Source organism: Shewanella sp. SR44-3 (assembly GCF_014163735.1).
GTDB lineage: Bacteria > Pseudomonadota > Gammaproteobacteria > Enterobacterales > Shewanellaceae > Shewanella.
This window is the reverse complement of the sequence record NZ_JACJDV010000013.1, coordinates 1-57,671: the sequence shown is the minus strand read 5'-3', so window position 1 is coordinate 57,671 and position 57,671 is coordinate 1. Positions and strand designations below refer to the sequence as shown.

Here is a 57,671-nt window from a genome sequence, read left to right as displayed (position 1 = left end):
TCCGCAGCAGCCGCATCATTGCAATACAGTTCAGTACGATTACAGGTAGACAGGATCACAGCTTCCCCCGAGCGAGTGCGACTCGCTAGGCTTTTCATGGCGTCATGAATGCTATCTGGGGAGAAAGCGACTTTTTCTCGCAGGTCTACCGTGGCCGTTTTATGGTTGATCCCGATTGCTACTAAGCTCATCTGACTCGTTTTGGATCCTGACTCATATCGTTAATCGGCACATTCTACTCAATTGCCGTCACTAAAAACACAATTGGCTTAACAAAAGCGAATAAAAGCAGACCAATATCACTGTTTTTTGGTTAATTGAGTAGTTTTAAACGATTCTAACTGGCTAGTTTCACAGAGCAAAGTGTTATTGCTGCAATGAAAGATTTTTACAAAAACCTATGACCTAAGTATCATGAGTCCAACTCACAACCACAAATTAAGCCTGATGCCCTCTAATCTGAATCATACTCTGCTGCTCAGCTTGTTGTTTATCACAGGCCTGTTATCAGGCTGTACCAGCACCTTAGGTGAACAATACCAGAACTTAAACGTGAGCCAAACCAAGCAAGCTAAGGCGTGGGAATTGCAGGGTAAAATTGCGGTTAAATCCCCCACAGACAAATTCAGCACCAACCTTTACTGGTTTCATATTGGTGAAGAAAATCAGCTCAATCTCACCACAGTGCTAGGCACCACAGTGCTAAAACTCAGCAGCACCCCAGGGATTGCAAGGCTCGAAGTGGATGGCAAAGAATATGTGGACAGTAACCCGCAAGATTTATTAGAAGCTGTCAGCGGCTGGTCAATTCCCTTAGATAACTTACCTTTATGGATAACCGGTCAAGTGGGCGCTAATGATAAAATCAGCGCTTATCATGACGATGGTTTGATTAAAACCTTAATCAGTCCAGCTCCTGAGCACAACTGGCAAGTGAGTTTTTTAAGCTGGCAGCAACAAAGCGGTGCCAGCGTACCTAAGCTGATAAAAATTGAACGGGCAGGCGTGCAAGTAAGAATTCAGATAAATCGCTGGCAAGCACTCAAGAGTCAATAATAATCAATGGTCAGCAGGCATCAACGCCAGCTGACTCTTATAAAAACCTTAGGGACGATGCAACAATGACATCCTCAATTTCCAAGAATTGGCCAGCCCCTGCGAAACTTAACCTATTTCTGCACATCACAGGACAAAGAGACAATGGTTATCATGACTTGCAAACCCTGTTTCAATTTATTGACTACTGTGACTATTTAGACTTTCAAACCAATCTTAGCGGCAAGATTACCCTTCACAGCGAGTTATCTAAAGTTGTCGCCGACAAAGATAACTTAATTCTGCAAGCCGCAAAATCTTTGCAAAACCACGCAGGAATAACCCAAGGCGCCGACATTTGGCTGGAGAAATTACTGCCGATGGGCGGCGGTTTAGGTGGCGGTTCATCGGATGCAGCCACCACATTAGTGGCGTTAAATAAGTTGTGGAACATTCACTATCACAACAATGTTTTGGCCGAGATTGGTTTAAAATTAGGTGCGGATGTCCCTGTTTTCATTCATGGTTTAGCCTCTTTTGCCGAAGGTTTGGGTGAGCAACTAAAACCTGTGTCACCCGCTGAAAAATGGTACCTAGTCTTAGTCCCAGATGCCCATGTCTCCACGCAAGCTATCTTCCAATCTCCCAACCTCACCCGTGATACCCCTAAGTTATCTTTAGCTCATTTAATGAATCAAGATTGGTCAAATGACTGTGAAAAACTCGTGGTAGCGCACTACCCTCAAGTTGCCAATGCCTTAAGCTGGCTGGTAGAATATGCGCCGTCAAGAATGACCGGAACAGGCGCATGCGTGTTTGGGGAATTTGAACAAGAACAGCAAGCCCTAGCAGTATTGGCAAAGTTACCGTCAAACATGACAGGTTTTGTTGCCAAAGGCATGAATAGATCGCCGTTATTAGCGCGACTAACTCAAGCCTAAGGACTCTTCTGGAAACGCATGTATAAAAAAGCAACACAGATACACGTTTTTCAGCCACTTACTTTACGCATACATCTGAGGTTAATAAAGTGCCCGACATCAAGCTCTTTACTGGTAACGCTACCCCTAATCTAGCCAAAAAGATCGCCGACCGTCTGTTTTGCAAACTTGGAGATGCCGTTGTAGGCCGTTTCAGTGACGGTGAGATCAGCGTTCAGATCAACGAAAATGTACGTGGCGCGGATGTTTTCATCATCCAGTCAACTTGTGCACCGACAAACGATAACTTAATGGAACTCATAGTGATGGTAGACGCCTTGCGCCGCGCCTCCGCTGGCCGCATTACTGCGGTAATTCCTTATTTTGGTTACGCCCGTCAAGACCGCCGCGTTCGCAGTGCTCGTGTGCCTATCACAGCTAAAGTGGTTGCCGACTTCCTTTCAAGCGTGGGTGTAGACAGAGTATTAACCTGTGACTTACACGCAGAGCAAATTCAAGGTTTCTTCGACGTGCCAGTAGATAACGTATTCGGTAGCCCAGTGCTATTAGAAGACATGCTAGCCAAGAAGCTTGATAACCCAGTGGTTGTCTCTCCTGACATCGGCGGCGTAGTGCGCGCTCGCGCGGTTGCCAAATTACTGGATGACTCAGATTTGGCCATCATCGACAAACGTCGCCCTATGGCGAACGTGGCTCAAGTGATGCATATCATAGGTGATGTACAAGGCCGTGACTGCATCATAGTCGATGACATGATTGACACTGGCGGCACACTTTGTAAAGCTGCAGAAGCTCTCAAAGAGCACGGGGCTAACCGCGTATTCGCTTACGCCACTCACCCAGTATTTTCTGGCAAAGCGGCTGAAAACATTGCTAACTCAGTGATCGATGAAGTGATAGTAACCGACACTGTGCCATTAAGTGATGAGATGCTTGCCATCAGTAAAGTGACTCAACTGACTATGTCAGGCGTGCTTGCAGAAGCCATCCGCCGCGTCAGCAACGAAGAATCAATCTCGGCCATGTTTAGCCACTAAGCGTTTAGTCACTAAGCGATTAGACATTAATCGGTTAGTGACTCAGTTAACACAAGGTCGCTAGCACTAAAAACGCACTCCCAAGGAGTGCGTTTTTGTTTGCGGCTTTTAAAAAAGTTGAAAGCGGGTTCAGTGAACAAGAGCATGAGCATAAACCTAGCTTGGGTAGTTAAAAGCAAGTTTCAATAACATTCGTTTGCTGGATAGGCGGGCATACAAGATAAACCACGGCCCAATTCTTACATAAAAAGTCTCAATCACACGCGTGCTCTTGATTTAAATCACAAGCATCCGTGTAGCTCGCTTCGACGCCCCCTTATCATAAGCAAGACAGTAGAAGCTCGTCTCGCAAATACTCATGGTTCATCTTAGCGGCCTCAGTGTTGCCCTCGAATTATCAAAAATGAACGTCGGTGGCAGCGTTTAAATGACTCAATAAGTGCTTACATTTTTTGAAACTGGGAGTATATTATCTACTGATTCATGGATTTAGAACGATACTTTTAACCATAAAAGATTAGCGACTAGCTGATTAACTGCCAAAGATATGGCGTATTGGGTCAAGCTGACCTCAAGGATGAAAATGACAAGCTTCACCTCAAGCATATTATCAGTAGGCATTCTTCTTTCTAGCATGTTCGTCACCATAGGGGTGATGTTTGTCTTACTTAAACACCGCGACCACACAGTAAAACTACCCGTCGATCGCGATCAACTCCTTCGTATCCCCGCTTTTGGCTTACAACAAGAGATACAAGACCTTCAAATTAACTTGATAGCCAGTATGTTAATGGGCGTATTGGTTGTATGTCTCCCATTTGCCGTTAACAGTATTCAAGCCCACATCGCCATCGGTAAGTTCCCGTGGCTGTTTGCCATAACCACAATTCTCGGATTAACCTATTGCGGTTGTAAAACGTGGGCAAACTTTTCCAAACTCACCAAGTTACGCTTAGGCCACACTGCAGAAATAGCCACTGCCAATGAACTCATCGGCTTACAGGCTTTGGGCTATCAAATCTTTCATGACATACAAGCCGATGGCTTTAACATCGACCATTTAGCCATAGGGAAAAATGGCGTATTCGCCATCGAAACCAAAGGCCGCCACAAGCGTAAACGCGACAGTAAATCGACAAGTGCTACCCAAGGTAAAGACTACCAACTCTTTTATAAAGATGGGCGCTTACATTTCCCCTCTTGGACAGAAACCAAACCCATAGAACAAGCCGAGCGCCAAGCTAAGTGGGTCAGTCAATGGCTAACAAGCGCCACAGGCCAGCAAATATTCAGCAGCCCGATACTGGTATTCCCCGGTTGGTACGTGACAAGCCAAACAAAGCCACCGTTTCCGATTATTAATCACAAACAGTTAATTAAAGCGTTACCAACAGTGCGAACACAAACACTCAGCCAACAACAAGTCGACGCCATTGTTTATCAAGTCGCACAGCGGTGTTTGAGTAAGACCGAGACGGGGATATGATAGAAACGGCGGCAGCGTTAATCTGTGGACTTAAGCATGAACCTAGCTTGGGTAGTTAAAAGCAAGTTTCAATAACATTCGTTTGCTGGATAGGCGGGCATACAAGATGAACCATGGCATTCACTCTACGACACGCGTGAATACTTCCGTGTAGCTCTCTTCGACGTCCTGTCTCAGAAGGTCGTCTCGTAAATACTCATGATTCATCTTAGCAACTTCAGTGTCGCCCTTGAATTATCAAAAATGAACGTGGGTGACACCGCTAATAATTTTTACGTCACCCTACCGCGCCCGCCCTTGAAAATCATATTTTTTACAAGTAAAATCAGTGTGTTGCATTAGGTTTCGTGGGAATAATAGGTTCCATTCTTTTTGGCAGATAGCTTAGACAAAATGCGCATACGCACTATACAAAGGTTAGTTTTTAGGAGATTTCGGTGATAGTCAGGAGAATGGAAGAGAAGGATGTTGAAGCTGTAAGTGCCACTTGTATGGCTTCGTTTTTGCGTTCTGTTGCAGACACATTGTCAGAGGAAGGGGTTTCAACCTTTTCGAATATTGCTGCGAGTCATGCTTTTCTTGACAGAATGAAGGGCGACAACTTGATTCTAGTTGCTGAAAAAGATGGAAAAATTGAAGGCGTAATAGAGCTAAAGGAAGGTTGTCATGTTGCAATGCTCTTTATTATCCCTGAACGCCAGAAAAAAGGTATTGGGAGGAAGCTGCTTTCATCAGCCCTGAATCACGCGAAGTTTGAAACTGTCACCGTTAGCGCGTCCCTGCCTTCAGTTCCCGCCTATGAGAAATATGGGTTTGAGTGTAAGGGTGAAGTAGGAGAGTCGGCAGGTTTGCTCTACCAGCCTATGGAGATCAAACTTAACACGGTAATGCACGCGACCAGCGTATGATTGCGGCGTTATAAACAACAAGGATAGATTTTGTCACTTAAAGGATACGAAAAAGTAACAATAGCCGTAAGCAGGTATAGAAAATATGAAATTGATTTTCACGAGTTTCGCGGTTGGGTTATTCCTTACGCATGCTCGCTTCAAGATGACCTTGGTTACGAAAGGAAGGATTTCTACAATAATCTAGACAATTGGTTCGAATATATTGAGTTCTGTTATTTAGAAGTAGACCGAAGAAACTTAACCCTATCGATTGCTAACTTTCTTGAACTTCTGATAGAGCAAGAGCCCAGGCCCATTGTTCTACCAAAGGGAGATAGGGTTGTTAAAGAGCAAATGTTATAATCGTGTCACCCATCGTAATTCTTAGCTTTTAAAGCTAAGAGTTTACGAAAATGCAAAAAAGATGAGCCATGGGCGCTTCACCACAAAAAGTCGAGAAGACCGTCCATCCCATGGCCGCTCTTTAGCATCTGACCCACATGGATTTGAGAAATGTCATTATGATGTCGGGAACATCATTGACCATGCCATCACGTCATTTGTAAGTCCTTTTCACATCAGACAGAATGTTCTACTTTTGTTTAAATCGAAGGCAATGGACGGCTCTTGTTTAAATCAAAAAAGCTGCGTGTCGATGACACTTTTTACGAAAGAAATGGGCCATGGCAAGCCTTGTGTGGCAGAGATAAATACAGTCTCCTCTCGTTCTCCTTTAAGTTAGCCAGTTACGAAAATAATGAAAAAGGTGGTGCTGTGTGCTGGGTTTTCAGTGCCTGTGGCACTTAGTCCATGCTTTCGGGGAGGGTTAATCGTTCTGCATCATCTTCTCTATTTTGGCGTCCACTTACCTTGCAGAATTAAATAATTAAGATATCGTTACGTGTGATACCTCGTTTTAACAGCCAAACCTAGCTCAACACTGGTGTATCAGGGGACTTATAAGCGGGTTCGAAACACGCCACATAAACGCCTTTAGTATCATGGAATATCTTAGTGTGTTACTGAAAATTTCAGCTTACGTTGTATTTTTTAAGGTTTATGAATGGACACTATACCGATAATTTACGACCGATTTTCTTGCAATAATTGTGCTGATAAAGGCAAGCTTGATTTCGATTTTACCATGGCGTTTCAACCCATCATTAACTGTAAAACCCGCAGCATATTTGGCTATGAGGCATTGGCGCGAGGCTTAAATAATGAGTCTGCATTCTCTGTGATATCTCAGGTCAATGATGACAATCGCTATCTTTTTGATCAGCTGTGCCGGGTGAAAGCTATTGCCCTTGCCGCTAAGCTTAAGCTCGATTCTATTCTGAGCATCAACTTTCTCCCCAAGGCCATTTACAAACCTGAACGCTGCATTCGAACCACCTTAGATGTCGCTAAACTGTATGGATTTCCAACTAATAAAATCATGTTTGAGTTTACTGAGAGCGAAAACATTGATGATATTGATTCAGTTAAACGTATCCTTGAATTCTATAAGGATTCAGGCTTTATCACCGCCATTGACGATTTTGGCTCTGGCTATGCGGGTTTAGGATTACTGGTAGATTTTCAGCCCAAAATCATCAAATTTGATATGAAGCTTATTCGTAATATCGCCCAAGATAAAATCCGCCAAGCTATCATTCTCAACTGTTTGAATTTATTTCGACAACTCAATGTTACTCCATTAGCTGAAGGGGTGGAAACCCTAGAGGAAATGCTATGGTTACAAGATGCGGGTATTGAGCTAATGCAGGGCTACTTGTTCGCCAAACCCGGTTTTCAATCCCTACCACAAGTCAATTTTAATGCTCTGCCTACCGTTCCCTAGCAGTGCTAGGCCTTAAACCACAGCTCGATTTCATCGGTTTCAACCTCAAACTCGGCGCTGTGCTCTGCAAAAGCGGGCACGTGGTACCACTGCCCCACACCAATGCGGGTTTGCTCACCATTTAGGGTCAGAATTAACTCACCGCGGGTAATCACCCCATAGTTATCGGTATCATGCTGATGGGGAGGAATACGGGTTCCTGCGGGATAGGAGGCAAATAACACATCAGCTCCATTGGCAGCGAGTTTGTAAGCATCGAAGCGGCCATCATAAAGCGGTAATGTTTTGATTTTATCTGGATACTGACCTGACATAAGCATTTCCCTATTTTTGATTTCAACTCCCATAGCTGCAAGCAATCCTCTTGCAAATATAGCTTGTTTGAGCGCAAGCCATGACGACCACTATGCCATTAGCCCTATAAAAAAAGAAGCCTAGCTATGGGCTTCTTTTTATTAATGTTCATTCACTAAGCTCTGACTAAACTCTGACTAAGCTCTGACTAAACTCTTACTAAACTCTGACTAAGCTAAGCACTTAAAGCTTAAGGTTTGAGTGACAGGGATTTATTTTCAATGGCGCTGGTTTGCGAAAACACGTCCTGACCTTTAAGGATCTGCGACGGGCTGCTTGAGCCATTCACCACCAGTTGCCATAAGGTGCTAATTTTTCCCTGACCGCCAGCATTGCTATAAAAACCACTCCAAGAAGTGATTGAATTACACGACTCAACTGAGTTAAGCCATTTAGTGCTAAAGCTGATGGCCGTGCCAAACACCCAACCATTAACTGGATAGGGGCTATTTTGACAGGCAAAGCCAGCGGCCCTGTTGATGTAGCTGCCAGTCAGCTCACCTTGGGCGTTAATGCTATTGATATAAAGGGTAGAACCATCTTGATTAACCCAGGCAGACATTGCCGTAAACTCTTGAGCCATCAAGGTGCCACTCACTCCACAAAGACAGATAAGTAAAGCACTGATTTTTAGATAATTAAATGCAGACTTGAGATAATTAAACAGTGTTTTGAACTGATAAAACGCTAAAATTGCGGCTTTCGCTTTATTGAGTAATATGACTAGAGAAGAAAATAGAGAAGTATTCATGGTAAGCATTCCTTAATTAATTGACGTCATCCATAAAAGGCTGAGCATTCAAGCAATATCGATACACAGTCCTTAGTTTACCTACCCCATAAGCATAGTTAATAACTGTCTTTGTCGGACAACAAAAAAGGCTAAATCCTGTTTAGCCTTTTATCTTTTGCCATAGTGATGACGTTACTTATGCCTGCAATAGCTAGGTTTTTAAGCGCCCTAACTGCTCGTGTTGACGCTCAACAAGCTTGGCTAAGCTTTGACTGCTCTGCTGTGCTTCATCTGCAAGGCGTGAAAGTTCGGCAGCCGAATCGGATATACCGGTAATATTACGGCTCACTTCTTCAGTAACTGCACTTTGCTCTTCCGCAGCGGCTGCAATATGAGTCACCTGCCCAGACACTTCCTCAATTTGCTTCACCATGCTATTGAGGTAAGTTAGCGCCTTGTCGGTTTGCTCTACCGCTTGCTGCGCCCCTGCAGCGCCTTTATCGATGACGCTGGATGCACTCAAGACTTCTTTTTGCAGCGAGTCAATCAAGGTGCTGATGTCATTAGTTGAACTCTGGGTTTTTGAGGCTAATGAGCGCACTTCATCTGCGACCACAGCAAAGCCTCGGCCTTGTTCTCCCGCCCTTGCAGCTTCGATCGCAGCGTTTAACGCTAGTAGGTTGGTTTGCTCAGCAATGGCGCTAATTACTTCCAAAATGCGGCTAATATTATTACTACTTTCAGATACTTGACCTACAGCTTGCTTAGCTAATAGAGAGTCTTTTGACATGGCCTCAACATACGCCATCGCCTGGCTTAAGCTTTGCTCACTGGACTTAACGTTTTTAGACATGGCCTCGGTTTCTAATGCCGTCTGCTCAGAGGCTTTGGCGACTTCTTGAGCTGTGGCGCTGAGCTGGTTAACCGCTGTCACTACGCTGTCGATTTCACCGTATTGGCGATTCACACTGTCTCGGGTCAGCTTGGCAATCTTAGCCGAGGTGCGGCTTTCCTCTTGGGAGCTGTCGGCCAAGACTTTTAAGTCACCAATCAGCAACCTAAGTTTAGTAATAAAGGTGCTAAATCCTTTGGCAAGGGCGATTAACTCTGCATGGGACTCGACTTCAATTATCTGGGTAAGGTCACCCTCTGCACTGCCAAGATTCTCCACTCTAGCTTGAATTTTTCTCAGCGGCGATATAATGCTAGAAATCAATACTTTAATTGTGATAATGGCAAAAATAGATACCACGCTGCCCACTATCAACATTAAACTCCCTAAAGATGCCGCCGTTGCCGACATGGCATTATCAGCAGCCTCTACCGATTGAAATGCAAAGGCTTTAGGTACTTCAATCACCAAAGACCAGCTGGCGTCTGCAAGCGGAATTTCAATGGGGTAAGCAACGGCTATACTGTCTCCAAGCTCAATAAAGCCTTGATTTTTAGCCAACTGAATTAAGATGTCAGCATCGTTTTTAGGCACAGACTCGCTCAGTGGACGCGCCATTTTGTCATAATGGCTGGCGGCCACCACTAACCCTAGCTGACTTAATAGTGTTACCTTAGCTTGACCTTGATAAAGGCTCTTAGACAGTTTTTCTATTAGGCCTTGAAACACTGGTAAATTAACGTCAACTCCCGTCATACCTTTAAATTGATTATCAATCACCACAGGCACGGTAAGCGAGGTCATCAAGACATTATTGCCAGGAGAAATTTCGTAGAGATAAGGCTCCATCAAACAAGGCTTTTTACTGTCTTTAACGCACAAATACCATTCCGCCTCTCTAAGGCCAAATTCATTAAGTGTTGCGTTGTACTTTTCCTCCGCTTCCTCCACTTGAATGTGCTCAGCAACCCCGCTACTGCTGCGGGCATAATAGACTTCCAAGGTCCCCACATTGGGCACACTGTGACTTACTGGGTATAAGTATTCATTATCACGGCCATCGTATCCATTAGGCTCAAACTGAGCATACATGGATGAAATCTGTTTATTTTTGTCAAGCATGGCTTCAATGGAAGTTTCTAGCCTACTGCGCTCTAAAGGGTCTTCCTTGGCGGTTTTTTCCAACATACCTGCAAACGCAAACGGAATTCGGTAGGCTTCATTAATAAACCCTGCCACCTGTTCACCATACTCTCCAGCCCTAGCATCGAGTTTGTCTTTAATTTCACTGTATAACGCCTGTTGGATTTGCAGTGACAATTGCACATTTTTCTCGGTTAACGCCCACCACAAGCTCAAGGACAGCACTGTCACTGTCACCAAAAAAAGCCCTGATGTGATCCACAAGAGTTTTGAACTGATCGACAAACGTTTCATGTAAATTCCCCATTTAACAAACAGCTAAAGCATAGTCTAAAAACAACAATACGGCAGAATAAGCCGCTGAAATTAAAATAAAAGTAAGAGAGAAACTTAAACCGTTGAAGTATTGAGAATGAGCGGGTCGTTCACCCGCTCATGAAAAGGGCTTTAGCCTTAAGGCAAGCCTGTCATATTAAGTGGAACTCAAGCAGAAAAAACTTTGTTAAAACAATCAGCCAAAATATCTAACCCTAAATCAAGTTGCTCATCAGGCGCCGTTAAGGGCACCAAAATACGCAGCACATTACCAAACGTGCCACAGGACAATAAAATCAGCCCGCGACTTCGCGCTTCTGCCAATATTTTGGGGCTATACTCAGGGGCCGGTTTGCCCTGCTCCATAAGCTCAATCGCTATCATGGCGCCAAGGCCGCGAACTTGTGCAATTTGCTTATGTTTAGCCTGCATGACCCCAAGCCGCGCTTTAATATGCTCGCCCATTCTATTGGCCCGCTCAAGCAGTTGCTCCTGCTCAAACACCTCAATGACTGCCAGCGCCGCAGCGCAGGCAATAGGGTTGCCCCCATAAGTGCCGCCTAAGCCACCCGGGCCTATGGCATCCATCACGGTAGCGCGCCCTGTTATCCCCGACAGCGGAAAACCGCCGGCGATGGACTTAGCAAAGGTGGTGATATCTGCCGCTACGCCCATTTGTTCCATGGCGAAAAAAGTGCCCGTACGGCCGGCGCCAGTTTGCACTTCATCGGCGATAAGCATTATGCCTTCTTGATCGCATAAGTCTCTAAGTCGCTTCATAAAGGCTGGCGTCGCTGCATAAAAGCCTCCCTCGCCTTGCACTGGCTCTAAAATAATCGCTGCGATATCACTAGGCTCAGCATCATTTTTAAAAATCCGCTCAATCGAAGCCATAGCATCATCTTCAGAAACCCCATGTAACTCACAGGGAAATAAGGCTCTAAACACATTGCTCGACATCAACCCCATGCCTTTGCTGTAAGGCGACACTTTGCCGGTTAACGCCAAAGTTGCCATAGTGCGGCCATGGTACGCCGAGGTGAAAGCTATCACTCCCGCGCGCTTAGTATATGCCCGCGCGACCTTAATGGCGTTTTCCACCGCTTCTGATCCACTGGTGAATAATGCGCTTTTCTTAGGGAAATTTCCCGGCACTAATTGATTGAGCTTTTCACACACTTGAATATAACTCTCATAGCCTAAGACCATGAAACAGGTGTGAGAAAAATCCTCTAACTGCGCTTGCACAGCCGCCTTCACTTTAGGGTGCAGGTGGCCGGTATTGAGCACAGCAATGCCCCCTGCAAAGTCGATATATTCGCGCCCTTCCACATCCCAAACTGTGGCGTTGTCCGCCCTTTGGGTGAATATGGGATGAACTTGACCAACACCCGGGGCCACAGCGGCTTGGCGGCGGGCCATCAATGCTTCATTTGTATTGCTCATAACCTGCTCCTATACCGACATACAGATGTATTTCATTTCTAAGTATTCTTCGATGCCATATTTTGAACCTTCACGGCCAAGGCCCGATGATTTAATCCCGCCAAAGGGGGCAACTTCTGTGGAAATTAGCCCAGTGTTAACGCCCACCATGCCGTATTCCAACGCTTCAGCGACTTTATAAACCAAGGAGATATCACGGCAATAAAAGTACGCCGCCAAACCAAATTCAGTGTCATTGGCTTGGCTAATGACGTCTCCCACATCATCAAATTTAAACAAGGGCGCCAGTGGGCCAAAGGTTTCTTCCTTAGCAACCCGCATACTGGCATTAACGCCAGTTAACACTGTGGGCTCAAAGAAGTTACCGCCTAATGCATGACGCTTACCGCCCATCAGCACCTGCGCGCCTTTCGCTACTGCATCATTAATATGCTCAGTCACTTTCGTCACCGCCGCCGCATTAATCAGTGGCCCTGTGGTGACACCGTTATTAAGACCATTGCCCAAGTTAAGCTTACCCACGGCGGCGGCAAGTTTGCTGGCAAAGGCATCATAAACTCCAGCCTGCACGTAAATGCGGTTTGCGCACACGCAGGTTTGGCCTCCATTACGGAATTTGGCGATCATCGCGCCTTCTACCGCCGCATCGAGGTCAGCATCATCAAAAACAATAAAAGGCGCGTTACCGCCAAGCTCCAAGGAGAGTTTTTTAAGGGTCGGCGCGCATTGCTGCATCAAGGTGATACCAACCGGTGTTGAGCCAGTAAAGGACAACTTACGCACAATAGGGCTTTCACACAGGGTATTACCTATAGCGATGGCATCTCCTGGCACCACATTGAACACCCCTTTGGGGATCCCAGCGCGGTGAGCAAGTTCGGCCAATGCCAGTGCTGAAAAAGGCGTTTGTGGCGCTGGTTTAACCACCATGGTGCAACCCGCAGCAAGGGCTGGGGCGGCTTTTCTGGTGATCATAGCGGCAGGGAAATTCCACGGCGTAATGGCAGCCGTGACGCCAACGCCTTGGCGAATAACCGTGATACGTTTATCCGCTTGATGCCCTGGAATAGTATCGCCATAAATGCGTTTCGCTTCTTCGGCAAACCATTCGATAAAGGCGGCGGCATAGGCCACCTCTCCTTTGGCTTCAGCCAAGGGCTTGCCTTGCTCTTGGGTCATAATAAGCGCGAGATCGTCTGTGTTTTCAATGATTAATTCAAACCAGCGCCTAAGCTTACTGCTGCGATCTTTTGCAGATAATGCCCGCCAAGCTGGCAGCGCGTCATTGGCAGCATTAATGGCAGTTTGGGTTTCTTCGCGGCCCATGTAAGGTACTTTACCTAAAGGAAGCTGGCTTGCTGGGTTTAAAATCAGCCGTGTTTCACCACTAAGGGCATGGCACCAAGCGCCATTAATGTATGCCTGCTGACGTAACAAGCTAGGATCTGATAATTGTTGAATGCTAGATAACGGCACAGATGCCTCCTTCTTAGCGTGCTCTCATGTTGAGCACCCTGTGGGGTAATAAATTGCCTAAGCCAAAGTAGATTAAATTGTTAGATGCCGAACCTGTCTCTTAAGGTGTAATACCAAGCGCCCAGAGCACTAAAAGGTACACGCAGTGCATGGCCACCGGGGAAGGGATAATGAGGCAAGCTTGCAAACGCATCAAAACGGGTCGCCTGACCATTGAGCATCTCGGCAATTAGCTTGCCTGCTAGATGGGTATAGGTGACGCCATGGCCACTACAGCCTTGAGAGTAATAGATATTATCGCCAATTCTGCCCACCTGTGGTAAACGAGAAAGCGTCATCAAAAAGTTACCCGTCCAAGCGTAATCAACTTTGACATCTTTAAGCTGTGGGAAGGTTTTAAGCAGTTTGGGCATGATAAGCGACTTGATATCAGCAGGGTCACGCGCGCCATACACCACGCCGCCACCAAACAATAGCCGTTTATCCCCTGATAGGCGGTAATAATCCAGCAGATAATTACAATCTTCAATGCAATAATCTTGGGGCAGCAAGCTCGCTGCTAGCGCATCATCCAAGGGTTCAGTCGCTATCACTTGGGTGCCGCAAGGCATAGATTTGGCGTGTAATTCTGGCAATAACTTACCTAAATAAGCGTTACCCGCCACCACCACAAATTTAGCGTTAACTTGGCCCAGCGCCGTATGAACCACAGGGTTTTGACCATCATCGACCTTGATCACCGCCGAGTCTTCAAAAATCAGACCTCCTAGCGACTCAACCGCCCGCGCTTCACCAAGTGCTAAGTTAAGCGGGTGAATATGGCCGCCACTTTTATCCAGCAGGCCGCCAACATAGAGTTCAGTATTAACCACTTTACCTATGGCATCTTTATCGAGCATCTCTAAATGACCAAGGTGGCCATGTTGCTCCCAGAGCTTTTTTTGTCCTTCAAGATGGCCCATTTGCTTGGCATTTAGCGCGGCGAATACCCCGCCATCTTTGAGATCGCAATCAATATTGTATTTTTTGATCCGTTCGCGAATGATTTTCCCGCCTTCAAAGGCCATTTGGCCAAATAATTTAGCCTGCTCTTTGCCAACCACTTTCTCAATGGAGTCGATATCTCGACTAAAAGAGTTAACAATTTGGCCGCCGTTCCTACCAGATGCGCCCCAGCCGATTCTAGCGGCCTCTAACACCACCACCTTCATGCCGCTTTCAAGTAAATGCAGTGCTGAAGATAAACCGGTATAGCCGGCACCAATAATACAAACATCAGTTTCAATTGAAGATTCTAAACGTGGGCGCTCAACTTTATCATTGGCTGACGCCGCATAATACGAACTAGCATGGGGTGTTGTAGGCATAGAACTTCCTTTGTAATGTCAAAGCTAAAGGGCACTAATTCATCCTACACTCAAGCACGGCAATTTTAAAAGAAGAATAACCCAGTTAGTAAAATTAACTTTTAATTAACCATAATTTAACGGTTGTGGCAGCAATAAAAATGGCCTTAGTCGTTAGATTAAGGCCATCTGATTTGCACTACAATCACAGCTCAACTGATACTTAAAGCAAACAAAGCAACTAAAGCACTTGGCGTTGACGCTTAACCTTAGCATGGGTGAATGTTAGGGCGATTAAACAAAGCACAGCAACAGCTATGCCCACTGGCTGGCTTAATGATTGCGGTAAACCTAAGCCTATACCTGCGGTCATTATGTAAGAGACCGTCACGCTGGTGCCCATAATGGCGGGTAAGCTCACTATCCAATGGAAGGCGCCTCGATCAAATAAGTATTTGGTCGCAAGCCACAACACGCTGGTTGATAACAACATATTTGAGAAAGCAAAGTAGCGCCAAATCAGCGAGAAATCGATTTTGGTCATTAAGTAAGCGATAACTAAAATAGGAAGCGCCACCAGCAGACGATTACGCACACTCTGGGGAATATTAAAGGCATCTATTATGGTGAGCCGCAGCGATCTAAAAGCCGTATCGCCCGACGTAATAGGGAACACTGCCACCGCAATAATAGCCATAATGCCACCAGCAACACCTAAATAACTGGTGGCCACTTGGTTGACAACTAATCCTGGACCACCTTGATCAAGCAAGGTTTTCAGTTCAAGGTAGCCACCAGGAAATGCCGCCATACCTGCCGTCGCCCACACACATGCCACTACGCCTTCAGATATCATAGCGCCATAATACACAGGGCGTACATATCGCTCATTGGTTAAGCAGCGCGCCATGATCGGGGCCTGAGTAGAATGAAAACCACTAATGGCGCCGCAAGTAATAGTCACAAACAGTAACGGCCACACAGGTAAACCATCTGGGTTGGGCGCCAGTAGCTCATTGTTATAATGGCTATGATCGAAATAGGCCAACACATCACCCATGACAGGTAATTCAGGGGCATTGAAGAGAATCGCCAGCGCAATCGAGACAGTCATGACTATCATCAATAGGCCAAAGGCGGGGTACAACTTAGTGATAATTTTATCTATCGGCAGTAAAGTTGCCAAAAAGTAATAGCCTAAAATCACCAACACCCAAAAAGTATTATTGGCAAGTATGGTGCCTTCAAAAAATTCAAGATTACTCAGTAATCCAGCAGGGCTCATAATAAACACCACCCCGACGAAAAATAGCAACATGGCCGTAAATAGCAGCATGACCCCTTTGAAATACACATTAAAATAATGCCCAGCGATTTCCGGCAGACTCTTACCGTCTTCTTTAATGCTCAAGACGCCAGAGAAATAATCATGCACCGCACCGCCAATAATATTACCCAGTACAATCCACACTAAGGCAATAGGGCCATAAAGCGCACCTAAGATCGGCCCAAAGATGGGCCCTACCCCTGCTACATTAAGAAATTGAATAAGGTAGGCTTTAAACGGATGAACTTTGACATAATCCACCCCATCTTCAAATCGAGATTGAGGGGTTTTTGCCTTGGGGTCTATGCCTGCTTGGCGCTCGACAAAAGGGCTGTAGAACTTATAGGCGAGTAATAGCAGCACAATACAGATCAAAAAAATCAACATGTTGAGTATCCATACTTGGAATATTTGAAGACTTAAGTGTCTTGCAGTTAACAAGCAAGGTCAATAGCTGGGCAGTTATACCAAAGTAGGGCTTGCTAAAACATTAACACGCCCTACTGACTGGCATTAACGGTTTCCCTAATTCAACATCAATGTGCCGTAATGCTGTGCTCAGTTGCTCTTGAGCAGAACTTAATCAAGGGGATTACCTAATAAGCTCAGCCTTTATTCGCTGCAATAGAAAGGTTTCTCGCTCGATTGACAGCCCCTTTTTAGCACTATTGGCCATAGTGCTAAGATTATGCTCGATGGCTTGATCAATATTGACCCACACAGGCGTCATGCCATTATTAATCTCATGGGCTTCAAACTCTGTATCACCCAGTTCAGCATCAATTTCGCAGCTAAAACAATAGGACAACATCTTAACTAGCCCATAGCCTTCTCGTGTCCAAGGACGATATTCTTCATAGACGCCAAATGGACGAATATTATTCACGCCTTTGGCGCCAGTTTCTTCTTTCAGTTCTCGTACCAGCCCAAGCTCTATCGACTCACCGTCATTAATACCACCGCCAGGTAAGCTGTAATCATGGTAGCGCTGAGTATAAAGCAGCAATATCTGCGTGCCTCTAAGCACTATAGCCCGAGTGGCTAAGCGAATAAGCATTTTGTCCTGATGCTGACTGACAAAATCGGCTTGGGTTTCTGGATGATAATGTGTAAGTAAATGGCGCATTAGGTTTTCTGTCTTTGGCTACATAATATCTTGGCCGCAGTGTAAAGGCCCGCGCTTGAAAGCTCAAGGATGGTGCTAACGCTTGATGGGACGCCACTATTTTGAGAAGCGCTTATATTTGCTCACACTTTTAAGATTGACATTTTCTGTCACAGTCTCAAAATGGTTGGCTTTGAAATAGCTCATTAAAAACAGTTCGATAAAAAGTAGCTCACGAAATATCCAGCAAAAATAAGTCTGCAGCTAGCTATTTAAGCCCATTTAAAGCGCACTCCACACTAGAGGACATATTAAACAATGAAGAAGTCATTAATTGCCATCGCCTTAGCGAGCACACTACTCAGTGCATGCGGTGCACCAGATACGAGCAATGAAGTAACAAACGAAACAAAGAGTGAAGCAACACAAACTGCGGCGGAACTCGGCAGTTTCGGTGTTGATTTAAGTGCACGCAACCAAGCCGTTAAACCAGGTGATGACTTTTTTATGCACGCCAGTGGCGCTTGGTATGACAACTTTGAAATGCCTGCAGATAAAACTCGCTATGGTGCATTCACCGCATTGGCTGAGCGCAGCGAAGACCAAGTTAAAGCCATCATTGATGATATCGCCAGCCGCACAGATCTTAACCCAGAAGAGCAGCTTATCGCCGATTTCTACAATTCTTACATGGATACGGACACAATAAATAAGCTTGGCGTTAGCCCAATTAAAGCCACGCTAGCCCAAATCGCAGCGATTGCCTCAACAGATGATCTGACCAAAGTTTTTGGTGAAGCTTGGCTTACGGGCTCAGCATCTCCAATTTGGGGCGGCATGTGGTTTAACCGTTTAGATCCAAACCAATACGAAATGTCCATGGGTGCTGGCGGACTTGGCTTACCAGATCGTTCTTACTATTTAGAAGCCAACGAGCGCTTTGAGAAAATTCGCAGCAGCTATGTAGCCCACATAGCACAGATGCTAGCTTTTGCAGGAATAGAAGATGGCAAAGCTCGCGCCGAAGCCGTATTAGCATTAGAAACCAAAATAGCTCAAGGTCACTGGCCAAGAGAGAAGCGCCGCGATCGCGATCTAACCCTTAATCAAATCAAGCGCACTGACTTAGCCAGCCAATATCCAGGCTTCAACTGGGATTTATATTTAACCCAAACGGGTTACCAAGTACCGCAATTAAATATTTCAGAGCCAGAACCGATTAAGGCGATGATTGCACTTATTAATCAAGAAGATATAAAAGTATGGCAAGACTATCTCAGCTTCCATGCTGTGAAAAATAACGCCGATTTATTGTCTGAAGAAATATATGCCGCAAAATTTGCTTTCTACGGCAAAGAGCTTGAAGGCCAAGAGCAGCCTCGTCCACGTTGGAAACGCGCTGTTGAAGAAATATCAGGAACTCAATCTCTAGGTTTCGCCTTAGGTAAAGTCTACGTAAAACGTTACTTCCCTGAGTCCTCTAAGAAGCAAATGGCTGAATTAGTTGAAAACCTACGTACAGCGCTAGGTCAACGTATCGATGGTTTAGATTGGATGGGTGATGCAACCAAGGTTAATGCTCACGCTAAACTTAAAGCCTTTACCCCTAAAATCGGCTATCCAGATGTGTGGCAAGAATTTGATGGTTTAACGCTAAACAATAAAGATTTAGTCGGCAACATCAAAAATCTACGTCAGTTTTTCCATGCCGATAGTGTCGCTAAAGAGCTTAAGAAAACTGACCGTAACCGTTGGGGCATGACGCCGCAATTCGTTAACGCTTACTACAACAGCTCGTTTAACGAGATAGTATTCCCAGCAGCCATATTGCAGCCACCATTTTTTGACCCGAACGCTGATGCTGCAGTTAACTATGGCGGTATTGGCGCTGTGATCGGCCACGAAATGGGCCACGGCTTTGATGACCAAGGTTCAAAGTCTGATGCCGAGGGTATTCAACGTAACTGGTGGACCGATGAAGATAGAGCGGCTTTCGAAGCCAAAGCTGACATGCTAGCCGAGCAGTACAGCAAGTATGAGCCAATCGAAGGTAACTTCGTTAACGGTCGTAACAGCCTTGGGGAAAATATCGGTGATGTGGGTGGTCTGTCAATGGCTTACCACGCCTATAAGCTGAGCCTAAATGGCAAAGAAGCGCCAATCATAGATGGGGTTACAGGCGATCAACGCTTCTTCCTAGCTTGGGCACAAGTATGGAAAGAAAAACGTACCGAACAAAGCATGCTAAGCCAGCTTAAAGCAGGCACTCATGCACCTGGGCAATTCCGTGCCCAAGCCCCCCGTAACCACGATGCTTGGTATAAAGCTTTTGATGTGAAGCCTGGCGACAAGTTATACCTGAGTGAAGATCAGCGGGTGCGTATTTGGTAGGCTGTTAAGTCCGCTTAATAAGCGTTAATTTAATTCTAGACTTAGATGCTGGTTTAGATACATTTAGCAAGCCAGCACAGTAAGCTTTAGCCACAATGCCAGTCAGTGATCTGACTGGCATTGTTATTTTGTGTTTAAGGCCATTAAAGTAACATCCAGCAAACTCTACAGTTAAGATTCAGTATATCTTCAGTAATCCTTAAGTTTTCACTGCTAAATTTCGCTCATTCTGTACCAAGACGAGATTTATTGTGAGAACTTCCCAGCCTGTATCATACCGCGTCCCCCTCAGCTTGCCATTTGTGAAGTTGCCCAAGTTTGCCTTACCGTCACTGGCAATGAGTCCAACTCACTTTATTATCGCCTTATCGGTTTTCTATGCATTGGTATTGAATTTCCCTGTGCTGCGTAAAATAGCAGAGCTTGCAGCCGAGGGTCACAACCTTTTTATTGCCTCGGCCGCATTATTATTGTTTGGCTGTTTCTTATTGGTATTTTCTTTACTGACCATTAAATACCTTTATAAACCTGTATTGATTATCATCACTATGACTTCAGCCATGGCTATGTATGCCACGCTTAGCTATAACGTCATGTTTGATAGCGCCATGATAGAAAATATTTTTGAAACCAATAGCGCCGAAGCCCACTCCTATTTAAGTCTATCTTCAATCGGTTACCTAGTATTGTTTGGCCTGCTGCCTTCATTGCTAATCGCTAAAATCAACCTTAAACCTGCCAAGAGTTGGCTACATGGCCTGCTAGCTCGTAGTTTGCTGATCTTAACAGCACTAGCCCTTATTGCTTTAGTGGCGGCATTTTTCTATAAAGATTACGCCTCAGTTGGCCGTAATAATAAATACCTCACCAAGATGATTATCCCTGCTCACGTAGTGAACTCAGTGAAGTACATAAAACAGAAATATTTCACCACGCCATTAAGCTATAACGTTCTAGGCGCCGATGCAGCACTTATCCCAGGTCAGTCAAAAAAGCCTAAATTAGTCGTACTGGTTGTGGGTGAAACCGCCAGGGCACAAAACATGGCCTATAACGGTTATGGCCGTAACACCAATCCCTACACCCAAGACTTAGGCATGATTTCATTTCAAAATGTGTCTTCTTGCGGCACAGCAACGGCGCATTCTTTGCCTTGTATGTTCTCTAACTTAGGCAAAGATAGTTATCAAAGAGATCGTGCCGATGCCCAAGATAATGTTTTAGATATCATTGCAAAAACAGGCACTAACATAGTGTGGATTGAAAATGATGGCGGTGATAAAGAGGTAGCCAAACGCTTAACCTCTCAGACTATTAGCCCTAGCAAAGACAATAGCTTATGCAATGGCAATACCTGCTATGACATGGCTTTAGTGGAACTATTAAAACAACAGCTGGTCTCAGATGGTGCGAATAAGCTTATCGCACTGCATACCATAGGCAGCCACGGCCCAACCTATTGGCAGCGTTACCCAGATGATATGGAGCGCTTTAAGCCCGCTTGTCGCCAAAGTGATATTGAAAACTGCACTGATGAAGAGATCATCAATGTCTATGACAACACCTTGGCCTACACAGATTATGTATTAGCAAGCACCATAGCCCTACTGAAAGAAAAAAACCAAGAGTACGATGTGGCTTTAATGTACATCTCAGATCATGGTGAATCTTTAGGTGAAAATGGCCTGTACCTTCATGGCACCCCCTACAGCTTTGCCCCTGATGAGCAAACTAAAGTGCCTTGGTTTCTTTGGTTAGATGAAGGATTTAGCCAAAGCTATGGCATTGACCAGGTTTGCCTGAAGACTAAAGCAGCCCAAGGACAATTCTCCCACGACAATCTATTCCATAGTTTATTGGGCTTGTACGGGGTGAAGACTCAAGTTAAGAAACCTGAACTCGACATTATCAACAGCTGTAAAGCTGCTTAAGTCACCTATAAAAAAAGGAACAATCATGTCTAACAGCCAAACTTTAGTTGTTAAGCGCACCGGAATAACACGGGTACTTTATACCTGCGTGCACAGTTTTAATGGCCTTAAATGGATGGTTAAAAATGAAGCCGCGTTTCAACAAGAATTAATGCTGTTTATTCCATTATCTATCTTGGCTTTTTACCTTGATATCAGCTTAAGCCATTCGCTAATTTTAGTGGCCAGCCTCTTGTTTGTGCTATTTGCTGAACTTGTAAACACAGCTATTGAAGTGGTAATAGACAGAGTTAGTCTAGCCCATCACCCAATGTCAGGCTTAGCAAAAGACATAGGTTCAAGCTTAGTACTGATCAGTATGGCTCTGACCACTCTACTTTGGGCTGCTATTCTTTGGCAATGATCGCATCACAAAGCACTTGCCAGAGAAGTGTGATTAACAAAATGTATATGCTCATCATTGAGCAACTTAGTCGCAGTAAACATTAAATAAGGTCACATCTTGAAAGTACTTTTGATTGAAGATTCTGAGCCACTTAGACGTGGATTGAAAGTCGGCTTAGATCACTTAGGTTTTACCATAGATGATACTGGCGATGGCGCCCACGGCCTCAGCATGGCGCTGACCAATCATTATGATGTCATTATTCTTGATCTTATGTTGCCCAGCGTTGATGGCATTAGCATACTTAAAAGTATCAGGCAGCTAGGCAACCAAGCCAAAGTCATCATCTTGTCTGCCAAGTCGCAAACCGAAGACAGAGTCAACGGCTTGCTCGCCGGCGCCGATGACTACTTAGGTAAGCCTTTTTCCTTTGATGAGCTGCACGCAAGGCTTATTGCCCTTACTCGCCGCGGACAATTGACCCAAGTTAGCTCTCATATTGTGGTGGAAGAGTTTGAGCTAGATCCCACTAGAAAAACCTTTTCCTACCAAGGAAAAATCATAGAATTAACCAAGAATGAATACAAAATACTTGAGTATCTTTTCAGCAATCAAGATCAAGTTCTCAACCCAGAACAAATCAGTGAAGCCGTCGTGGGCAGCTATGATCTATTATCAAAAAACACCATAGAAGCGCATTTATCGGCAATACGTAAAAAAGCTAAATTGCTGGGCGGCACCTTGCCGATTAAAAACAAACGTGGTTTTGGCTACTTTATTGGAGCCTGCTAGTTTTGGTTGTGAAATCAATAAAACAACAATTAATAAACGCCATGACATTTTCCGTTTTTTGCATTGTTATCACTATTTTTATCACATTAGACAGCATAGATTCATGGAGTGAAGACGAGGTTGATGCAGGCTTAATGGCTAAGTCGATAGAATTAACTCAGAGCATTATTTCTGCAAAAGGAGAACTTACATCGCTTCCTAGCGCCGTTAGCACATCAGATTTTAAACTCGGATTAATAGGCCGTATTTTCATTGCGCCGTATTTTCATTGCGCCCTATCTTTCATCCGATGAATACATTCAAATTTGGGAAAATCAAACCCTCAAACTCAGTTCAGCTTCGATGAGCGCATTTTCAAGTCATCAGCTTATCCATCCCCAACTGGTCAATAACACGGTGAAAACCTTTCACACTGTATTACCCGATGGCCGAGCCGGGCGAGCGATTGTTTCTCGCTTTAGCGTCCCTCAAGCCAATACTTATTTACTCGACTCGGGCCATTCGCCCAAAATATTAACCTTAAGCATAGTGATCCCCATAGAAGAGTTAGATGAACTGTTTGATAGGGTGGAAGTCGTTATACAGCTAGGCTTAGTATTTATGCTCATCTTAGTGCGTTTATTAGTTGTCCATATCATAGAGCTAGGCTTTGCGCCGATGAATAAGCTCAATCAACACCTAAAAACCCTCGATGCTAAGGGGCAACTGGCACCTTTTCCACAAGATGATAATGAGACTGAAGAACTGTTACTGATTAAAGCTGAACTCAATAATTTCATTAAACTCAATCAACAACATTTAGACAAAGAAAAACGCATTACCGCAGACATAGCCCATGAATTAAAAACCCCGCTGACAGAATTAATCAATTTAAGCGAAATGCGAATTCGCTATCCAGATGACAATAGAATTAGTCAATTTTATCAAAAAGATGTGCTCGACATCAGCATTAAAATGAAAGACATAATCAATGGCTTACTTTTACTGCAAAGGGCATCGGCCGATACCCTTTTCCTTAATAAGGTCAGCCTTGAACTGCCAGAGTTATTAGCTCTCAACATTAAAAGTTTGCAGCCTAAATACCCGGATGCAGCGCAAAGAATCACGATTAACCACAACATATCTCCCAGCCAATACCGGGCAGACGCCTTTTCGCTAAATACCATTTTCAGTAATTTATTGGATAATGCCCTCTACTACAGCCCAGTAGCTTCAGCCATTAGCCTCACTATGTACAATGATCCCCTGAACAATATTTGTATCGCGATAACCAATGAGTTGAATCACAATATCAGCCAAGGAGATCTTGATAATCTCACTAAACCCCTGTTTCAAATAGATGAATCTCGTACCAATCCCAACCGCCATGGGCTGGGTTTATCCATTGTTGAGAATATTGCCCGTAGCAATGGATTTTCTTTTAATTTCATGAAAGTATCTGAGCTGAAAATACGTTTTATGCTGACTCTCCCGCATCAATAATGGCTGGCGAGGCTCTTCGCAATATTAACAACAGCATAGTAAAAGGCTAACGAGTCAAAGATGACGATAAAATCCATAAAAAACACCTTAGTCAACACTATGACTTATTCGGTATCAGCCATAGTTGTCATCGTTTTTTTAGCCATAGACATTAATATAGATAATTGGATTGATAAAGAATTTGACAGTGCGTTAACCAATAAAGCCAATTATCTCAAGACACTGGTTAAAGTCACAAATCCAAGCCAATCCCAAGTGGAGTTTGATTTTGCCGATGAGTTTATGCCGGAATTCTCCTTGCCTGCAGATGGCGAATACTTTCAACTATGGCAGGACGGCAAAGAATTTGAGCGCTCCGACTCCCTGCTTAAATTTAAAGACGCCAGCTTAATAAAGCCTGCACAAGCCCTTAATACAACTGAATTTTACAATATTACCCTACCCGATGGCCGCAGCGGCCGCGCCATAGTGTCGACATTCACCCCCCAAATCCCCCAAGACGAAGACAAAGACAAGTTAGCCAACTTAATGCCGATGCAGCTGACATTAGCGGTATCTAAAGAGGAGTTGTCTAATATTTTGATCATTATCGATACCAGCATGGCTTTAGGGCTCGTCGCCATGATAGTGCTAATGCGGTTATTGATGATGAAGGTGATTGATGCGGGTCTAAGACCATTGAACGAGCTCAACCAGCAACTAAAATCGGCCAATATTAAGGATGACCTAACTCCATTTAGTGTCGATGACGATGAGTTTATCGAAATAGAACCCATAAAAAATGAACTGAATCGCTTCACTAGACTCAACCAGCAGCATTTGCTCAATGAAAAACGCATCACAGCTGATATCGCCCATGAACTCAAAACGCCTATTTCAGAGTTAATCAATCTCTCAGAGATGCACATTCGCTACCCGAATGATGTGCGTATTAGCACGACTTACAAGCAAGATGTGCTCAGCATTAGTTTGAAGATGAAAAATATTGTCAGTAAGCTGCTATTACTGCAACAAGCCGCAGCAGGCGCATTATCTATTGCACCTCAGACAGTAAACCTACGAGCAAGCATAGAACAAATTATTAAAGAGCAATTGAATAAGCATCCGAGCGCTCAACATCGCCTTATCATCCAGGATGAACTCACAACCGCAACAATCAAACTCGATGCTTTTTCTATTCACTGTATTTTAAGTAATTTGATTGATAACGCCTTATTCTATAGTCCTGATGATTCAGAGGTTTTCATTCGCCTTAAGCCTGAACAAACACCAGGGCTGAGCGTATGCATAGAGATAGAAAACCAACTGACTGCAAATTTAAGCGACGAAGACTTAGAAAAATTAACTATGCCTTTATATCAATTAGAAACCTCGCGCAGTAATCCCGATAGACATGGATTAGGGCTTAGCATAGTAGACAAGATAGCCAAGGCGAATAACTTCGATTTTAGTTTTAATAAAACCTCAAAGCACAGCTTAGTGTTTAGTCTTAATTTGCCCATCATTAATAACCAAAAAAAATAGCCGCAGGACAAGGCCTACGGCTAAATCTAGTGGTTAAATTGACTTAGGCATTAAGGCAAAAATGCCTCGCGGGTAAATTCATTATTGTCACACGTAGGGCAATCACTGATAACGCTTGGAAACTCTATTAGCATTTCATGCTCACATTCAGTGCACACCATGCGCCCTTGGCTGATAATTTCACCACTTTGGTAACAGCCATGGTGTTTAAAATCTTGGCTTAATTCGTGCCATTCCACCTGACTTTTGTCAGTAATTTCGTTAAGCCAATGCCAAAATGTGTTCTCAATCGCTATCATAGTCGGACTGTGGCTCAAGCTATCAGCGTTTTGCTCCTTCAAGAAGCTGGCAATATCACGTTTTAAAAATTCTTCCACTAATGCAATTTCAGTCTCATCAGCCTGTGATTTAAGCAGGAGGTACTGCTTACTTTTCAATATTGACTGATATAAGACCTTGATTGTAGGCGAATCTTCTTCTTTATATTGCAGTTTTACTTGTTCAATAAGTGCCTGATATAGTGCGAGTAACGCTGTACTTCTTCCACTCATAGGTAATACTCCTTCACTGGAACCTTTTTAATGCATCACTTCTAGTTTATTCTATGTGGATCTTAATCGCGCTTTTGAGCGTTAGATCAAACTTAGACCAAACATAGATCACATTCAGATCAAACAATGGGCGGCATGGCCGGAAATAGATTAATGCAAGAGCTATATAATCCCTCAGAAATTGAAGCGCTAGTGCAGAAGCACTGGCAAGAACACAAAACATTTGAAGTCACTGAAGATGAAAGCAAAGAGAAGTTTTATTGCCTCTCTATGTTTCCTTATCCATCAGGTCGACTTCACATGGGCCATGTCCGTAACTACACCATAGGCGATGTGGTAGCGCGTTACCAGCGTCTGCAAGGTAAAAATGTTTTACAGCCAATTGGTTGGGACTCATTTGGTCTGCCTGCAGAAAACGCAGCAATCAATAACAACACCTCACCAGCTCCGTGGACTTACGAAAACATCGACTACATGAAGAACCAGCTTAAGTTATTAGGCTTTGGTTACGATTGGAGCCGTGAAATCGCCACTTGTACCCCTGAGTACTACCGCTGGGAACAATGGTTCTTCACCAAGCTATTTGATAAAGGCATGGTTTACAAGAAGACTGCCTCAGTTAACTGGTGTCCACACGATGAAACCGTGCTGGCCAACGAGCAAGTACAAGACGGTTGCTGCTGGCGCTGTGACACCCCTGTTATCCAAAAAGAAATTCCGCAGTGGTTCATTAAAATCACCGACTACGCCGAAGAATTGCTTAACGATATCGACACCTTAGACGGCTGGCCTGAGCAAGTTAAAGCCATGCAGCGTAACTGGATAGGTCGCAGCGAAGGCATAGAAATGACCTTTAAGGTCAAAGATAGCGAACAAAGCTTCGATATCTACACCACACGCCCCGATACTTTAATGGGCGTAACCTATGTGGCCATTGCTGCAGGTCACCCCTTAGCCGAGCAAGCCGCTAGCACTAACCCTGGGTTAGCCGCCTTTATCGAAGAGTGTAAAAACGCTGATACCACAGAAGCCGCCATGGCCTCGATGGAGAAAAAAGGCGTAGCCACCGGCCTTGAAGCCGTGCACCCTATTTCTGGCAAATTAGTGCCAATTTGGGTCGCAAACTTTGTGCTGATGAATTATGGCACTGGCGCTGTAATGTCAGTCCCTGCCCACGATCAACGTGACTATGAATTTGCCAAGGCTTATGGCCTTGAAATGCAAGCTGTCATCAAGCCTGTTGATGGCGATGTGGATATCAGCAAAGAAGCTTACACAGAAAAAGGCATGCTATTTAACTCAGGCGCTACTTTCCCTGAGCTTGATGGCCTTGAATTCCAAGCCGCTTTCGATGCCATTGACGCCCGCTTAACCGCTGAAGGCAAAGGCAAGCGCCAAGTGAATTACCGTCTACGTGACTGGGGCGTTTCTCGTCAACGTTACTGGGGCGCGCCCATTCCTATGGTGACCTTGGCCGATGGCACTGTGATGCCAACCCCTGAAGATCAACTGCCAGTCATACTGCCAGAAGATGTGAAGATGGACGGGATTCAAAGCCCAATCAAAGCTGATAAAGCTTGGGCTGAGACCACGGTTGACGGCAAGCCAGCGTTTCGTGAAACCGATACCTTCGATACCTTTATGGAGTCATCTTGGTATTACGCCCGTTACTGTAGCCCCCATGCTGATGAGATGTTAGATCCCGCCAAGGCTAACTACTGGTTACCGGTAGATCAGTACATTGGCGGCATAGAACATGCTTGTATGCATTTGCTTTACTTCCGTTTTTTCCACAAGTTACTCCGTGATGCGGGACTTGTGAACTCAAACGAGCCAGCCAAACGTCTATTGACTCAAGGCATGGTGCTTGCCGATGCGTATTACTACACCAATGAAAAAGGCGCCCGCGTATGGGTATCACCATTGGAAGCTGACATTGTTGAAAAAGACGATAAAGGCCGCGTAGTCAAAGCGGTAGACAGCCAAGGCAATGAGCTTACCTATACAGGTATGTGCAAAATGTCTAAGTCGAAAAACAACGGCATAGACCCACAAACCATGGTGGAAAAATACGGCGCCGATACCGTGCGTCTATTTATGATGTTCGCATCCCCTCCTGAGCTAACGCTCGAGTGGCAAGAGTCTGGCGTTGAAGGCGCTCACAGATTCATTAAGCGTCTGTGGAAACTTGCCAGTGACCATGTTGCCGCTGGCCCAACTGAAGCATTAGAGCTAAGCAAGTTAAGCTCATCTCAAAAAGCCCTGCGCCGTGAGCTGCATAAGACAATTGCCAAAGTCAGCGATGACATAGGCCGTCGTCAGATGTTCAACACCGCCGTTGCTGCTGTGATGGAGCTGATGAATCATTTATCTAAAGCGCCACAAGACAGCGCCCAAGACCGTGCTTTACTGGCTGAAGCCTTAAGCGCAGTGACGCGTTTGCTATACCCTATCATCCCGCACATGAGCTTTACCCTGTGGAATGAATTGGGTAACGCTAGCAACATCGAAGACAGCCGCTGGCCAGACGTCGATGAAGCGGCGCTAGTTGAAGACAGCAAGCTGATTGTGGTGCAAGTGAACGGTAAAGTTCGCGCTAAAATCACAGTGGCTGCAGATATCACTAAAGAAGCCGTTGAACAACTTGGCTTAGATGATGAACACGTGCAAAAACACCTTGAGGGCTTAACGGTTCGCAAAGTGATTTATGTACCTGGTAAACTGCTTAGCCTAGTCGCTAACTAGTCTGCAGGCCCTTGGTGAGCCAAACTTGCCAAGGGCCTTTTTTATCTCTGACCCTATGTTGAGAAATAAACATTTAGTGATGTTGTTTACTATAGATAATAACCACAGTTATCAATCACAAGGAGGCTAATTTCGTGATCCCTTTGAAATCGACAGGCCTAGCATTAATCGCAGCAGTGTTGCTGATGACCAGCGGCTGCGGCTTTAAATTGCAGCGCAGTTACTCCATTCCAGCATCCCTTGAACAGCTGCACCTTAGCAGTACCGATAAATACAGTGAGTTATCTCGTCTGGTTGCCGACCGCCTGCGGGTAAACCGCATCAGTTTAATTGATGCTGATGAAAAACAACCGACCTTACGCTTGATATCAGACACCTTAGAGCGCAGCACTTTGTCCCTCTACCCCACGGGTAATGTGGCCGAATATGAGCTGATTTATCATGTGCATTTCTCCGTTGCCTTCTACCAACAAGATCCCCAGGAATTTGATGTCGAGATCCGCCGCGACTACCAAGACGATCCTCGCACAGCGTTAGCTAAAAGCCGTGAAATGGAGTTATTAGTCAAAGAGATGCGCATTCAAGCGGCCGACAATATTATTCAAACTCTATCCTCCATCGAGGCGAACTAATACAGTGCGCTTGCTAACCAAAGTCGTTGCCCGCTGATGCGCGTCTATCCTGATAAACTCAGCCAATACTTAACCAAGCTTCCAGCATGTTTTCTGCTGTTTGGTGATGACCCTTGGCTGGTGGATAATGCCAAGAGGCAAATATTAAAAGCCGCTAAAAAACAAGGCTTTGAAGAGCGAGTGCAACTGGCTCAAGAGAACAACTTTAATTGGGATGAACTCCAACAAGAATGGCAATCCATGAGTTTGTTTGCCAGTCGGCGCATTATTGAGCTGCAACTGCCCAATGCCAAGCCCGGCACCGACGGCTCTGCCGCGCTGCAAAGCCTGATGCAATCCCCCAATCCTGATGTGCTGTTAATTCTTCACGGCCCTAAGCTTGCGAGCGAGCAGACCAATAATAAATGGTTTAAAAGTTTAGATGCCCACGGGGTTTATGTGCCTTGCATTACCCCTGAGGGCAAGCAGTTTTCTCGCTGGCTCGATGAGCGCATCAACTTGTATAAATTGCAGTTAGATCATGATGCTAAAGCCATGCTATTTAATTTGTTCGAAGGCAATTTATTGGCCGCAGAGCAAGCCTTGCAGCTACTGCAATTACTCAGCCCTAACACGCTCATCCACAGCGATAAGCTCAGCGACTACTTTGAAGATCAGTCGCACTTTAGTGTGTTCCAATTGATGGATGCACTGCTTAGCAACCATCAAAAACAAGCCCAGCACATGCTTGCTCAGCTCGCCAGTGAAGACACCGCGCTGCCAATTCTGCTGTGGGCACTGTTTAAAGAACTCACCACCCTGCTGGCGTTAAAACAGGCTCAAACACAGGGTGAGCAACTGAACTCCTTATGGTCAAAGCACCGCATTTGGGATAAACGTAAACCCTTGTATCAACATGCTTTGAGTCACCTGTCTTTGCCGCAAATTGAACACATGTTGGCATTTGCCTCCAAGCTTGAAGTGAACCTCAAGCAACACGGCGATGACAACTGGGTTGGACTGAGCCACTTATGCTTATTATTCGACCCCGCCGCCCACAGCAAACTTGCCCATATTGAATTGGGCTAAGCCATGCGAATCGGTATTTTAGGTGGCACGTTCGATCCTATCCATTACGGCCATATTCGCCCCGCACTGGAAGTTAAAGCCGCCCTTAAGCTGGACAGCATTTGGCTGATGCCCAATCACATTCCGCCCCATAAAGCCGGCCCTAAAACCGGCACAGCCCACAGGCAGGCTATGGTGGAGTTGGTGTGTAACTCCCACAATGAATTTGAGCTTTGCGACATTGAAATAAACCGCGACACGCCATCCTTCACCGTCACGAGCTTACAGCAGCTGACGCAAGCTTATCCTCAGCATGAGTTCTACTTCATCATGGGCATGGATTCATTTAGTCAGCTGGACCGCTGGCATCAATGGCAAACCCTGTTTGAACTGTGCCATATCGTCGTCTGTCAGCGCCCTGGTTGGCCGCTCGCGCACAGCTCAAACATGGCCAAGCTCATGCAAACTAAGGTGCTACAGCGCCAGCAAGCGCAGGTTATTAATGCCAAATCAACACAGACCGCCAAGGTTGGCGATATTTTTCCTGTCAGTATCACAGCCCAAGATATTTCATCCACTGAAATAAGGGCGCAGATAGGCAAACTCGGCTTAGATAATCAAGCATTAAACCAACTGCTACCTGCCAATGTTATCGATTATATCAAGCTGCATGGGCTGTATCGCTAAGCCAGAATGTGAGTGGTTAGTGGTTAGTGGTTAGTGGTAAAATGTTAGCGGTTAATCGTTAGTGGTTAGTGGTAAAATGTTAGCGGTTAATCGTTAGTCGTTAGTCGTTTATGGTTAGTCAGAAAAAAAACCGTTAACCCATGGCGTTCACTTCAGCCTCTGTTAGCTCACGCCACTGTCCTTGGGGCACATCCAAACTGATAGCGCCTATTTTCTCTCGATGCAGCGACACCACTTTATTCCCCACGGCGGCAAACATACGTTTTACTTGATGAAATTTGCCCTGAGTCAGAGTCAATAACACTTGGGTAGGCGCAATAATTTCAAGCTTGGCGGGCAAGGTAAGCTCGCGCTCCCCTTGCAATAAGATCCCCGCTAAAAACGTATCGGCAACCTCTGGCCCTAGGGGTTTAGCAAGCCCAACTCGGTACACTTTGCTGCAATCAGAGTTAGGACTGGTGATAGTAAATGACCAGCGACCATCGTCGGTGGCGAGTAATAGCCCTGTGGTATCCGCATCCAATCGACCAACTAAATGCAGCTCGCTGCTGTTATCTATGTTCAATACATCGAACACCGAGGGATACTTTGTCGACTTACCAGGTTCAGAGATATTAGCGCTTAAGCAGTTGGCAGGTTTATGTAGTAAGAGGTAGCGAAAAGGCCTGGGGACAAGATGCTTACCATCGAGAATAATGTGATTATTTTCATGCACCTGCGCCGCTTCATCAAGTATCGCCACCCCGTTGACCAACACTCTTTCATGATGAATAGCCTGAACCGCCTCTGTTCGAGACAAAGGGGTACTTTTGCAGACAAATTTATCTAAACGCATAACAACAAATATCACTCATAAAAGGCATTAACTGCATTATCCGTTATCAAAAGCAATAAACAAGGCCAGTATATTATTACTATCGCTGTGTAGCAGTAATTTGTAGATAGCGCTGTTGAGATAGCTTTGTTGAGAGATTTACATCGAGACGTAAGGAGGGGGTGGATTGAAGATGACTGCCCAACGCTTTGTTCGGGCAGTGCTGTTAAGCGGCTTTCTTCAGGCTGAGTGAAGGCTTATGATTTGAGGCCTGAATGCTTAAGCGCTTTGACTTACGCCGTGCTGGCCTGCGCGCTGCCAACTTAAATCCATCAACTCTGCACCCGTTAAGCTAAACGCCTGACCAAAGCCTTTCACGTACAAGCCTTTATGAGGCACTAAGCGATATAAATTAAAATCAGCCAGTGCCGCTAAGTTTTCACTCATTTCACCAAAGCGCGCCACCAAGGATGCAACCCCGTGAGTGAAATCTGCAGTGTCTCTATTGATAAGCTGCGCTTTGGCATCAAACGTTAAGCGTTTACGGGCAAATACAGTTTTTGCGCTAGCTTCATCTTCAACCAGCATGACGCTGACATCATCCTTGGCTTTTAAATTCATCCCGTGGCGCGCCATATCGCTGACCAAAATGTAAAAACCTCCTTCATCAACCGCAAAAGGCGCATAACTCACATTAGGCTTACCGTCTGCATCATTGGTGGCAAGCTCTAACGTCAGCTTTTGTTGCTTAAACGCTTCAATTTCTGGCAGTAATTTATCTGCCAATCTTTCATCTTTATTGCTTGTCATAGGATAAACCTTGTACTGAGTTAATCTTAAATGCTGGTGTTTAATGCTTGAGTTAAATGCCGGATTTAGATGCTAATGCTTTCAACACCAACGCCTTAAACTGTTCGACCTGGGAAGCAATCAACACCCGCTGTTTGTCTCGGCCTAAATACACTTTAAAGACCATCTCACCTTCTGCACCGAAGAAATTAATCGAATAGCTTTCTTGGCCTCTAAAAGGTCGGCTGATTAAAGCGATATGGCCGATATTGTCCATCAAAAGATGACCGTGTAAGCCCTCACCTTTAGTGTAGAGATTGTAATAGCCATGGGCATACTTACCTTCTGGGAAGCTACCTTTAAATTCAAAAATACTGCCAGACACCGCAATTATGGTGGTCATATTGCCCCAGCTTGGCAGGCTGGCTAATAGCTCGTCTTTATCGGTCAAGGCTAAAAAGCAGGCCTCTTCGCTGCTCATGGCTTTGACTACGTCAAGCTCACTCACCCCATGCTCTTTGGCCACTTGGGCTGGCATCATTTGTGGCGAATTGATTAAGGTATGCTGCAACTGTGTCAAGGTTAACGCATCTATGCTATCAAGATCCTTTGCCATTAATTCGCTCATATTTATTATCCTAAAAATGCCTCACACAGAATGTGAGGCAGGGTGATTACTCATTTAACTAATACCAGAGTAGGCGCTTAAAACTGGTAGCGGGCGGATAACTTCATATTTCGCCCTTGTTCGAACAAGGTTTGCCACGCTTGCTTATATTGCTCGTCACCGATGTTTTCAATAGCAAAATCAACACGAAGGCCGGCTAAATCACCCATTGATGGCTCCCATGCCACATAGATGTCCCACAATTTGTAGTCATCATATTTAGTCACGCTGTTAGCAAGAGGCACATCCGTTTGGCTGGCGACATAGCTTAAGCGAGTCCCTAACTTGACATCGCCTTCCATAATGCCTTGAGATAAATCTAGGCTCAGCTTGTTGGCCGGAATATACGCAATATATTCATTGGTATCAGCGTCTTTACCTTGAGTTTGACCGTAGTTGATGCTTAAACGCGTCTGGTTATAACGATAGCGGCTGGAAATTTCAAAACCGGTTAATTCAGCTGTACTGACGTTATTCCACGAGGTGGTTTGCTCAAAACCTGGTATACCCATCAATGGATTGCTGACGCTCTGAACAATAAAGTCATCCACATCGTTACGGAACACGCTTAAGGTCAGGTTTAGCTCGTCATCGGCGCCAGTAGCACTAAGCTCACTGAAGCTAAAATCGGCCTTAAGCTCCTTATTTTTCGCTTTTTCCGCTTTCAAATCGGGATTAATAGCGAAGGTATTGCACATGCCGTTTGGCAAGAAGCGCGGAATAGGCGGAATGCAGTAGTGGCTGCCGCTTGAGTACATCTCTTCTATGCTTGGGGCGCGAAATGCTTGATCGTAACGGGCACTCAAATTTAACCAAGGGGTACTCTGCCACACCAATGCCAATGATGGCGACACGGCGCTATCGTCAGTTTCTAACCCTAGGTTATTACTTTGGTTGCTAAAGCTGTCATAACGTAGTGCAGGCTCTACCGATACGGTATCGCTTAGGCTCACTTTACCCATAACAAATGCGCCTAAGGTGCTGACTTCACCATCAATATTGCCCGGACGCTGACCCGTTTGACCTTTATCGTCACGTACAGTTTCAATGGTGTCTTTATAACCATCTACGCCATAGACTAATTCGGTGCGGCCAAGGCCTGCGCCAAAAATTGATTTGTTACTTAGACTTAACCCTAAGGTATTAAATTCTGTGGCATCTATCTGCCCCTTAGTGACCCTGTCTTCATCATAATCTGTCTGGTTAACGTAGATTAACGCCTTAGCATCTAAATAAGCGTTATCACTTGGGTTAAGCTCGTAAGCCAAGCTTAGGTTGTTGTCCGTGGTTTCGCGGCGCACCAATGGCACAGAGCGGCTAACTTCAGCACCTGGGTTACTTGGTACTAACTCATTGCTATTGTTACTTCTTAAAGACAGCTCCAAACGCTGAGCATCATCCAATTGCCAGCCTAACTTACCTAACGCGCTGTGACCTTGTGATGAGCTGTTATTTAAGCTCTCATCCTTGCCAATTTTGATATTATTGCTGTCAAGGTAGCTGCCAAAGACAAGCCAATCAATGCTGTCCTGCACCCCATAAATACTGCCGCTGGTTTTAGTGCGCGAGCCATTGGTTTCATAGCTTTGCTTTAGATAGCCACCAAAATGCTCGCCGTCTTCAAGAAAATCTTGTGCCGACTTAGTGTATTGCGCCACCACACCGCCAATCGCACCACTGCCCCACAAGCTGCTTGAAGGCCCTTTTAGCACTTCAATGGATTTGAGCATTTCAGGCTCAATAAAGTAAGTGCCTCTGTGACCTGAGCCCGCATTTTGGCGCGCATCATCCACAGTCTGTAGCACGCGGTTACCGCTTAAGCCACGAATTTCAACCCCTTGAGCCGATGGACGTGGACCATTAGTGACTGTGATATTGGCCTCATGCTTTAGCGCCTCGGCAACCGATGCTGGTTGCGACTCTTCAAGCTGGGCTGCAGATATTTTAACAATGGCACGGCTCGACTTCGCTAGGCTCTCATCGATACGAGTGGCATTGACCAGCACTTCTTCTAGCTCAGTGACAGCTTGGTTAGCGGCGGCATAAGCGCCAACACTAGTAGCGTTGAAGATAGCAAAGGTCACGGCTATCACTAATGGTTTCTTGTTCATGATTTTCCCTTAAGATGCATTAATACCCAGCTTGGCTAACAATAGGCATTGGCGATAAATGCCTGTTAACGCGTATTTTGGCGGTACTCTATCTGAGAAAAACAAATAGATCAAATGAAAATCATTATCATTTGCGATCTTGTTTAGATTAATGTAATTTAGTCACTGCTGAGATCAAATGTGGATCTTAAGACAGGCTGAATTGCGACCGATAGAGGATAAATCTGTGACCCCTAAACGCTACATGCTGACTGCTGGCATCATTATTTCAGTGCAAATGGGTTTGCTTGCTGGTGTTTATGCCTATTCAGGCTCCCAAGCAAGCGATGCACAGCCAAGTAGCGCCAATCACAATAACCGTTCTGCACCCACTAAAAATAATGTCAGCCTAGCCTTAAGCTTTACATCTCAAGCCACTAATCAAGCCATTAGGCCTGAAATCACAGCCGATAACAGCATCAAGGCTGCGCACGATACCGTCACGACACCTGCGCTGGTAAGCAAACCTAAACCAATAAACAAGCCTAAGCCTGTCGCTAAAGCAGAGCCAATAGCTAAAGTTAAGCCAGAAGTAAAACCAGAGCCTCAATCTGAGCCAAGCCAGACTGCCACCACAAACGTCACTGCCAGTAAAACCCACACATCAACACAGATGATCGCTCAAACAGCAGCTAATAGCAGTGCCCAACCACAGGCATTAGAAGCCGTAGAGCAAGTATCTGCGCCGGTAAATCATGCGGCAATGCAAAGTCAATTAAGCCTTGGAAAACCAAAATTTTCTGCGCCGCCAACTAAACCTAACTACCCGCGCCTTGCACGCAAACGCGGCTTGCAAGGCACTGCATTGGTGGAGGTGTTATTCGATAATCTAGGTAAGCAGCTCGAGTTGAGCTTAGTCGATAGCTCAGGGGCGGCCATCTTAGATAAAGCCGCATTAGATGCGGTAAAACTGTGGCAATTCTCACCTCCTAGCCCTCAAAGCGCCCTCGCCTATCGGGTGCAAGTGCCTGTGACTTTTGCGCTGAATTAATTTAATTAACCTTTTGGACACCCTAAGATGTCGCTACATTTACTCCCTCAGCTTGAACAAGACTTAGGTCTGCTCACCTGGCCACTGCTAGTGTGCGCCTTTATTAGCTTACTCATCTGCCTAGAACGCCTAGCGTTAGTGCTTAGCGAAAGCCTAAGCAAAAACCTTAAGCAGCATAAGCGTCGTAAGCATTGCCTCAATGAACTCGATATCTTATTAACTTCCCCTCGAGCGGCGGCAAGCGAGCCACAAATATTGGCATTGATAGCCTTACTTGAGAGTCAAAAAACCATGCTGGCTTCGGGCTGCTTAGCCTTATTACAGCAAGCTCAGCAAACCAAAAGTCTACGTGAAGAAGTGCTCGGCCTGTGGTTAATGCAAAAACATCAACAGCTCCACGCTGGACTTAAATTGCTGCAAACATTAGGGGTTATTACTCCGCTGTTAGGCTTGCTGGGCACTGTGCTTGGCCTTATCGCCATGTTCACTGAGCTAGGTCAATCCCAAGGGCCGGTAACCCCTGCGCAGTTAAGCCAAGGCTTAGGACTTGCCATGAATACCACAGCCGCAGGACTATTAATTGCCGTGCCCAGTATCAGCGCCGCCCACCTGTTTGGCTTTTATGCCGACCATCACTTAAGCCATATTAGTCAGGTACTCAACCGTTTAAACCTCTGGCTTGAAGGGGTGAATATACAAGCCTTAGCACCGCTAACCCTAGCGCCGGAAAAGAATTCGCAAAGTGACCTCGACACCACTGCTAAGGCGAGCATGTCATCATGATAGGGCACCCTCACAAAAAGCTCGGCACAAGCCAAGCCCAAGGGCTTGATCTCACAGCCCTTATCGACATTATTTTTATCGTGTTGGTGTTTTTATTACTCACGGCCAACAGTCGTTTGATGACCTTGCCCATTGACGTGCCCAAGGCTCAAAGCGATGAGGTTGCGCCACTGGCTGCACACACAAATCTGACCATAACTCTATTGCCTAAAGCGCCTCACTGGAGTTTAGAGGGGCAAGCGTTTGACAGCTGGGATGAGTTTGAAACCGAGTTCATCAAGCAAATTAAGCTCACCCCAGACGCCAAAGTGATTGTCGCCGCAGATAAAAATGCCCCCGTGCAGCCTTTGATGACACTACTTGAATTATTACAACGCCTTAATATCGAAAACACCCAAATTTTAATGGAATCTTAATATGACATCTCAAACTATTTTTTGCAGAAAATTAACCTTTTCGGATAAAGCTTTCGCGATAAGAGCATTAATCATAACTATGGGCGCGACAATCATATTTAGCGCCAGTTATGCTTTAGCCAATGTGACATCAGCTTCCGCTGAACAAGCGGTTAATCTCCCAGAAACCCAGCAACCCCGTCTTGTTAGCGCAGGCGCTGGCGTCACTGAACTCATACTCGCACTAGCCGCCGCGCCGCAATTAGTCGGAATAGATTCCACCAGCCAAATACCAGAAAAACTTGCCCCTGCTATGACTCAAGTGCAGCGACTGGGCTACCACAGAATGTTGTCGGCCGAAGGCATTATTGCCCTTAACCCTAGCCATGTGATTGGCTCTGAGGTCATGGGTCCAGAGAGCAGTTTAAATTTACTGACTCAAGCCAACATTCACGTCATCAAGCTCAATAGCGCCACCACTGAGCAGCAATTAATGGACAACATTGACAGCTTAAGTGAGATTGTTGGCAAGCCAAGCTCGGCCCTTGAGCTTAAGCGCACACTCAAGCAGCAGCTGGCTCAAATCGCCGATAAACGTAGCCAACTGACGAGTAAGCCTAAGGTATTGTTTTTATTACTTCAAGAAGGAAGGCCCGCCAGAGTGGGCGGTAAAGATACCGCAGCAGATCTTATTATCAATCTAGCAGGCGGCGCCAATGCCGCAGACTTTGACAGCTATAAAAGCGTCTCAGGTGAAGGCATATTAGCCCTTAACCCTGAGGTAATTTTATTGTCTCATCGCAGTGAGCAAAGCATGCAGGCAACAGCAGCACTGTTTGATGAGGTCACTAAACAAATTCCTTTAGTTGCGCACACTAAAGCCGGCCAGCAGCAGGCTTTTATTAACTTGAAACCTGAAGCCTTGATTGGCGGCTTGGGCTTATCCGCCATTGATGCCGCTGACACCTTAGCTAATACGTTAGTGCAGCAGTTTTTAGTGACTCAAGAGATAAAATAGCCCGATGCACACATCCCCCATGATGCGCTGGCTATGGCCAAGCTTGCTGATGCTAGTCACCTTAGCCAGCATACTGTCCATCAGTATAGGGCCGTTCACCATCGGCCTTGGCAACACCTTAAGCGCGGTAATTAATTGGCTAACGCAGACAGAGCTGCAAACCATCGCGGCCCACGAGCAACTGATCATCAATAACGTCAGATTGCCGCGCACCTTGCTGGCATTGTGCGTGGGCGGCATTTTGGCCCAGTGCGGCGCGGTGATGCAGGGGTTATTTCGCAATCCCTTGGCAGATCCAGGGATCATCGGCGTCTCTTCTGGCGCCGCCTTAGGGGCGGCTTTGTGTATCGTGTTGCTGCCACATTTAGCCGGATTTTGGGTGCCTATCTGCGCTTTTGCAGGCGGCATGGTCACTACCTTAGCGGTTTATCGCCTCGCCAGTAGCCCTAATGGCACCTCAGTGGTGTTATTACTGCTGTCCGGCGTTGCTATCGCAGCCCTTGCAGGGGCTGGCATTGGCGTACTGACCTATGTAGCCAACGATATGGCATTAAGGGATCTAACCCTTTGGCAGATGGGCGCGATTGCCGGTGCTCAATGGCACTATGTGCTGCTGTGCGCCATCACATTAGGCTTTATTAGCTGGCAATTTAATCGTGATGGCAAAGCCCTTAACGCGCTATTACTGGGGGAGGCCGAAGCCAGATACTTAGGCATAGAAGTGGATAAACTTAAAATTCGCTTAATTACCCTTTGCGCCCTTGGGGTTGGCGTCAGTGTGGCGGCGACCGGCATTATTGGTTTTATCGGCTTAGTCGTGCCCCATCTCGTGCGGATGCTGATAGGCCCAGATCACACCCGCTTGTTGCCCATTAGCGCGGTACTCGGGGCGGCATTGTTGGTATTAGCAGATATCGGTGCACGGGCCATCAGCCCACCCGCTGAGGTCCCCGTGGGTTTAGTGACGGCGTTAATTGGCGCGCCATTTTTTATCTTCTTGTTGTTACAACAGAAAAATAAGCTGTAGGTTATCAATGCTGAACATTAACCAGGTTAACGTCAATTTAGGCCGTAAACCTTTACTTAACAACATCTCCTTGGACATTAGCTCAGGGGAAGTCACCGCATTACTTGGCCCTAACGGCGCAGGAAAATCCAGCCTGCTAAAAGCCCTATGCCAAAGCCTTAAGACTGAGTCAGGCGAGATAAGCTTTTATCAGCAGCCCCTAGGCCAATGGCCCAAAGCCGAGCTAGCAAGATGCCTAGCGGTATTGCCACAATCATCCAGCTTAAGCTTTGGTTTTACGGTTGAAGAAGTGGTGGCGCTGGGTTTATATCCGCTGACCATAAGCCAGCAAGCCGGTAAGGCGTTAGTTGCATCACAGTTGGCACGGTTAGACTTAAGCCCGCTTGCAAACCAAGCTTATCCAAGCCTTTCTGGAGGCGAAAAACAGCGGGTCCATTTGGCGCGCGTGCTCACCCAATTGGCCCAAGCACCGCGAGCACCACTGCTATTGTTGGACGAACCCACTTCGGCGCTGGATTTAGCCCAGCAGCATAAGGTGCTAACGCTCGCTCGGGAACTCGCTCACAGCCAAGGTTATGGGGTTATTGTGGTGTTGCACGACCTTAATCAAGCCGCCCGTTACGCCGATAACATAGTGGTCATAAATAATGGCGAAATCGTTAAACAAGGCAGCCCGCAACAGGTACTGACCCAAGATACCCTACGCCAAGTGTGGCACTACGACGCCCAATTTATCCAAAATCAAGACAGCGCCATGCCATTGATTGTTTAGTGAACACAGCACAAATAAAGGCCTAAGCTGTGCCTTTGTTGCTACCAATGCTTTGGCTAGCAACACAATTTGATATCAAGTGCTAGCAAGCATGGCTGACTCACCACAGGGGTGAGTCAGCATTGGCATTTATAACCCTTGGCTATATTGGGCGTTAGTGGAGATAGTTATCATCTCAGTTAACACTTGTTGAGCGTCACGCTCACCTTTTATTGCCCGCTCAAAGTGTTGCACCAATAAGGTTTTGTCTTGCTCAGCTTTTGAACCTGAGCCGATGTTGGTTAAATCAATAAAGAACTCATCGAACAAATCACTTAACTCATCCACGATATCGAAGTTTAAAAACTGCTCGTGGTTGTAAATACTTGGGTAGCCACCTTTTTGTTTATCCACCGCAAATGAAATGCCTTTTACGTTGGTAATAGTGGTGGCTTTTTCACACTTCAACATACAGCCATCTTCAATACTGGGCTTATTACAACCCACTGTTTGTTGGAAGAAGCACTGACGGCTGGTCATCATCAATATCGGATGGTAAATGCTGTATAAGAGTTTGAAATTATCGGGACGGGCGATATTCTTTATCTGTGAGCGATTAATTTCATTAGAAATAAACGCGCCGGCGCAATTTAGCTGCTCTTTTAGGGTTAATAAGGCATAAGAATTGGTGGTATTTAAGAATGGCCCAGCAATCCAGCTAATATCCATTTCATAGGCTTTATAGGCAACACCGGTATTATTAGTCACTATACGCTGCGGGCGAACCTGCTCTAATAAGCGCACAGCCTCAAGGTAGTCCTTACCGATTAACACCGCCGGGAACCAAGGAATGAGACGTGGATTGCGTAACAAGATATCTATGTACTTGTTGCAGTTTTTCTTAAAACTTTCAGGTAATTTAAAGTACACATCGGCATCAGTTAACTCACACAGGTGCAAATCTTTTTCATCGGCGATAAGCAGTGACATGCTAGGTTTAGCCGCGACTTTTGGCTGTTTAGCTAAAGGCGGAACCTCAACGGCAGCCACAAGGGCAACTGAGTTATTCAATACACATATCGCGTCATCTTTAAGTGCCGTCAATTCCTTAAACGGAATGCTCAAACCCGCGTCAATGTCACTGCAATCAAATGTTTCCACTCGATAACCATTACTGGCAAAGTTTTTAAAGCGTTTTTCTAATGCCGATTGATCTATGGTTGATTGACTGGCAAGCCTAAGCATTGACTGACTCTGCAGGGTATAGACCTTACTGCTATCCGCAATGGTCATGGTGAGTGTCAGCGGTTTTCCTAACTTACCGGAAAATGTCATCACCAGAGCTTGTTTGGCAATGCTGAGATACTTAATTTTTTCAGCAAGTTCCTCACCAATCTTGTTCTTCTTCTGGTAGAGTTCTTGAGTCACATCATGGATTTGCACCACTGAGATGGCATTATTTTTTTCAATCGCATGCTGGACACTGTAATCACGAGGATTATCAATAAACATGTCTTTTGTGAGTTTATTGTGTAAAAACGAGTTGGTGAAATCACGATTGAATACCCTATGTAAGTTGGAATCATCGTCAAGCAACTTACCTGTACTCACAAATTTATCTATCTGTTTGCGCCAGCTATCGACCACGGTATACACATAGTGAGCGCCTTTGATTCGCCCTTCAATTTTAAGGGAATCAACTTTAGCATCAACCAGTTGAGGTAAATCGAAATACGCTGAATTGTCTTTTAGATTTAATGGGAAGCGATTACCAGCTTGAGTGATCTCATATTCATCACGACACGCTTGGCTACAACGGCCGCGATTACCAGAATTACCTACGCTCACTGAACTTGAATAGCATTGACCCGAAAATGCGATACACAAAGACCCATGAACAAAAACTTCAGTCAACACCTCGTGCTGGTGCGCCAATGCGGTAAGGGATTTAATCTCACCCAAATTTAGCTCGCGGGACAAATTGACTCGGGTCGCCCCCACTTTTGCCAGAAACAGTATTTGGCCTTCATTGTGGGTCGTAAGCTGAGTGGAAGCATGGATATCTAAGCTAGGGAAGTACTTTTTAACCAGATTAAACAGCCCAAGATCTTGGACTATGATGCCATCGATGCCTGAGTTAACGAGTTTATTCAGTAGCTTAATTAAGCCCACTATTTCCTGCTCTAGAATAACCACGTTTAGGGTTAAAAATACCTCACAGCCGTACTTATGGGCCAAACCGATAATGCCTATCAAGTCATCATAAGAAAGATTGGTCGCGCGGTTACGGGCGTTAAAGGTATCTAAACCACAATAAACGGCGTTGGCACCCGCGATAATAGCGGCTTTAATGGCTTCAACATCGCCGCCCGGGGCTAATAACTCAATCTTTCTGCTCATAAAATTTACTTATCCATCTAATTCTTACTGCATTTGGGGCAGTGAGTTGTTAGGCGGAGTCTAACGGGAACAGTGCACGAATGCTATGTATAACCTGAGTTGCTAATATCAGCCTCAGTGATAACCCATTTAGGGACATCTATTTTGCTTAACACCTTGCTCAGTCACAACCCTGACTAATGCATGCTCTGAAGCAATTCGCCGCCTTAACTAAAATCGATAACAATTGAACTGTAAATTCAGAATTTTTTTGGCGATATCATAATGGCGACGGATGTAAATCAGTCAAAGGTGGAACCCAAGCCTTACTTTCTAACTCTTTATTAAATAAAAGGAATAGTTCAGCTGTTGCAGCGGGCTGTTCTATCATAGGAAGGTGCCCTACATTTTCCATAATATCAACTTTTGACCTAGGTATAACTTCAGCTAAACGCTTAGCACCATCAGGATGAAGCACTCTGTCCTTATCGCCCCAAGTCATTAATACTGGCACTGGCAATCTCGCCAATGTTTTGTCTAACGGAGCTGTAAAATTAATTTTTTCATCAGCAAGGTGATGAATGTCTTGAAAAATCTTTGAGTGAAGTGAAAAATCTTTTGCCGCCTGCTTAGCAAGTTCAGTGATAAAAAAATTTGGCATAAATGGAGCTTGATAAAACACATACGAAATTAGCTCATCATACTCAGCCTTAGTTTTAGCCAGAATAACCGGACGCTGTTGTTGAACTATCATTTCAAACATTTCACTATTAGGAGCAGAAGCCACCCCCAAAGTATTGATTAACCATAAACTTATAATCTTATCTGAGAAAGCCGCGGCATAATTTCCTGCAACATAGCCGCCCATAGAGTTCCCTCCTAGATGAAACTGAGTCAAATTCAATGCGTTTACAAACTCATTAACTCGGCTAACTTGTGCTGCAACATCATGATCTAGATTGATGTTTTTAACACTGTCACCAAAGCCTGGAAGGTCAACAGCAATAATGTGAAAATCAGAGCTTAAATGCATTGCTAAGCGGTTCCAGTTATCTTTATTAGCCCCAAAGCCATGTAATAGTACTAAGGTGTCTCCTGTCCCCCCCTCTAAGTAGGCGATTTCCCCATCACTAATGTGCACTGTCTTAAGCGTTAATCCCGCTAAATACCGCTCTGTGGATACTCCTAACTGGAATAATTGCCCTGAGGGAATGACCCAAAATGCGAATACCATAACAACAAACAAAATAGCGCTTATTTTTTTAATCATCCATTCCCCAAAAAAATGCTACGACTTTAATTAACCTCAGCCCTGTGTAGGTTTATTCATTTTTAGCGGCCATTAAACTCAAGCTTGGCTTGCATCAGCAAGTGGTCATACTGTTTTTTATTAATGTTATTCTCAGCTAATTGGCGCGCTGCATGTTTAAGCTTTGATAGATAGTCATACTCTATTGCAGCTAGGATATAACCGTATTGTTGCTCTGATATAAGCCCCCGAGTAAAGTGTTCTTGGCCACTGATTTTATTCCACGTCTCTCCCTTAGATGCCAAAGGTAATGTGTAATCATTGGCCAGAATCGACTCATCAGACACAGCATAACCTTTGGCGATATGTTCTTGAGCACACAGATTGAGAATATAATTAACTGAATCTTGCGCACCATGCCAATGCCAGTCAAAATTTGCTGAGCAATCACCAACCACTTTGCCATCAGCATCCATGATGTCTAAATGCCCTTGAGCACAACCAGCAAGAAAACTCATGAATAGCACTGTAAACCACTGTTTCAATAAAGACTCCAGATTCAATAAAAGAAGGATGAGTTTGAGTTAACTATAAACAAGGGAGCAAGATCCATAGGCTCAGAGCGCTTGGCTACACTCACCAAAGAGATGAGCAAACCAAAGATGAGTAATATCGCACTGACTTTCATAGGGTCGCTCCGCACCAAGTGGCTAAAAAGAGATTCGTTAATCTTGTAGAAGGACAAACTTAACCACTTTACCGTACAGACAATAAAGCCTTGAGTTTATTGTGCACTCGAGTGCTTAGTCTCATCATGGTATTGCCACAGGACGTTAATTATCTTCCACTCATTCTGATCATTTTTATATAAGTGCAAATAATCAATCCAGTCTTCGACAGTTAGCTTTACCGATGCGACTCTATTATCAATATCGAGTATGTCGAATCAATATCGAGTATGTCGATATCCACTTTGGGTGATAAAGGAAATTTATCACCTGCTTTGTAGCCGTGTCAGCGCTAACCATATTAGAAAACATAACGGCGAAGCTTAAGAAAACAATCCGGTACATGGCATATCCCTTTGTCAGTAAATAGCGCTGACCCGTTAGACCTCAGGCAATCCATCTTAATAAGATGGTTGATTAACTCAATCGTATATTCGCTATCTCTATGATGTAAAGCGGTTTATTTATTATAATTGTAATAAACATCCTCTCTAGATACAGCTTTTAGCCCTTTAATGTTGGACATTGAGCTGATGAATAAATATCTATTATCTCAGGATGAGCTAAATGCACTTGTACTAACTTGAAATTGCTTTACTGTGTTGACTACCTGTTTTGTCATTTATATATTCATTGGATATCTGACTGAGCCTTGCTGCTTAATTCGGATAAATAATGACAACACCTTTGAATGAAACATCAACGCCTCCCTTGGCTTCCCCACTTAGAGTTCGTTACCAAACAATTGAGATTGGTGATACGGATCTTCACTTATGTACTCTGCGTGACAACCAGCAATTTAGCGATCCTTTAGGGCTAGCACTAAGCTTGGGGATTTCCTCCGCCACTTGGCCAATTTTCGGTATTGTCTGGCCCTCAAGCCTAGTCCTTGCCAATCACTTGGCCCATTATCACACTGCAGGCCTACGCATTTTAGAGATAGGTTGCGGCATTGGCCTATCTAGCTTAATGCTCAACCAAAGACACGATGATATTACAGCCACAGATTATCACCCTGAAGTGGAAGCCTTCCTTGCGCGCAATACCTTACTTAATAATGACAAGAGCATAGCCTTTGAACGAGTCGATTGGGCCAATGATCAAAGCAAGCTTGGACATTTTGACTTAATTATTGGCAGTGACTTATTGTACGAAGATGAGCATATAAAACTATTAGCCTATTTTATTCAACAACATGCTAATCGAAAGTGTGAAGTCATCATTGTCGATCCTGGGCGTGGACGTAAGAGTAAACTCAGCACACTTATGGTGGAATACGGCTTCACTAGCCTACACACTAAACCCCTCAACACTGACTACTTAGAGCAAGAGTTTAAAGGGCACATTCTAACATTTTCTCGCCAAAAATAGTCTACAGGAGCAATTCAGCCGCTAACGACTACATCCTAGCCAACACTTAACTCACCTCCACTCGGGTTAAGAGATGAATACAAAGTGTTGAGAGATCCTAAATTCAATATCTGACATGCAAACTTGAGCTTTGTGCTGTTCCTTAGTAAGAATACGCCTCAATAGCGAGCCTATTACAAGTCTTCTTGTGTAAAGCAATAACACAGTAAGTGGTGCAAAGATCTGTTTGATATGCATTTATTATCCCGAGATAAGGTTAACTAGCATCTGAGTAACACAACTGTAATCCAAAGGTGTTATCTTAAGCCCAAAAGTACTCAATTCCCCCGCTTAAGATAGCCTTTTTGTCTGATTGCCAGACAATTAACATACCATTAACATCGGTATGTACATTTATTCGGCTATGCGCAGCTTAACGTCCTGAGAGTTTTATCTGTGCAATCACTTCTTTTGTGCCTCCGTGCCCAAGGTCGCTTACCGCCAAATAATACCCGTCACTCTCAAATCATTTGCCCAGCCAGTTATCTTATATGGCGTGATAAGGCATTCACACAATAAAAAGGATTAGAAGCATGATGCTAAATAAGAAACGCTCCTTGCTCTGCATTGCCATGTCAGCAGCATTAAGTACATCGGCATTTGCCGCCGATGTGGTCGATGTCGGTAGCCTAAAAAGCAGCTCTGCAAGTAATGACTTGGTCTCTGGGCTCAGTTTAGATGCGGCTAGTCAGCTTAAAGTCGAGAAACAGCTCGACCTAGGTAAAGGCCTTAAAAAGCAGCGTTTACAACAGTATTTTCACGGTGTCCCTGTTTTTGGTTTCACTGTTGCCGCGTCGCAATCTAGCATGGGCTTTTACAGCGACATGTCTGGCCGTGTATTAAAAAACATCGAAAAGTCAGCCGATTTTGCTAAGCCTAGCTTAACAGCAAATAAAGCCTTAGCCATTGCCATTCGTGGTAAATCAGATAAGTCAGTGGCCAGTGTTAAGACTGAAAATCCGCAAGCAAAACTGTGGGTTTATCTTGATGACGCCGCTAGGACTCGCCTTGTGTATATGACCTCATTTGTGGTTTATGGCGATACTCCAAGCCGCCCTTTTACCATCATTGATGCCCATACAGGCGAAATCATTAAACGCTGGGAAGGCATCAACCACGCCACTGTAGGCACAGGACCTGGCGGTAACATTAAGACAGGTCAGTATGAATACGGCGTCGACTTTCCTAACCTTGATGTAGAAGTCAGCGCTGATAACTGCACCATGAGCACCCCGAACGTAAAAACAGTTAACCTAAACGGGGCAACATCAGGCTCTAATGCTTTCTCTTACGTTTGTCCGCGTAACACAGTCAAAGAAATCAACGGTGCTTATGCACCTTTAAACGATGCACACTACTTCGGTAACGTGATTTACAACATGTATAGCCAGTGGTACAACACAGCGCCGCTGACCTTCCAGTTAACCATGCGGGTTCACTACGGCAGTAGCTACGAGAACGCCTTTTGGGATGGCAGCGCCATGACCTTCGGTGATGGTGCCACACGATTCCATCCCTTGGTGAGCTTAGATGTATCGGCCCACGAAGTCAGCCATGGTTTCACAGAGCAAAACTCAAACTTAGTGTACGCTAATCAGTCTGGCGGCATGAACGAAGCCTTCTCTGATATGGCCGGTGAAGCTGCTGAATTTTACATGCGCGGATCAAACGATTGGCTAGTTGGTGCTGATATTTTTAAAGCCAGTGGCGCACTGCGTTATATGGCAGATCCTACCTTAGATGGCAATTCAATTGGTCATATTGACGATTACTATGATGGTATCGACGTGCACCACAGCTCTGGTGTATTTAACAAGGCTTTCTATACCTTAGCCAACATGCCAGGTTGGAATACCCGCAGCGCATTTCAAACATTTGTGGTGGCAAACCAATTATATTGGACTGCTGACAGCTTATTTTGGCAAGGTGCCTGCGGCGTTAAATCTGCGGCAACAGATCTTGGCTTAAGTGCTGATGATGTGGTTTCAGCATTTGCCGTTGTGGGTATTGTCCCCTGTGAAACTCCGCCACCACCACCGCCACCTGCAGCATCTGAGCTCACAAACGGCGTTGCTGTTACTGGCTTAACAGGCAATGCCAGTAGTAAGCAATACTTCACCTTAGAGGTTGCTAGTGGCGCCACAGACTTAAGCTTTACTATGTCTGGTGGCACAGGTGATGCTGACATGTATGTTAAATACGGCCAAGCACCTAGTTCAAGCAGTTACGACTGTCGTCCTTATAAAAGTGGTAATGCTGAAAGTTGCCCCATAAACCCAGCCCAAACGGGGACTTATTGGGTGATGGTCAACGGTTATAGCAACTACTCAGGTGTCAGCTTAGTGGGCGCCTATACGGGTGATGATGCGCCAAACCAAAACCCTGTTGCCATGTTTGATGCAAACTTCAGTAATGGCAATGCCAGTTTCACTAGCACAAGTACTGATAGCGATGGCTCATTAGTATCATGGAGCTGGGATTTTGGTGATGGTCAAACTGCCACTGGCGCAAATGTCACCCACCAGTATGCACAATCAGGTTCATACACAGTATCCCTGACTGTCACTGATAACGATGGCGCAACTGATACTATCGCTGTGGAGTATGCCGTTGAAGTACCTGAAGTGGCACTCGACATGGTAGTAAATGGTGCTAGTAAGTCACGCCGTGGTAGCGTACGAGTCTCGCTTTCTTGGAGTGGTAGCAATGCCGACCAGTATACTGTATTCCGCGATGGCGTTGCTGTGGGTACCTCAAACCGTGCATCTTTCGTTGACCGTTTCCGCGACTCAGCTGGCACAAGTTTCAGCTATAAAGTCTGTGAAACCAACGGTGCTTGTTCAAACGAAGCCAACGTTAATTTTTAAGGCAATGTGAAGGTGTTTGTGGCGCTAACTGTTTATGTTCGCCTCACTAAAATCACTAAATTTGACCAGCGTGTAAAATAGAAAACATTAAAATGCCACTCATGTGTTGAGTGGCATTTTTTATGCGTTTTTATAGCTTATCCCTTACTCAAGTTCACTCGCCTTTAGCAAGGGCACGTTGAATGTCTTGCCCCATGGCCAGCAGCTTAGGTTCTGTTTCTTGCGCCTGCGTAAAGTCCGTTTTTGATTGCCAGCCAAAACCTTGCATGGCAATCAGCGCTTGGGCGACGGGACCGCCTAAGGTGTTGCCTGGCCCCAGTACCAGCACTTTATCTGGGGCAAACTCCTTAACCCCGACGGCAATGGCTTTGGTGAAATCATAGGGCGCTAATACCTGATGCCCTAAGGTGTAATCATGCAGCTTATTGGTGTCTGTGCTGTATTGAGTCCAGATGCGGCCTTCGCCGTCTATCATAGGAATAGTGGGCTTGTGGAACAACTCAGCGGCCAAGGCTGCCTTACCGCGCTCGCTTACCTGCCCTAACAAGGGTGAGTGAAACGCCCCATGGTTATAGAGCCGCATCGGGTATCTATCATCAATAGCAGGCAGCAAGCTCTCGGCGCGCTTAAGCCCGGCTTCATTGCCCGCCAACACCCGATAACCGCCTAAGTAAATTGAGGTAAAAAGCGCGCAGCCTTCTTGGTTATTGACCTCTGCGATGACCGTATCTAACAGCTGGGTTTTAGTGCAATCTACACGCCACTGTTCATCCATTTCAGGATAAATCAGCTGACCACCAATCAAGCCATCTGCCATCATAGAACCCATGGTATTAATGACATTAATGGCGCCATCCTCACCCAAGGCGCCAGCAAGCGCCAAGGCAATATACCAGCCCATGGAGTTGCCTGTGACCGCCACTATCTCGTATTGCTCACGGTCGATATCCATGAAATCACACATGGAGCAGGCATAGATTAAGGCTGAAGCGTTTTCCCCTGGGGTGTGCAGCTTAAATGAGTACTTAGCTTCCCCATCAAGGCTGGCAATACTCGGCTGCTTATATTGACGCCTATATGCATCTATATTCTTGATAAAATCTTTTTTATCAGCATGGTATCGATTGAGATAGCCTAATTCATCCTTGTTGTAGCAGCCGCGCCCTGGGGCGACGACCAGTATTCTTTGCTTAACTCTGGCTTGGGTGTTTGGGCTCTCGACTAGGCTTAGGCTCATGATTGTGTCTCCCGAGTTACAGCGCTGTGCTCAGCTCTTGCAGCCTGTGCAGTTAACTCGCCTGTCACTAAGGCAAGCGCCGCTTCGACTATGGTGTCTCGCACTGGTAAAGGTAAGGTGGCGGCATCCGCCAGCGGAATAAAGCAGTCCTCAGCGGTAATACGCGCCATCGGTGGGCATAAGTCACCTAACTGCTCGTGCAAGCTAGTGATAATGGCTTCGCTCACTGAGCCACTGCGGCGGCACTCATCCACGATTAAAATATGGCGGCAATCTTTAGCTTTTTCGGCAATGCCCGCCTCGTTTAACGGTGCTAAATAACGTAAATCAATCACAGTAACGCCAATGCCTTGCTCTGATAAGATTTTCTCAGCTTGGCGACTTAAGTAATAACCATTGCCATAACTGATAATGCACAGGTCTTTGCCGTTGCCGAATTGACCCAGCTCGCCATAGGCAAGCCTTGGGGCCTTGGCTTGAGGCAAGTATTGCCCGGCCCACAGATTATCGCCGCTTTGGTGTAAATCACGAGTCATGTACAAGGCGATGGGCTCTAGGAATATCACCACTCTTTGCTCTTCTTGGGCAAGGCGCACACATTCTCGCAGCATGGCCATGGCATCTTCACCGTTTGAGGGACACGCTAAAATCAGCCCAGGTATGTCCCTAAATAAGGTGAAAGAGTTGTCATTATGAAAATGACCACCAAAGCCTTTTTGATAACCTAGGCCGGCAATACGGATAACCATAGGGTTAGTAAACTGACCATTAGAGAAGAAAGATAAAGTCGCCGCCTCGCCGCGAATTTGATCTTCGGCGTTATGCACATAGGCGAGGAACTGAATTTCAGGAATGGGCAGAATACCGTTGTGGGCCATGCCTATGGCTAAGCCTAAAATAGAGGTTTCATCCAGCAAGGTGTTGATCACCCGATTTGGCCCAAAGCGCTCCACTAAGCGCGAGGTCACGTGATAAACCCCGCCCTTCTTGCCCACATCTTCACCACACACCACGATATTGTCGTGCCGCCCCATGAGCTCGGTTAAAGTGAGGTTGATAAGCTTGCCCATGTGCACGGGTTTATCTAAGGACAACTTGTCGGCGCACATCAACTTATTGAAAGCAGCTTCGCTGAGCATGGGCGCTTGGGATGGACAATTTTTTAAATTCGACTTAGACGAAACTAATTTGGTAGGGACTAATGTTGGCGGGATTAGTTTTGGCGGGATGATACTCGCCATAGCTTGAGCAGCGGTTTGCAGTTTTGGCCTGTGGATCACAGTCATGGCGATGGCGCTAATTCTTGCTTTTAGCTCATGATAAAGGCCAATAACGCCTTGTGGCGTCAGAAGCTTAGCTTCAATCAGCTGCTGCGCCGTTACCAATAAAGGATCTTGGGCTTCATTTTGCAAAATATAGTCTTTTGTCATGTAGGCGATTTCGGCATCACTGCCAGCATGACCCATTAACCGCACTGTGCGCACATGCAAGAACACCGGCTTTCTGTGCTTACGGGCATAATCTGCCGCCTGCTTACCCACACGATAAGTATCCAGTAAATCTCTGCCATCACAATAAAAATACTTAAGCCCAGGACGCTGACTAAAGTTGGCGGTTATCCAGCCCTTTGGCGTGCGGGTAGAAATACCTATGCCGTTGTCCTCACAGACAAACAAAAGTGGCAGTGGCACTTGCTGATAGGCAGTCCAACAGGCGGCGTTGATGGCCGTCTGGGCGCTGGCATGGTTTGCCGAGGCATCACCAAAATTACACACCACTATGCTGTCTTTGGGCATATTGGCATCTATGGCTAGCCTATCGGTCAGCGGAATACTTAAGGCGGCGCCAACGGCCTTAGGCAGATGTGAGGCAATAGTCGAGGTTTGCGGCGGGATAAATAATCTCTTACTGCCCAATACCTTATGGCGACCACCAGAAATGGGGTCATCGCTGGAGGCCGAAAAAGATAACAGCATGTCCCACAGCTGAGTTTCCCCTGGCACTTGCCTGCCACGTTCTATCATAAAGGCGGCGCTGCGATAATGCAGGAACGCCATGTCCGTTGGCCTTGTCGCCAAGGCATAAGCCGCGTTGCCCTCGTGGCCCGAACTGCCTATGGTATAAAAACCTTGGTTGCGGGCGCGCATTCTGCGGGACTCTAAATCCAGCAACCGGCTCTTTAATTGCGACTCAAATAGGCCTAAAAAGTCGGCATCGCTTAAGCCTAATTGCTTATGATCCCAGCCTTCGCCTATGTCTTCAAAATCTTGTGCTAATACCCGCTCAATAAACTGACGCTCTAATGCTATTGCTCTGTCTTCCATTCCAGCCACCTTAAGTGTTTCGCCTGAATTGTTAACCACCTAACCCGATCCCCTGTTTCACTGCGTCATCACTGCTTGTTAATTGAGTTGAAATAGTCAGTTTTGAGTGGCATCAGCACCAAAACTGCATTATTTATCACCAATTTGCCAAGCTTGGGATGATAGATATCGCCTCAGGGCTAAGCCCTGAGGTCAGTAAATATGTCGCAGATTACATGGCCTTAGGTTAACCGAAGGCTTGCAGACCCGTTTGGGCACGGCCTAAGATCAGCGCATGAATATCATGGGTGCCTTCATAGGTGTTAACCGCTTCTAGGTTCATCACGTGGCGGATGACATGGAACTCATCGCTAATGCCGTTGCCACCGTGCATATCACGGGCCATACGGGCGATATCCAGCGCCTTACCACAAGAGTTACGTTTAATCATAGAAATGGCTTCAACCGGCAGGGCTTCACTGTCCATCAAGCGGCCAGCTTGCAAGCAAGCGAATAGCCCCATGGTGATATCGGTTTGCATATCGGCGAGTTTTTTCTGAATAAGCTGAGTTGCCGCTAATGGGCGATTGAATTGAATTCTATCTAGGCTGTATTGACGGGCCGCATGCCAGCAGAACTCAGCTGCGCCTAGTGCGCCCCATGCGATACCGTAGCGGGCCTTGTTTAAACAGCCAAACGGCCCTTTTAAGCCAGACACATTAGGCAGCAGGGCATCTTCACCCACTTCCACATTGTCCATCACGATTTCACCTGTGATAGAGGCGCGCAGGGAGAACTTGCCTTCAATCTTAGGCGCGCTCAAGCCTTTCATGCCTTTTTCGAGCACGAAGCCGCGAATTTCACCGTCAAGCTTGGCCCACACCACAAACACATCGGCGATAGGCGAGTTAGTGATCCACATTTTGGCGCCCGTTAACACATAGCCGCCCTGGGTTTTAGTGGCGCGGGTCTTCATGCCGCCGGGATCTGAACCTACATCGGGTTCAGTTAAGCCAAAGCAGCCCACCCACTCGCCACTGGCAAGTTTAGGTAAGTACTTCATCCGCTGCGCTTCGCTGCCGTAGGCATAAATAGGGTGCATGACTAATGAAGATTGCACGCTCATGGCCGAGCGATAACCGCTGTCGACTCGCTCAATTTCACGGGCCACTAATCCATAGCTAACATAATTGGCATCGGCACCGCCGTATTGCTCAGGCAAGGTTGAGCCCAGTAACCCTAAGCCCCCAAGCTCAGACATGATCTCGCGATCAAAATGCTCATTTCGGTTAGCCATCAAGACCCGGCTCATTAACTTTTCTTGGGCATAATCATGCACCATGTCGCGGATCATCCGCTCTTCTTCTGTGAGTAAGCTGTCGAATTGTAACGGGTCTTGCCAATCAAATTTAACGCGGGACATGAGCATTCCTTTTCATTTATTGGCTAACCCTTCCTTTCGCCTACCACATTAAGGCATGGGACAGATTGCCATTGTTTTTTGTTTGAATGATGTATTGAGTCTGGTTTTATTCGGCGCAGTAAAGCCGCAGCTGTTTATTATTGTTCTAAGCCAGTGCGCGGTAGCGATTTGTGTTTTTAGTGCTACAAGGCATTGCTTTGATTGACTTAGCATATCCACAATACTACCTTAGGAAAAATATTCTTTTTCTTTAGCATCCATAGCTTTTATCTATATCTTACGGGAAGGTAAAGTGAATCTCAGGGCCTTAGGTTATTTCGTTGCCGTGGTAGAACGCGGCTCCATTAGCGCCGCTGCTAAGCAGTGCTACATTTCTCAGCCTTCGATTTCAGCCGCCATAGGCAGCTTAGAAACTGAGCTTAATACTCAATTATTTCAGCGCCATGGTAAGGGAGTGAGCCCCACAGATGCTGGCACGCGTTTGTATCCACTGGCGAAACGCTTATTGAACGAATCTAAAGCCATTCAAGCCCTGTTTAGCAAACCGGAAATTCAAGTGCCCTTTAAGCTGGGGCTAATACGTTCCCTTGGCGTGCAGCGCATGAGTATGTTGCTTAAAGACTTCACCAATGCCTGCCCGGATATGGACTTGACCTTGGTGGAGCCTAGCGAAGATGCCGATGCGAAAATCATCAGCACCTGCGATCTCAGCAGTAATGAAAACTTTCTGCCCATGTGGCATGACACCTATCTGCTGGCCATTCCGCCCGCCTTCAGTTTGAGCCTTAAATCATCCATCAGTTTAAGCGATTTGCAGCAACAAGCTTTCATTCACCGCGCCCCCTGTGAGGCGCTCACTAGCTTGCAGCAACTGTTAGATATGGAAGGGATTAAGATGCAGATAAGGGCCAGAATTCAAACCGTGGAATACGCCGTTGGCTTAGTTGCCGCCGGCCTTGGCATTGCATTAGTGCCAGCCATTCCTGCAATTTTAGAGCACAAAGACATCGTCTTTCGCCCCCTTGCGGACATAGAACTTAAACGCACCGTCGGCCTCGCCCTGCCGTTTGGGCAAAGCCATACAGAGCAACAAAAACAACTATCCAACCTGTGTGATAAATACTCAAATTAAAATAATAAAAATGCACAAAGATAAAAAAACACGACCACAGTTGATTGTCATAATATCTCTACTCCCTATGATGTTTATAACAATTAATCACTGAATAAAGGTAATCCCTTGGATAAAGTAACCGAGGTCAATCAATGGCTTAAAAATATACATTCGCAATTGAAGTTAAATGAACACCAATGCCATATGCTAGATAAAAATGGTTATGCCGTTCAAATTCAACTTTCTACTAGCGGCCATTTAATCTCATTAAGCTGTGAGCTTTATAGATTAAATGACACGATTGATCATGAGTTAGCCAATTTTGCATTAGAACTTAACGCCAACAGTGAAATTTTACGCAGTTGCTGGCTCGCAAAGCATGAAGACAAATTATTGCTAATGCATCATGTGGACATTATTCATTTTGATGGCTTAGATTTTGAAAATACGCTAAATAACTTTCTCAGTCTCAGTGGTGAAGTCCGTCAGATCCTCCCACAATCCTCATCAGCCACACCTAAGATCAGTGATGATATGCCCTTTAATCACACATTTTATGTCAAAGGATAAATCATGCCTATCAGCCTAAATATTTCTCAGCACCGTGAATTACCGCCTTTACCTATTGAAGCCTCAACGAGCAAGCAGCAAAGTTTAGTTAATCGCGATCCCAATAACACCTTAGCTAAATTACCTAAGTTGGAGCAAAAAATAGATAGCTCACCGACAATAAACTCCAATCCGGCGGCGCAGCTCAAACCTGACTCATCTAAAGCAAGCGCGCTCACTTTAGATGAGGCCATGAGTGCCATGCGTTTAATGGACAAAGATAAAGCTCAAGGTAGTTTTACGCTAAAAGATGGACGAAGCTATGAAGTGAGTAACGGCGAAGTGCATAGGCAAAATAAAGGTAATCAATTAACTCGCCTAAAAGAGGGGTTAGTTAAATTGATTCAAGGAGCCAAAGCCTCCTCATCTGATGCTAAAAAACTTACCCAAGCGTTAGCTCAAGGGGTAGGTAAAAGCGCACAAGCTGACAGTTTTGTAAAATCTTGGCATACAAGCCAATTCACCGAACCTAAAAGTATCAGCGCTGAAATGGGCATTAGAGGTCATCAATCTAACGCAGACTTTCAGTTTATCGTCCACACGGCGCCATTAGATCACTTGATAGCTGGCAAAGGTGTTTTTAGTGCCTCGGCTGAATCAGCTATGGCGTCTTGGGATGTAGCCTGCACCAGTATTATTGACCAGAATAAAACCTTTACCTATGGCAATGTTGGCGTGATCTTAAGGGTCCCAGAGCAAAATATTCTTGCTGCTAGTCCAGAAGATTTAATGTCTGAAACCAATGTAGGTTTGCTCGATAGAACCGAAGAATTAGTCAATAGTGCAGATAAAGGCAAGACTAAAAATGCCTATGCAGCTATGCCCAATCATCAACGTACTGGCATGCTTAAAAATGAAATAGCTAAACATGCGCGTCACACAAATACTCCAGAACAAGTACTTAAAAACACTTATGAAATGAGAAATGAAATTCTGATTTGCACCTCTGAGGGCGTTAACATTCATCAAGGGGAGCAAGCTACAGCTAAAGTTGAGATAGCAGGGATTTTTTTAAACGATTGTGAGCCTAGCTATAACAACCAACATTTAGCTAACTTTAAGGGAGAAACCTTACTGACTAAAGATGAGAAATACGCCATATTTAAAGCTCATGCAGAGCCTCTAGCTGCTCAGTTAGGTATTCCCATTGTGTACCTAAACGGCCAAGCGGACACAGCAGAAGCTAAATAAGTTGTGACGATAACGGGCCAAAGCGACATGCTAAAGCCCGTTACTGAGCGCCTTTATTACATGGCGGTTAGCATTAATATGTTAATCCAGCGCCAAAAAGCAACCACGATTATTCCGAGGGCGTTCGAAATTCTGTGTCAGGTTAAGTTTAAATTTCGAGCACGCTGTCTAAACGTCCTTCAAAATAAATCGCTAACTGAGATAGACAAAGGCTCCAATTGTGAATGGGCATTGTCCATT

General features: G+C 45.4%; 47 protein-coding genes (1 of these 47 running past the window's edge). 27 read left to right on the top strand and 20 right to left on the bottom strand.

The window, feature by feature from the left end:
- Positions 1-191, bottom strand: the beginning of a protein-coding gene (gene hemA, locus H5073_RS09130) for a glutamyl-tRNA reductase (protein ID WP_182679097.1). Its footprint begins 1,060 nt before the window's first position; only the first 191 of its 1,251 coding nucleotides appear in the window; the start codon lies at positions 189-191; the stop codon falls past the left edge of the window.
- Positions 192-447: 256 nt separating this feature from the next.
- Between hemA and lolB the strand changes: the two genes are divergently transcribed.
- From lolB to H5073_RS09100, 6 genes are all read left to right on the top strand, one after another.
- Positions 448-1,056, top strand: a complete 609-nt coding sequence (lolB, locus tag H5073_RS09125) for a lipoprotein insertase outer membrane protein LolB (RefSeq protein WP_182679151.1) — start codon at positions 448-450, stop codon at positions 1,054-1,056.
- A 65-nt stretch (positions 1,057-1,121) separates the two neighbouring features.
- Complete coding sequence (ispE, locus tag H5073_RS09120; protein ID WP_182679095.1) at positions 1,122-1,976, top strand: 4-(cytidine 5'-diphospho)-2-C-methyl-D-erythritol kinase; 855 nt, start codon at positions 1,122-1,124, stop codon at positions 1,974-1,976.
- Positions 1,977-2,065: 89 nt separating this feature from the next.
- The gene (locus H5073_RS09115; RefSeq protein ID WP_182679093.1) at positions 2,066-3,013 is read left to right on the top strand and encodes a ribose-phosphate pyrophosphokinase; all 948 of its coding nucleotides are present in this window, start codon (positions 2,066-2,068) and stop codon (positions 3,011-3,013) included.
- 583 nt (positions 3,014-3,596) lie between these two features.
- A complete protein-coding gene (locus H5073_RS09110; protein ID WP_182679091.1) occupies positions 3,597-4,499 on the top strand; it encodes a nuclease-related domain-containing protein in 903 nt (300 codons plus the stop codon).
- A 452-nt stretch (positions 4,500-4,951) separates the two neighbouring features.
- Positions 4,952-5,407, top strand: a complete 456-nt coding sequence (locus H5073_RS09105) for a GNAT family N-acetyltransferase (protein ID WP_182679089.1) — start codon at positions 4,952-4,954, stop codon at positions 5,405-5,407.
- Positions 5,408-6,452: 1,045 nt separating this feature from the next.
- Entirely contained in the window at positions 6,453-7,232 is a 780-nt protein-coding gene (locus tag H5073_RS09100) for an EAL domain-containing protein (protein WP_182679088.1), read from the top strand.
- A 5-nt stretch (positions 7,233-7,237) separates the two neighbouring features.
- Here the strand turns inward: H5073_RS09100 and H5073_RS09095 are convergent, their stop codons facing one another.
- From H5073_RS09095 to H5073_RS09060, 8 genes are all read right to left on the bottom strand, one after another.
- The gene (locus H5073_RS09095; protein WP_182679086.1) at positions 7,238-7,546 is read right to left on the bottom strand and encodes a cupin domain-containing protein; all 309 of its coding nucleotides are present in this window, start codon (positions 7,544-7,546) and stop codon (positions 7,238-7,240) included.
- A gap of 230 nt (positions 7,547-7,776) precedes the next feature.
- The gene (locus H5073_RS09090) at positions 7,777-8,337 is read right to left on the bottom strand and encodes an avidin/streptavidin family protein (RefSeq protein ID WP_182679083.1); all 561 of its coding nucleotides are present in this window, start codon (positions 8,335-8,337) and stop codon (positions 7,777-7,779) included.
- A 193-nt stretch (positions 8,338-8,530) separates the two neighbouring features.
- Positions 8,531-10,648, bottom strand: a complete 2,118-nt coding sequence (locus tag H5073_RS09085; protein ID WP_182679081.1) for a methyl-accepting chemotaxis protein — start codon at positions 10,646-10,648, stop codon at positions 8,531-8,533.
- Positions 10,649-10,837: 189 nt separating this feature from the next.
- Positions 10,838-12,115, bottom strand: coding sequence for a 4-aminobutyrate--2-oxoglutarate transaminase (gabT, locus tag H5073_RS09080; protein ID WP_182679079.1), 1,278 nt, complete (start codon positions 12,113-12,115; stop codon positions 10,838-10,840).
- 9 nt (positions 12,116-12,124) lie between these two features.
- On the bottom strand, positions 12,125-13,591 hold the full coding sequence (gabD, locus tag H5073_RS09075) for an NADP-dependent succinate-semialdehyde dehydrogenase (RefSeq protein ID WP_310734237.1): 1,467 nt from the start codon (positions 13,589-13,591) through the stop codon (positions 12,125-12,127).
- A gap of 80 nt (positions 13,592-13,671) precedes the next feature.
- Complete coding sequence (locus H5073_RS09070; RefSeq protein WP_182679078.1) at positions 13,672-14,958, bottom strand: FAD-binding oxidoreductase; 1,287 nt, start codon at positions 14,956-14,958, stop codon at positions 13,672-13,674.
- Positions 14,959-15,178: 220 nt separating this feature from the next.
- Positions 15,179-16,651, bottom strand: coding sequence for a carbon starvation protein A (locus H5073_RS09065; RefSeq protein WP_182679076.1), 1,473 nt, complete (start codon positions 16,649-16,651; stop codon positions 15,179-15,181).
- A 205-nt stretch (positions 16,652-16,856) separates the two neighbouring features.
- Positions 16,857-17,390 carry an NUDIX hydrolase gene (locus tag H5073_RS09060; RefSeq protein ID WP_182679074.1) on the bottom strand — a complete coding sequence of 178 codons (534 nt, stop codon included), beginning with the start codon at positions 17,388-17,390 and terminating at the stop codon, positions 16,857-16,859.
- Between the two features lie 297 nt (positions 17,391-17,687).
- Between H5073_RS09060 and H5073_RS09055 the strand changes: the two genes are divergently transcribed.
- The 6 genes from H5073_RS09055 (at position 17,688) to H5073_RS09030 (ending at position 25,874) form a co-directional block, all read left to right on the top strand.
- On the top strand, positions 17,688-19,760 hold the full coding sequence (locus tag H5073_RS09055) for a M13 family metallopeptidase (protein ID WP_182679072.1): 2,073 nt from the start codon (positions 17,688-17,690) through the stop codon (positions 19,758-19,760).
- A 251-nt stretch (positions 19,761-20,011) separates the two neighbouring features.
- Positions 20,012-21,691 (top strand): phosphoethanolamine--lipid A transferase, encoded by a 1,680-nt coding sequence (locus H5073_RS09050; RefSeq protein WP_310734236.1) that lies wholly within the window; start codon positions 20,012-20,014, stop codon positions 21,689-21,691.
- A gap of 25 nt (positions 21,692-21,716) precedes the next feature.
- Complete coding sequence (locus H5073_RS09045) at positions 21,717-22,094, top strand: diacylglycerol kinase (RefSeq protein WP_182679070.1); 378 nt, start codon at positions 21,717-21,719, stop codon at positions 22,092-22,094.
- Positions 22,095-22,193: 99 nt separating this feature from the next.
- Positions 22,194-22,868, top strand: coding sequence for a response regulator transcription factor (locus H5073_RS09040; protein ID WP_182679068.1), 675 nt, complete (start codon positions 22,194-22,196; stop codon positions 22,866-22,868).
- Between the two features lie 252 nt (positions 22,869-23,120).
- Entirely contained in the window at positions 23,121-24,350 is a 1,230-nt protein-coding gene (locus H5073_RS09035; protein WP_182679066.1) for a sensor histidine kinase KdpD, read from the top strand.
- Between the two features lie 60 nt (positions 24,351-24,410).
- The gene (locus H5073_RS09030; RefSeq protein ID WP_182679065.1) at positions 24,411-25,874 is read left to right on the top strand and encodes a sensor histidine kinase KdpD; all 1,464 of its coding nucleotides are present in this window, start codon (positions 24,411-24,413) and stop codon (positions 25,872-25,874) included.
- Positions 25,875-25,924: 50 nt separating this feature from the next.
- Here the strand turns inward: H5073_RS09030 and H5073_RS09025 are convergent, their stop codons facing one another.
- A complete protein-coding gene (locus H5073_RS09025) occupies positions 25,925-26,425 on the bottom strand; it encodes a zinc ribbon-containing protein (protein WP_182679063.1) in 501 nt (166 codons plus the stop codon).
- A gap of 153 nt (positions 26,426-26,578) precedes the next feature.
- Here H5073_RS09025 and leuS point away from each other — a divergent pair, with 153 nt between their 5' ends.
- The 4 genes from leuS (at position 26,579) to nadD (ending at position 31,536) form a co-directional block, all read left to right on the top strand.
- Positions 26,579-29,170, top strand: coding sequence for a leucine--tRNA ligase (gene leuS, locus H5073_RS09020; RefSeq protein WP_182679061.1), 2,592 nt, complete (start codon positions 26,579-26,581; stop codon positions 29,168-29,170).
- A gap of 137 nt (positions 29,171-29,307) precedes the next feature.
- Positions 29,308-29,802, top strand: a complete 495-nt coding sequence (lptE, locus tag H5073_RS09015; protein WP_041406040.1) for an LPS assembly lipoprotein LptE — start codon at positions 29,308-29,310, stop codon at positions 29,800-29,802.
- 36 nt (positions 29,803-29,838) lie between these two features.
- On the top strand, positions 29,839-30,870 hold the full coding sequence (gene holA, locus H5073_RS09010) for a DNA polymerase III subunit delta (RefSeq protein WP_182679059.1): 1,032 nt from the start codon (positions 29,839-29,841) through the stop codon (positions 30,868-30,870).
- A gap of 3 nt (positions 30,871-30,873) precedes the next feature.
- Positions 30,874-31,536, top strand: a complete 663-nt coding sequence (nadD, locus tag H5073_RS09005; RefSeq protein WP_182679057.1) for a nicotinate-nucleotide adenylyltransferase — start codon at positions 30,874-30,876, stop codon at positions 31,534-31,536.
- A 133-nt stretch (positions 31,537-31,669) separates the two neighbouring features.
- Here nadD and H5073_RS09000 read toward each other — a convergent pair whose 3' ends face one another.
- From H5073_RS09000 to H5073_RS08985, 4 genes are all read right to left on the bottom strand, one after another.
- Positions 31,670-32,371, bottom strand: a complete 702-nt coding sequence (locus H5073_RS09000) for a pseudouridine synthase (protein ID WP_182679055.1) — start codon at positions 32,369-32,371, stop codon at positions 31,670-31,672.
- A 258-nt stretch (positions 32,372-32,629) separates the two neighbouring features.
- Entirely contained in the window at positions 32,630-33,160 is a 531-nt protein-coding gene (hutZ, locus tag H5073_RS08995) for a heme utilization protein HutZ (protein ID WP_182679053.1), read from the bottom strand.
- A gap of 52 nt (positions 33,161-33,212) precedes the next feature.
- Positions 33,213-33,767, bottom strand: a complete 555-nt coding sequence (hutX, locus tag H5073_RS08990; RefSeq protein ID WP_182679051.1) for a heme utilization cystosolic carrier protein HutX — start codon at positions 33,765-33,767, stop codon at positions 33,213-33,215.
- A gap of 77 nt (positions 33,768-33,844) precedes the next feature.
- The gene (locus H5073_RS08985) at positions 33,845-35,917 is read right to left on the bottom strand and encodes a TonB-dependent hemoglobin/transferrin/lactoferrin family receptor (RefSeq protein ID WP_182679049.1); all 2,073 of its coding nucleotides are present in this window, start codon (positions 35,915-35,917) and stop codon (positions 33,845-33,847) included.
- Positions 35,918-36,143: 226 nt separating this feature from the next.
- On the opposite strand from H5073_RS08985, the gene H5073_RS18500 reads away from it, so the two are divergent.
- From H5073_RS18500 to H5073_RS08955, 6 genes are all read left to right on the top strand, one after another.
- Positions 36,144-36,947 carry an energy transducer TonB gene (locus H5073_RS18500; protein WP_182679047.1) on the top strand — a complete coding sequence of 268 codons (804 nt, stop codon included), beginning with the start codon at positions 36,144-36,146 and terminating at the stop codon, positions 36,945-36,947.
- A 27-nt stretch (positions 36,948-36,974) separates the two neighbouring features.
- A complete protein-coding gene (locus tag H5073_RS08975) occupies positions 36,975-37,730 on the top strand; it encodes a MotA/TolQ/ExbB proton channel family protein (RefSeq protein ID WP_182679045.1) in 756 nt (251 codons plus the stop codon).
- Positions 37,727-38,146 (top strand): biopolymer transporter ExbD, encoded by a 420-nt coding sequence (locus H5073_RS08970; RefSeq protein WP_182679043.1) that lies wholly within the window; start codon positions 37,727-37,729, stop codon positions 38,144-38,146. The genes H5073_RS08975 and H5073_RS08970 overlap by 4 nt, the downstream gene beginning before the upstream one ends.
- A gap of 79 nt (positions 38,147-38,225) precedes the next feature.
- A complete protein-coding gene (locus H5073_RS08965; protein ID WP_259394860.1) occupies positions 38,226-39,143 on the top strand; it encodes a hemin ABC transporter substrate-binding protein in 918 nt (305 codons plus the stop codon).
- 4 nt (positions 39,144-39,147) lie between these two features.
- Positions 39,148-40,170, top strand: a complete 1,023-nt coding sequence (locus H5073_RS08960; protein WP_259394859.1) for an iron ABC transporter permease — start codon at positions 39,148-39,150, stop codon at positions 40,168-40,170.
- Positions 40,171-40,177: 7 nt separating this feature from the next.
- Positions 40,178-40,942 carry a heme ABC transporter ATP-binding protein gene (locus H5073_RS08955; RefSeq protein WP_182679039.1) on the top strand — a complete coding sequence of 255 codons (765 nt, stop codon included), beginning with the start codon at positions 40,178-40,180 and terminating at the stop codon, positions 40,940-40,942.
- Positions 40,943-41,071: 129 nt separating this feature from the next.
- Here H5073_RS08955 and H5073_RS08950 read toward each other — a convergent pair whose 3' ends face one another.
- From H5073_RS08950 to H5073_RS08940, 3 genes are all read right to left on the bottom strand, one after another.
- Positions 41,072-43,321, bottom strand: coding sequence for a peptidase U32 family protein (locus H5073_RS08950; protein ID WP_182679037.1), 2,250 nt, complete (start codon positions 43,319-43,321; stop codon positions 41,072-41,074).
- Positions 43,322-43,580: 259 nt separating this feature from the next.
- On the bottom strand, positions 43,581-44,570 hold the full coding sequence (locus H5073_RS08945) for an alpha/beta fold hydrolase (RefSeq protein WP_182679035.1): 990 nt from the start codon (positions 44,568-44,570) through the stop codon (positions 43,581-43,583).
- A 62-nt stretch (positions 44,571-44,632) separates the two neighbouring features.
- Positions 44,633-45,094: a hypothetical protein gene (locus tag H5073_RS08940; protein ID WP_182679033.1), complete on the bottom strand. Its 462-nt coding sequence runs from the start codon at positions 45,092-45,094 to the stop codon at positions 44,633-44,635.
- 858 nt (positions 45,095-45,952) lie between these two features.
- On the opposite strand from H5073_RS08940, the gene H5073_RS08930 reads away from it, so the two are divergent.
- Both H5073_RS08930 and H5073_RS08925 read left to right on the top strand, forming a co-directional pair.
- A complete protein-coding gene (locus tag H5073_RS08930; RefSeq protein ID WP_182679031.1) occupies positions 45,953-46,648 on the top strand; it encodes a methyltransferase in 696 nt (231 codons plus the stop codon).
- A 572-nt stretch (positions 46,649-47,220) separates the two neighbouring features.
- Positions 47,221-49,554: a M4 family metallopeptidase gene (locus H5073_RS08925; RefSeq protein WP_182679029.1), complete on the top strand. Its 2,334-nt coding sequence runs from the start codon at positions 47,221-47,223 to the stop codon at positions 49,552-49,554.
- Positions 49,555-49,708: 154 nt separating this feature from the next.
- On the opposite strand, the gene H5073_RS08920 is transcribed toward H5073_RS08925, so the two are convergent.
- From H5073_RS08920 to H5073_RS08910, 3 genes are all read right to left on the bottom strand, one after another.
- Positions 49,709-50,791, bottom strand: a complete 1,083-nt coding sequence (locus tag H5073_RS08920; RefSeq protein ID WP_182679027.1) for an ACP S-malonyltransferase — start codon at positions 50,789-50,791, stop codon at positions 49,709-49,711.
- Positions 50,788-53,115, bottom strand: coding sequence for an alpha-ketoacid dehydrogenase subunit alpha/beta (locus tag H5073_RS08915; protein ID WP_182679025.1), 2,328 nt, complete (start codon positions 53,113-53,115; stop codon positions 50,788-50,790). Before H5073_RS08915 ends, H5073_RS08920 begins: the two co-directional genes overlap by 4 nt.
- Before the next feature lie 226 nt (positions 53,116-53,341).
- Complete coding sequence (locus H5073_RS08910; RefSeq protein WP_182679023.1) at positions 53,342-54,517, bottom strand: acyl-CoA dehydrogenase; 1,176 nt, start codon at positions 54,515-54,517, stop codon at positions 53,342-53,344.
- 292 nt (positions 54,518-54,809) lie between these two features.
- Between H5073_RS08910 and H5073_RS08905 the strand changes: the two genes are divergently transcribed.
- The 3 genes from H5073_RS08905 (at position 54,810) to H5073_RS08895 (ending at position 57,431) form a co-directional block, all read left to right on the top strand.
- Positions 54,810-55,649 (top strand): LysR family transcriptional regulator, encoded by an 840-nt coding sequence (locus H5073_RS08905; RefSeq protein ID WP_182679020.1) that lies wholly within the window; start codon positions 54,810-54,812, stop codon positions 55,647-55,649.
- A gap of 108 nt (positions 55,650-55,757) precedes the next feature.
- Positions 55,758-56,201: a hypothetical protein gene (locus tag H5073_RS08900; protein WP_182679018.1), complete on the top strand. Its 444-nt coding sequence runs from the start codon at positions 55,758-55,760 to the stop codon at positions 56,199-56,201.
- 3 nt (positions 56,202-56,204) lie between these two features.
- Positions 56,205-57,431 (top strand): hypothetical protein, encoded by a 1,227-nt coding sequence (locus H5073_RS08895; protein ID WP_182679016.1) that lies wholly within the window; start codon positions 56,205-56,207, stop codon positions 57,429-57,431.
- Positions 57,432-57,671: the final 240 nt, after the last annotated feature.

Excerpts from the sequence above, each read along its gene's own strand:
- lolB (WP_182679151.1), top strand. The coding sequence starts at position 448 with ATGCCCTCTAATCTGAATCATACTCTGCTGCTCAGCTTGTTGTTTATC.
- ispE (WP_182679095.1), top strand. The coding sequence starts at position 1,122 with ATGACATCCTCAATTTCCAAGAATTGGCCAGCCCCTGCGAAACTTAAC.
- H5073_RS09110 (WP_182679091.1), top strand. The coding sequence starts at position 3,597 with ATGACAAGCTTCACCTCAAGCATATTATCAGTAGGCATTCTTCTTTCT.
- H5073_RS09105 (WP_182679089.1), top strand. The coding sequence starts at position 4,952 with ATGGAAGAGAAGGATGTTGAAGCTGTAAGTGCCACTTGTATGGCTTCG.
- H5073_RS09100 (WP_182679088.1), top strand. The coding sequence starts at position 6,453 with ATGGACACTATACCGATAATTTACGACCGATTTTCTTGCAATAATTGT.
- H5073_RS09095 (WP_182679086.1), bottom strand. The coding sequence starts at position 7,546 with ATGTCAGGTCAGTATCCAGATAAAATCAAAACATTACCGCTTTATGAT.
- H5073_RS09090 (WP_182679083.1), bottom strand. The coding sequence starts at position 8,337 with ATGAATACTTCTCTATTTTCTTCTCTAGTCATATTACTCAATAAAGCG.
- H5073_RS09085 (WP_182679081.1), bottom strand. The coding sequence starts at position 10,648 with ATGAAACGTTTGTCGATCAGTTCAAAACTCTTGTGGATCACATCAGGG.
- gabT (WP_182679079.1), bottom strand. The coding sequence starts at position 12,115 with ATGAGCAATACAAATGAAGCATTGATGGCCCGCCGCCAAGCCGCTGTG.
- H5073_RS09070 (WP_182679078.1), bottom strand. The coding sequence starts at position 14,958 with ATGCCTACAACACCCCATGCTAGTTCGTATTATGCGGCGTCAGCCAAT.
- H5073_RS09065 (WP_182679076.1), bottom strand. The coding sequence starts at position 16,651 with ATGTTGATTTTTTTGATCTGTATTGTGCTGCTATTACTCGCCTATAAG.
- H5073_RS09060 (WP_182679074.1), bottom strand. The coding sequence starts at position 17,390 with ATGCGCCATTTACTTACACATTATCATCCAGAAACCCAAGCCGATTTT.
- H5073_RS09055 (WP_182679072.1), top strand. The coding sequence starts at position 17,688 with ATGAAGAAGTCATTAATTGCCATCGCCTTAGCGAGCACACTACTCAGT.
- H5073_RS09045 (WP_182679070.1), top strand. The coding sequence starts at position 21,717 with ATGTCTAACAGCCAAACTTTAGTTGTTAAGCGCACCGGAATAACACGG.
- H5073_RS09030 (WP_182679065.1), top strand. The coding sequence starts at position 24,411 with ATGACGATAAAATCCATAAAAAACACCTTAGTCAACACTATGACTTAT.
- H5073_RS09025 (WP_182679063.1), bottom strand. The coding sequence starts at position 26,425 with ATGAGTGGAAGAAGTACAGCGTTACTCGCACTATATCAGGCACTTATT.
- leuS (WP_182679061.1), top strand. The coding sequence starts at position 26,579 with ATGCAAGAGCTATATAATCCCTCAGAAATTGAAGCGCTAGTGCAGAAG.
- holA (WP_182679059.1), top strand. The coding sequence starts at position 29,839 with ATGCGCGTCTATCCTGATAAACTCAGCCAATACTTAACCAAGCTTCCA.
- nadD (WP_182679057.1), top strand. The coding sequence starts at position 30,874 with ATGCGAATCGGTATTTTAGGTGGCACGTTCGATCCTATCCATTACGGC.
- H5073_RS09000 (WP_182679055.1), bottom strand. The coding sequence starts at position 32,371 with ATGCGTTTAGATAAATTTGTCTGCAAAAGTACCCCTTTGTCTCGAACA.
- hutZ (WP_182679053.1), bottom strand. The coding sequence starts at position 33,160 with ATGACAAGCAATAAAGATGAAAGATTGGCAGATAAATTACTGCCAGAA.
- hutX (WP_182679051.1), bottom strand. The coding sequence starts at position 33,767 with ATGAGCGAATTAATGGCAAAGGATCTTGATAGCATAGATGCGTTAACC.
- H5073_RS08985 (WP_182679049.1), bottom strand. The coding sequence starts at position 35,917 with ATGAACAAGAAACCATTAGTGATAGCCGTGACCTTTGCTATCTTCAAC.
- H5073_RS08975 (WP_182679045.1), top strand. The coding sequence starts at position 36,975 with ATGTCGCTACATTTACTCCCTCAGCTTGAACAAGACTTAGGTCTGCTC.
- H5073_RS08970 (WP_182679043.1), top strand. The coding sequence starts at position 37,727 with ATGATAGGGCACCCTCACAAAAAGCTCGGCACAAGCCAAGCCCAAGGG.
- H5073_RS08965 (WP_259394860.1), top strand. The coding sequence starts at position 38,226 with ATGGGCGCGACAATCATATTTAGCGCCAGTTATGCTTTAGCCAATGTG.
- H5073_RS08960 (WP_259394859.1), top strand. The coding sequence starts at position 39,148 with ATGCACACATCCCCCATGATGCGCTGGCTATGGCCAAGCTTGCTGATG.
- H5073_RS08955 (WP_182679039.1), top strand. The coding sequence starts at position 40,178 with ATGCTGAACATTAACCAGGTTAACGTCAATTTAGGCCGTAAACCTTTA.
- H5073_RS08950 (WP_182679037.1), bottom strand. The coding sequence starts at position 43,321 with ATGAGCAGAAAGATTGAGTTATTAGCCCCGGGCGGCGATGTTGAAGCC.
- H5073_RS08945 (WP_182679035.1), bottom strand. The coding sequence starts at position 44,570 with ATGATTAAAAAAATAAGCGCTATTTTGTTTGTTGTTATGGTATTCGCA.
- H5073_RS08930 (WP_182679031.1), top strand. The coding sequence starts at position 45,953 with ATGACAACACCTTTGAATGAAACATCAACGCCTCCCTTGGCTTCCCCA.
- H5073_RS08925 (WP_182679029.1), top strand. The coding sequence starts at position 47,221 with ATGATGCTAAATAAGAAACGCTCCTTGCTCTGCATTGCCATGTCAGCA.
- H5073_RS08920 (WP_182679027.1), bottom strand. The coding sequence starts at position 50,791 with ATGAGCCTAAGCCTAGTCGAGAGCCCAAACACCCAAGCCAGAGTTAAG.
- H5073_RS08915 (WP_182679025.1), bottom strand. The coding sequence starts at position 53,115 with ATGGAAGACAGAGCAATAGCATTAGAGCGTCAGTTTATTGAGCGGGTA.
- H5073_RS08910 (WP_182679023.1), bottom strand. The coding sequence starts at position 54,517 with ATGTCCCGCGTTAAATTTGATTGGCAAGACCCGTTACAATTCGACAGC.
- H5073_RS08895 (WP_182679016.1), top strand. The coding sequence starts at position 56,205 with ATGCCTATCAGCCTAAATATTTCTCAGCACCGTGAATTACCGCCTTTA.